General features: G+C 67.2%; 50 protein-coding genes and 2 tRNA genes (1 of these 52 only partly in view). 16 read left to right on the forward strand and 36 right to left on the reverse strand.

The annotated features are described in order from the left end of the window. Nucleotides 1-100 precede the first annotated feature (100 nt). The 5 genes from ACAG25_RS02150 to ACAG25_RS02170 are packed head-to-tail and all read right to left on the reverse strand — an operon-like array spanning nt 101 to nt 6,107. Nucleotides 101-904, reverse strand: a complete 804-nt coding sequence (locus ACAG25_RS02150) for a CoA ester lyase (RefSeq protein WP_370486629.1) — start codon at nt 902-904, stop codon at nt 101-103. Then, nucleotides 901-1,401 (reverse strand): MaoC family dehydratase, encoded by a 501-nt coding sequence (locus tag ACAG25_RS02155; RefSeq protein WP_370486630.1) that lies wholly within the window; start codon nt 1,399-1,401, stop codon nt 901-903. Before ACAG25_RS02155 ends, ACAG25_RS02150 begins: the two co-directional genes overlap by 4 nt. Then, nucleotides 1,398-2,558 carry an acyl-CoA dehydrogenase family protein gene (locus ACAG25_RS02160; protein ID WP_370486631.1) on the reverse strand — a complete coding sequence of 387 codons (1,161 nt, stop codon included), beginning with the start codon at nt 2,556-2,558 and terminating at the stop codon, nt 1,398-1,400. Before ACAG25_RS02160 ends, ACAG25_RS02155 begins: the two co-directional genes overlap by 4 nt. Then, on the reverse strand, nt 2,555-4,549 hold the full coding sequence (locus ACAG25_RS02165; RefSeq protein ID WP_370486632.1) for a biotin carboxylase N-terminal domain-containing protein: 1,995 nt from the start codon (nt 4,547-4,549) through the stop codon (nt 2,555-2,557). The genes ACAG25_RS02160 and ACAG25_RS02165 overlap by 4 nt, the downstream gene beginning before the upstream one ends. A gap of 7 nt (nt 4,550-4,556) precedes the next feature. Next, entirely contained in the window at nt 4,557-6,107 is a 1,551-nt protein-coding gene (locus ACAG25_RS02170) for a carboxyl transferase domain-containing protein (protein ID WP_370486633.1), read from the reverse strand. 98 nt (nt 6,108-6,205) lie between these two features. On the opposite strand from ACAG25_RS02170, the gene ACAG25_RS02175 reads away from it, so the two are divergent. Further along, complete coding sequence (locus tag ACAG25_RS02175; protein WP_370486847.1) at nt 6,206-6,832, forward strand: TetR/AcrR family transcriptional regulator; 627 nt, start codon at nt 6,206-6,208, stop codon at nt 6,830-6,832. Here the strand turns inward: ACAG25_RS02175 and ACAG25_RS02180 are convergent. The 3 genes from ACAG25_RS02180 to ACAG25_RS02190 all read right to left on the reverse strand — a co-directional run bounded on the left by ACAG25_RS02180 (nt 6,829) and on the right by ACAG25_RS02190 (nt 9,157). Beyond that, on the reverse strand, nt 6,829-6,984 hold the full coding sequence (locus ACAG25_RS02180) for a hypothetical protein (RefSeq protein ID WP_370486634.1): 156 nt from the start codon (nt 6,982-6,984) through the stop codon (nt 6,829-6,831). The genes ACAG25_RS02175 and ACAG25_RS02180 overlap by 4 nt on opposite strands. A 36-nt stretch (nt 6,985-7,020) precedes the next feature. Continuing rightward, nucleotides 7,021-7,230, reverse strand: coding sequence for a hypothetical protein (locus ACAG25_RS02185; protein WP_370486635.1), 210 nt, complete (start codon nt 7,228-7,230; stop codon nt 7,021-7,023). Between the two features lie 79 nt (nt 7,231-7,309). Continuing rightward, entirely contained in the window at nt 7,310-9,157 is a 1,848-nt protein-coding gene (locus ACAG25_RS02190; RefSeq protein ID WP_370486848.1) for an alpha/beta hydrolase family protein, read from the reverse strand. A gap of 137 nt (nt 9,158-9,294) precedes the next feature. Here ACAG25_RS02190 and ACAG25_RS02195 point away from each other — a divergent pair, with 137 nt between their 5' ends. Then, complete coding sequence (locus tag ACAG25_RS02195) at nt 9,295-10,068, forward strand: MmpS family transport accessory protein (RefSeq protein WP_370486636.1); 774 nt, start codon at nt 9,295-9,297, stop codon at nt 10,066-10,068. Here ACAG25_RS02195 and ACAG25_RS02200 read toward each other — a convergent pair. Continuing rightward, nucleotides 10,065-11,390, reverse strand: coding sequence for an MFS transporter (locus ACAG25_RS02200; protein WP_370486637.1), 1,326 nt, complete (start codon nt 11,388-11,390; stop codon nt 10,065-10,067). The two genes, ACAG25_RS02195 and ACAG25_RS02200, sit on opposite strands and share 4 nt — an antisense overlap. Before the next feature lie 25 nt (nt 11,391-11,415). Between ACAG25_RS02200 and cmrA the strand changes: the two genes are divergently transcribed. Next, complete coding sequence (cmrA, locus tag ACAG25_RS02205) at nt 11,416-12,222, forward strand: mycolate reductase CmrA (RefSeq protein WP_370486638.1); 807 nt, start codon at nt 11,416-11,418, stop codon at nt 12,220-12,222. 5 nt (nt 12,223-12,227) lie between these two features. Here cmrA and ACAG25_RS02210 read toward each other — a convergent pair whose 3' ends face one another. Continuing rightward, entirely contained in the window at nt 12,228-13,805 is a 1,578-nt protein-coding gene (locus ACAG25_RS02210) for a helicase HerA-like domain-containing protein (RefSeq protein ID WP_370486639.1), read from the reverse strand. A gap of 14 nt (nt 13,806-13,819) precedes the next feature. Further along, nucleotides 13,820-14,890, reverse strand: a complete 1,071-nt coding sequence (locus tag ACAG25_RS02215) for an IS110 family transposase (protein WP_370486640.1) — start codon at nt 14,888-14,890, stop codon at nt 13,820-13,822. A 287-nt stretch (nt 14,891-15,177) separates the two neighbouring features. Between ACAG25_RS02215 and orn the strand changes: the two genes are divergently transcribed. Then, nucleotides 15,178-15,825, forward strand: a complete 648-nt coding sequence (gene orn, locus ACAG25_RS02220; RefSeq protein ID WP_370486641.1) for an oligoribonuclease — start codon at nt 15,178-15,180, stop codon at nt 15,823-15,825. A gap of 28 nt (nt 15,826-15,853) precedes the next feature. Then, nucleotides 15,854-15,926: transfer RNA gene (locus tag ACAG25_RS02225), tRNA-His, on the forward strand. 58 nt (nt 15,927-15,984) lie between these two features. Here the strand turns inward: ACAG25_RS02225 and ACAG25_RS02230 are convergent. Beyond that, nucleotides 15,985-17,199, reverse strand: coding sequence for an Ig-like domain-containing protein (locus tag ACAG25_RS02230; protein ID WP_370486642.1), 1,215 nt, complete (start codon nt 17,197-17,199; stop codon nt 15,985-15,987). A 158-nt stretch (nt 17,200-17,357) separates the two neighbouring features. On the opposite strand from ACAG25_RS02230, the gene ACAG25_RS02235 reads away from it, so the two are divergent. Continuing rightward, nucleotides 17,358-17,433 (forward strand) — tRNA-Lys (locus ACAG25_RS02235). A gap of 56 nt (nt 17,434-17,489) precedes the next feature. Here the strand turns inward: ACAG25_RS02235 and ACAG25_RS02240 are convergent. Next, the gene (locus ACAG25_RS02240) at nt 17,490-17,873 is read right to left on the reverse strand and encodes a hypothetical protein (protein ID WP_370486643.1); all 384 of its coding nucleotides are present in this window, start codon (nt 17,871-17,873) and stop codon (nt 17,490-17,492) included. A 336-nt stretch (nt 17,874-18,209) separates the two neighbouring features. On the opposite strand from ACAG25_RS02240, the gene ACAG25_RS02245 reads away from it, so the two are divergent. After that, on the forward strand, nt 18,210-18,380 hold the full coding sequence (locus tag ACAG25_RS02245) for a hypothetical protein (RefSeq protein ID WP_370486644.1): 171 nt from the start codon (nt 18,210-18,212) through the stop codon (nt 18,378-18,380). 1 nt (nt 18,381) lies between these two features. Here ACAG25_RS02245 and ACAG25_RS02250 read toward each other — a convergent pair whose 3' ends face one another. Beyond that, the gene (locus ACAG25_RS02250) at nt 18,382-18,606 is read right to left on the reverse strand and encodes a DUF3618 domain-containing protein (RefSeq protein WP_370486849.1); all 225 of its coding nucleotides are present in this window, start codon (nt 18,604-18,606) and stop codon (nt 18,382-18,384) included. 98 nt (nt 18,607-18,704) lie between these two features. Here ACAG25_RS02250 and bcp point away from each other — a divergent pair, with 98 nt between their 5' ends. Beyond that, nucleotides 18,705-19,178: a thioredoxin-dependent thiol peroxidase gene (bcp, locus tag ACAG25_RS02255; protein ID WP_370486645.1), complete on the forward strand. Its 474-nt coding sequence runs from the start codon at nt 18,705-18,707 to the stop codon at nt 19,176-19,178. A gap of 26 nt (nt 19,179-19,204) precedes the next feature. Here the strand turns inward: bcp and ACAG25_RS02260 are convergent, their stop codons facing one another. The 5 genes from ACAG25_RS02260 to ACAG25_RS02280 all read right to left on the reverse strand — a co-directional run bounded on the left by ACAG25_RS02260 (nt 19,205) and on the right by ACAG25_RS02280 (nt 31,993). Beyond that, nucleotides 19,205-19,606: a hypothetical protein gene (locus ACAG25_RS02260; protein ID WP_370486646.1), complete on the reverse strand. Its 402-nt coding sequence runs from the start codon at nt 19,604-19,606 to the stop codon at nt 19,205-19,207. Nucleotides 19,607-19,695: 89 nt separating this feature from the next. After that, nucleotides 19,696-21,024, reverse strand: coding sequence for a dipeptidase (locus ACAG25_RS02265; protein WP_370486647.1), 1,329 nt, complete (start codon nt 21,022-21,024; stop codon nt 19,696-19,698). 26 nt (nt 21,025-21,050) lie between these two features. Next, nucleotides 21,051-21,443 carry a holo-ACP synthase gene (locus ACAG25_RS02270; protein WP_370486648.1) on the reverse strand — a complete coding sequence of 131 codons (393 nt, stop codon included), beginning with the start codon at nt 21,441-21,443 and terminating at the stop codon, nt 21,051-21,053. Nucleotides 21,444-21,465: 22 nt separating this feature from the next. Then, entirely contained in the window at nt 21,466-30,720 is a 9,255-nt protein-coding gene (locus ACAG25_RS02275) for a fatty acid synthase subunit beta domain-containing protein (protein WP_370486649.1), read from the reverse strand. Nucleotides 30,721-31,237: 517 nt separating this feature from the next. Continuing rightward, nucleotides 31,238-31,993, reverse strand: a complete 756-nt coding sequence (locus ACAG25_RS02280; RefSeq protein ID WP_370486650.1) for a MerR family transcriptional regulator — start codon at nt 31,991-31,993, stop codon at nt 31,238-31,240. A 370-nt stretch (nt 31,994-32,363) separates the two neighbouring features. Between ACAG25_RS02280 and ACAG25_RS02285 the strand changes: the two genes are divergently transcribed. Next, the gene (locus ACAG25_RS02285) at nt 32,364-33,620 is read left to right on the forward strand and encodes a nitrate/nitrite transporter (protein WP_370486651.1); all 1,257 of its coding nucleotides are present in this window, start codon (nt 32,364-32,366) and stop codon (nt 33,618-33,620) included. 34 nt (nt 33,621-33,654) lie between these two features. Further along, entirely contained in the window at nt 33,655-34,362 is a 708-nt protein-coding gene (locus tag ACAG25_RS02290) for a 2-C-methyl-D-erythritol 4-phosphate cytidylyltransferase (protein WP_370486652.1), read from the forward strand. Here the strand turns inward: ACAG25_RS02290 and ACAG25_RS02295 are convergent. The 6 genes from ACAG25_RS02295 to ACAG25_RS02320 form a co-directional block, all read right to left on the reverse strand. After that, nucleotides 34,334-34,993 (reverse strand): 2-C-methyl-D-erythritol 4-phosphate cytidylyltransferase, encoded by a 660-nt coding sequence (locus ACAG25_RS02295; RefSeq protein WP_370486653.1) that lies wholly within the window; start codon nt 34,991-34,993, stop codon nt 34,334-34,336. The genes ACAG25_RS02290 and ACAG25_RS02295 overlap by 29 nt on opposite strands. 14 nt (nt 34,994-35,007) lie before the next feature. Beyond that, nucleotides 35,008-35,676 carry a hypothetical protein gene (locus ACAG25_RS02300; RefSeq protein WP_370486654.1) on the reverse strand — a complete coding sequence of 223 codons (669 nt, stop codon included), beginning with the start codon at nt 35,674-35,676 and terminating at the stop codon, nt 35,008-35,010. Next, entirely contained in the window at nt 35,673-36,506 is an 834-nt protein-coding gene (locus ACAG25_RS02305; protein ID WP_370486655.1) for a hypothetical protein, read from the reverse strand. The genes ACAG25_RS02300 and ACAG25_RS02305 overlap by 4 nt, the downstream gene beginning before the upstream one ends. 141 nt (nt 36,507-36,647) lie before the next feature. Beyond that, a complete protein-coding gene (locus tag ACAG25_RS02310) occupies nt 36,648-38,090 on the reverse strand; it encodes a FadD3 family acyl-CoA ligase (protein ID WP_370486850.1) in 1,443 nt (480 codons plus the stop codon). Between the two features lie 32 nt (nt 38,091-38,122). Further along, on the reverse strand, nt 38,123-39,313 hold the full coding sequence (locus tag ACAG25_RS02315) for an amidohydrolase family protein (RefSeq protein WP_098003364.1): 1,191 nt from the start codon (nt 39,311-39,313) through the stop codon (nt 38,123-38,125). Nucleotides 39,314-39,384: 71 nt separating this feature from the next. Then, nucleotides 39,385-40,944, reverse strand: coding sequence for an AMP-binding protein (locus ACAG25_RS02320; RefSeq protein ID WP_370486656.1), 1,560 nt, complete (start codon nt 40,942-40,944; stop codon nt 39,385-39,387). Nucleotides 40,945-41,038: 94 nt separating this feature from the next. On the opposite strand from ACAG25_RS02320, the gene ACAG25_RS02325 reads away from it, so the two are divergent. The 3 genes from ACAG25_RS02325 to ACAG25_RS02335 all read left to right on the forward strand — a co-directional run bounded on the left by ACAG25_RS02325 (nt 41,039) and on the right by ACAG25_RS02335 (nt 43,436). Next, nucleotides 41,039-41,752 (forward strand): enoyl-CoA hydratase/isomerase family protein, encoded by a 714-nt coding sequence (locus ACAG25_RS02325; RefSeq protein WP_370486657.1) that lies wholly within the window; start codon nt 41,039-41,041, stop codon nt 41,750-41,752. Between the two features lie 64 nt (nt 41,753-41,816). Continuing rightward, nucleotides 41,817-42,269 (forward strand): Zn-ribbon domain-containing OB-fold protein, encoded by a 453-nt coding sequence (locus ACAG25_RS02330; RefSeq protein WP_098003361.1) that lies wholly within the window; start codon nt 41,817-41,819, stop codon nt 42,267-42,269. A gap of 12 nt (nt 42,270-42,281) precedes the next feature. After that, on the forward strand, nt 42,282-43,436 hold the full coding sequence (locus ACAG25_RS02335; RefSeq protein WP_098003360.1) for a thiolase family protein: 1,155 nt from the start codon (nt 42,282-42,284) through the stop codon (nt 43,434-43,436). Nucleotides 43,437-43,465: 29 nt separating this feature from the next. On the opposite strand, the gene ACAG25_RS02340 is transcribed toward ACAG25_RS02335, so the two are convergent. Then, nucleotides 43,466-44,104 (reverse strand): TetR/AcrR family transcriptional regulator, encoded by a 639-nt coding sequence (locus ACAG25_RS02340; protein WP_370486851.1) that lies wholly within the window; start codon nt 44,102-44,104, stop codon nt 43,466-43,468. Between the two features lie 211 nt (nt 44,105-44,315). Between ACAG25_RS02340 and ACAG25_RS02345 the strand changes: the two genes are divergently transcribed. After that, nucleotides 44,316-45,605, forward strand: coding sequence for a cytochrome P450 (locus ACAG25_RS02345; RefSeq protein ID WP_370486658.1), 1,290 nt, complete (start codon nt 44,316-44,318; stop codon nt 45,603-45,605). 53 nt (nt 45,606-45,658) lie between these two features. Next, nucleotides 45,659-46,099, forward strand: a complete 441-nt coding sequence (locus ACAG25_RS02350; RefSeq protein ID WP_370486659.1) for a hypothetical protein — start codon at nt 45,659-45,661, stop codon at nt 46,097-46,099. A 21-nt stretch (nt 46,100-46,120) separates the two neighbouring features. Here ACAG25_RS02350 and ACAG25_RS02355 read toward each other — a convergent pair whose 3' ends face one another. Continuing rightward, on the reverse strand, nt 46,121-46,546 hold the full coding sequence (locus ACAG25_RS02355; RefSeq protein WP_370486660.1) for a hypothetical protein: 426 nt from the start codon (nt 46,544-46,546) through the stop codon (nt 46,121-46,123). A 78-nt stretch (nt 46,547-46,624) separates the two neighbouring features. Here ACAG25_RS02355 and ACAG25_RS02360 point away from each other — a divergent pair, with 78 nt between their 5' ends. Further along, on the forward strand, nt 46,625-47,140 hold the full coding sequence (locus ACAG25_RS02360; protein WP_370486661.1) for a hypothetical protein: 516 nt from the start codon (nt 46,625-46,627) through the stop codon (nt 47,138-47,140). A gap of 18 nt (nt 47,141-47,158) precedes the next feature. On the opposite strand, the gene ACAG25_RS02365 is transcribed toward ACAG25_RS02360, so the two are convergent. The 9 genes in view from ACAG25_RS02365 to ACAG25_RS02405 are tightly spaced (at most 10 nt apart) and all read right to left on the reverse strand, a layout consistent with a single transcriptional unit that may run on beyond the window. Further along, nucleotides 47,159-48,772, reverse strand: coding sequence for an MCE family protein (locus ACAG25_RS02365; protein WP_370486662.1), 1,614 nt, complete (start codon nt 48,770-48,772; stop codon nt 47,159-47,161). Then, entirely contained in the window at nt 48,772-50,127 is a 1,356-nt protein-coding gene (locus ACAG25_RS02370) for an MCE family protein (protein WP_370486663.1), read from the reverse strand. Before ACAG25_RS02370 ends, ACAG25_RS02365 begins: the two co-directional genes overlap by 1 nt. Further along, nucleotides 50,124-51,626: an MCE family protein gene (locus tag ACAG25_RS02375; RefSeq protein WP_370486852.1), complete on the reverse strand. Its 1,503-nt coding sequence runs from the start codon at nt 51,624-51,626 to the stop codon at nt 50,124-50,126. Before ACAG25_RS02375 ends, ACAG25_RS02370 begins: the two co-directional genes overlap by 4 nt. After that, entirely contained in the window at nt 51,610-52,713 is a 1,104-nt protein-coding gene (locus ACAG25_RS02380; protein WP_370486664.1) for an MCE family protein, read from the reverse strand. Before ACAG25_RS02380 ends, ACAG25_RS02375 begins: the two co-directional genes overlap by 17 nt. Beyond that, the gene (locus tag ACAG25_RS02385; RefSeq protein WP_370486665.1) at nt 52,714-53,739 is read right to left on the reverse strand and encodes an MCE family protein; all 1,026 of its coding nucleotides are present in this window, start codon (nt 53,737-53,739) and stop codon (nt 52,714-52,716) included. Beyond that, on the reverse strand, nt 53,736-54,932 hold the full coding sequence (locus tag ACAG25_RS02390) for an MCE family protein (RefSeq protein WP_370486666.1): 1,197 nt from the start codon (nt 54,930-54,932) through the stop codon (nt 53,736-53,738). Before ACAG25_RS02390 ends, ACAG25_RS02385 begins: the two co-directional genes overlap by 4 nt. A gap of 10 nt (nt 54,933-54,942) precedes the next feature. After that, nucleotides 54,943-55,797 (reverse strand): MlaE family ABC transporter permease, encoded by an 855-nt coding sequence (locus ACAG25_RS02395; RefSeq protein WP_370486667.1) that lies wholly within the window; start codon nt 55,795-55,797, stop codon nt 54,943-54,945. A gap of 10 nt (nt 55,798-55,807) precedes the next feature. Next, complete coding sequence (locus ACAG25_RS02400; protein WP_370486668.1) at nt 55,808-56,617, reverse strand: MlaE family ABC transporter permease; 810 nt, start codon at nt 56,615-56,617, stop codon at nt 55,808-55,810. Continuing rightward, a protein-coding gene (locus tag ACAG25_RS02405) for a beta-ketoacyl synthase N-terminal-like domain-containing protein (protein WP_370486669.1) crosses the window boundary here: on the reverse strand, nt 56,617-57,671 show its 3' portion. It continues 112 nt past the right edge of the window; only the last 1,055 of its 1,167 coding nucleotides appear in the window; its start codon lies off the right edge, out of view; its stop codon occupies nt 56,617-56,619. The genes ACAG25_RS02400 and ACAG25_RS02405 overlap by 1 nt, the downstream gene beginning before the upstream one ends.

Consider the following 57,671-nt stretch of genomic DNA (forward strand, 5'->3'; position numbering starts at 1 on the left):
GCATCGGCTCGACGTGGCGCTCCACCCGTCGTGGCGCTGGGGCACCACCAGTATGCCCACGAAGTGTGAACCAGGCCACAACACAGCGCCGGGCGTGCCGTCAGGGCGCCAGCGCGACGATCCGTTCTGCCCGGCGCAGCACGGGCATGTCGACCATCTGGCCTTCGAACTGGAACACACCGCGTTCGGTGCGCGCGGTCTCGAGGACGCGCCGCGCCCAGTCGATCTGCTCCTCGGTCGGCGCATAGGCAGACCGGATCACCGACACCTGGGTGGGATGGATCGCGACCTTGGCGTCGAAACCGACGGCGACGGCGTCGTCGCTCTCGGCGCGCAGACCGTCGAGGTCCTTGATGTCCAGGTAGACCGAGTCCAGCGCCAGTCGGCCGTACGCCTTGGCGGCCAGCAGGCTCTGGGACCGCACGTGTTGCGCGACGTCGCGGTAGCTGCCGTCGGGCCACCGATTGGCGGTGCCCCCGGTCGCCGCGAACAGATCCTCCGCGCCCCACATCACGGCGAACGCGTTGTCGCAACTGGCCGCAGAGGTCACCGTCAGCGCGCCGAGCGGTGTCTCGACCAGCACCACCACCTGGCGCGGCGCCAACGAGGCCACCTGCTCAGCGGACTCGGTCTTGGCGAGCATCACCTTCGTGTACTTCGTGGCATCGAGCGCCTCGAGGTCGAGTCGATGGTCGTCGGTGGTGACGGGGTTGACGCGCACCACGGTGCGATCCGGGTCGAGGGGCGTGTCGATCAGCGCCTTGCGGGCCGCTTCGCGATCCTTGGCCGCGACCCCGTCCTCCAGATCCAGGATCACGACATCGGCTGCGGCAGCGGCCTTCTCGAACCGTTCCGGACGGTCCGCCGGACAGAACAGCCAGCCGGGGCCCGATGCGAACGTCATGGGGTCTCCTCCTGCGGACGCTTGCGCACCATCGTCTTGCGGGACGCCGTGGCCACGATGTCGCCGTGCTGGTTGCGGCCGGTGTGCGCGAACGTGACGATCCCCTCACCGGGGCGGCTCTTGGACTCCCGCTTGTCGGTGATCTCGGTTTCGGCGTAGAGGGTGTCACCGTGGAACAGCGGCTTGGGGAAAGCGATCTCGGAGAATCCGAGGTTGCCGACGATCGTGCCCTGGGTCAGCTGCGTGACCGACAGTCCCACCAACGTCGACAACGTGAACATCGAGTTCACCAGCCGCGCGTTGAACGGTGGCAGCGCATCGGAGAACGCGGCATCCAGATGCAGGGCCTGGGTGTTCATCGTCAGCGTGGTGAACAGCACGTTGTCGGCCTCGGTGATCGTGCGCCCGGGCCGATGCTGGTACACCACACCGATCTCGAACTCCTCGAACCACAGTCCGCGCTGGACGATGATCTTCTTCGCGGTTTCGCCGCTCACAGGCCCAGCTCCCTTCCGATCAGCATCAACTGCACCTCCGTTGTCCCCTCGCCGATTTCGAGGATCTTGCTGTCGCGGTAGTGCCGGGCGACGGGGTATTCGTTCATGAAACCGTAGCCGCCGAAGATCTGGGTGGCGTCGCGGGCGTTGTCCATGGCCGCCTCGCTGGCCACCAGCTTGGCCACCGCCGCGGCCTTCTTGAACGGCTTGCCGGACAACATCAGTGCTGCGGCGTCGTAGTACGCGGTGCGCGCGGCGTGGGCCCGCGCCTCCATCCGCGCGATCTTGAACGCGATGGCCTGGTTGGTGCCGATCGGGCGGCCGAACGCCTCCCGCTCCTTGGCGTACTTCACGCTCTCGTCCACACAGCCCTGCGCGGCGCCCACCGACAGGGCGGCGATCGCGATGCGGCCCTCGTCGAGGATGCGCAGGAAGTTCGCGTAGCCGCGGCCACGCTCCCCGAGCAGGTTCTCCTCGGGCACGCGCACGTCGTCGAAGGTCAGCGGATGCGTGTCGCTGGCGTTCCAGCCGACCTTGTTGTAGGCCGGTTCGGCGGTGAAGCCGGGCGTGGGCACGGGCACCAGGATCGCCGAGATCTCCTTCTTGCCGTCCCGTTCGCCGGTCACGGCGGTGACGGTGACGAGCTTGGTGATGTCGGTGCCGGAGTTGGTGATGAACTGTTTGGACCCGTTGATCACCCAGTGGCCGTCGTCCAGCTTCGCACTGGTGCGGGTCGCCCCGGCGTCGCTGCCGCCGCCGGCCTCGGTCAGCCCGAACGCGCCCAGCGCCTTGCCCGAGGCCAGCAGCGGCAGCCACTCCTGCTTCTGCTGCTCGGTGCCGAACCGGTACACCGGCATCGCGCCCAGCGAGACCCCGGCTTCGAGGGTGATCGCCACGCTCTGGTCGACCTTGCCGAGTTCTTCCAGCGCCAGGCACAGGGCGAAGTAGTCGCCGCCCATGCCGCCGTACTCCTCGGGGAAGGGCAGTCCGAACAACCCCATGTCGGCCATGCCGGCGACCACCTCGTAGGGGAACGAGTGCTCTTCGTCGTGTTTGGCCGACACCGGGGCCACGACGGTCTGGGCGAACTCGCGGACCGTCTTGGCCAGCTGGTCGTAATGGTCGGGAAGTGTCCCGGTGGCCAAGAAATTGCTCATGATGCGGGCTCCTCGCTTGCCGTGATCCGGGCCAGGACCTGACCCACCTTCACCTGCGCGCCGGCCTCGGCGAGCAGTTCCACCACGCCGTCGACGGGCGCGGAAAGTGCATGTTCCATTTTCATCGCCTCGACGGTGACGACGACGGTTCCCGCCGTCACCGCGGCGCCGTCCTCGACGCCGACCGCGACCACGGTGCCGGGCATCGGCGACGTCAGTTCGGCGTCGCCGCTGTGGGCGTCGTCGGGGCGCACCGGGGCTTCCCGGACCTCTTCGACCATGGTCACCCGGTCCGCGCCGGCCAGCCACAACTGCTCACCGTGCCCGGCGACCAGGTAGTCGGTGCGCAGCCCGTCGAGTGTCACGGCGAGCCGGTCACCGTCCAAAGTAGCTCTGAGCGAACGTGGTTCGCCGTTCTCGATCCTGGCCGTGGCGGCCTCGGGGGTTCCGGTCAACGACACGTGCTCGGTGCGGTCGCCGGCGCGTAGCCGCACGGTGATCGGAGCCGACCCGGCGATGCGCCATCCCGACGGCACCTCCCACGGGCTGCTCTGCGTGGCGGGCCAGCTGCGCAACCAGCGGTGGGCGGCCGCGGCGATCAGGTCGTCGTCGTGGACACGCGCCGGGGCGAAGTCGGGCATGCGCCGGTCGAGCAGACCGGTGTCGAGCCGGCCGGCGACCACGTCGGCGTCGGCCAGCAGGAACCGCAGGAACTCGACATTGGTGGTGACGCCGAGCACCGCGGTGCCCGCCAGCGCCGCGTCGAGTGCCCGCAAGGCGGCGCGGCGGTCCTCGCCGTGGGCGATGACCTTCGACAACATCGGGTCGTAGTCGCTGCCCACGACGGTGCCGACGCGCAGGCCGGAGTCGACGCGCACACCGGGGCCGGCAGGCTCACGCAACCCGACGACCTGGCCGCCGGTGGGCAGGAACTGTCGGCCCGGGTCCTCGGCGTAGACACGCGCCTCGATGGCGTGCCCGGTGAGCGCGATGTCGTCCTGGCCGATCGCCAGCTTCTCCCCCGCCGCGATGCGCACCTGCTGCTCGACGAGGTCATAGCCGGTGACCATCTCGGTGACCGGGTGCTCGACCTGCAGCCGGGTGTTCATCTCCATGAAGAAGAACTCGTCCGGCCGATCCGCGGAGACGATGAACTCGACGGTGCCGGCGCCGGTGTAGTCGACGCTGCGGGCAGTGTCGCAGGCGGCCGCACCGATGCGGGCCCGGGTCGCCTCGTCGAGCAGCGGGGACGGCGCCTCCTCGATCACCTTCTGGTGTCGGCGCTGCAGGCTGCATTCGCGTTCACCCAGATGTACGACGTTGCCGTGCCGGTCGGCGAGCACCTGCACTTCGATGTGGCGCGGGTTGAGCACGAACCGTTCGATGAACAGGGTGTCGTCGCCGAACGCCGACGCGGCTTCGCGCCGCGCCGAGGTGAGCGCGGCGGGCAGCTCACCGGCGTCGTGCACCACCCGCATGCCTTTGCCGCCGCCCCCGGCCGACGGCTTGACCAGCACCGGGAACCCGACCTCGGCCGCACCGGCGATCAGGTCGTCATCGGTCAACCCCGGGCGCGAGATCCCCGGCACCACAGGCACGCCGAACTCCGACACCGCGGCCTTGGCCGAGATCTTGTCGCCCATGGTGCGGATGGCCGAGGCCGGCGGACCGATGAACCGCACACCTGCCCGCTCCAGCGCCTCAGCGAATTGCGCGTTCTCCGAGAGGAATCCGTATCCGGGGTGGACGGCCTGGGCGCCGGTGCGTTCGATCGCCGACATCAGGGCGTCGATGGACAGGTAGCTCTGTCGCGCCGGTGCCGGTCCGAGCCGCACCGCGACGTCGGCTTCGGCGACGTGGCGGGCGTCGGCGTCGGCGTCGCTGAACACCGCGACCGAACGGATGCCGAGCCGGCGCAGCGTGCGGATCACGCGCACCGCGATCTCCCCACGGTTGGCCACCAGCACGGTGTCGAAGAAGTTGTCTGTCATCGCCGGATCACATCCTGAAGACGCCGTAGGACACCGGCTCCACCGGCGCCTGCGCAGCGACCGAGAGAGCCAGTCCGACAACGGTTCTGGTGTCGGCGGGGTCGATGACCCCGTCGTCCCAGAGCCGCGCGGTCGAGTAGTACGGGTTGCCCTGCTCCTCGTACTGGGCACGGATCGGCGCCTTGAAGGCCTCTTCCTCCTCGGCGCTCATGTCCCCGCGCACGGTGGCCAGCACCGATGCCGCCTGCTCGCCACCCATCACCGAGATCCGCGCGTTGGGCCACATCCAGAGGAACCGCGGGGAGTACGCGCGGCCGCACATCGAGTAGTTGCCCGCGCCGTAGGAGCCGCCGATGACCACGGTCAGCTTGGGCACCCGGGCACACGCCACCGCGGTGACCATCTTGGCGCCGTGTTTGGCGATGCCGCCGGCCTCGTAGTCCCGCCCCACCATGAAGCCGCTGATGTTCTGCAGGAACAGCAGCGGCACGAGGCGCTTGTCGCACAGCTCGATGAAATGTGCGCCCTTGACCGCGGATTCGCCGAACAACACCCCGTTGTTGGCGACGATGCCCACCGGATGACCGTGGATGCGTGCGAAGCCCGTGACCAACGTCGTGCCGTAGTTGGCCTTGAACTCCGAGAATTCGCCGCCGTCGACGATCCGGGTGATCACCTCGTGCACGTCGTAGGGGACGCGCGAATCGACGGGCACGACGTCGTAGAGCTCGTCCTGGTCGGCGACCGGATCGACGGTGGGAACGACCTCCCACGGAGGTTCGGCGCGCGGCGCGAGGGTGGCCACGATGTTGCGCACGATCCGCAGCGCGTCGCGGTCGTCGTGCGCCAGATGGTCGGTGACGCCGGAGACCTTGGAGTGCAGGTCGCCGCCACCCAGGTCCTCGGCGCTGACCACTTCGCCGGTGGCCGCCTTCACCAGCGGCGGACCGCCGAGGAAGATCGTGCCCTGGTTCCGCACGATGACCGCTTCGTCACTCATCGCCGGCACGTAGGCTCCGCCGGCCGTGCACGAGCCCAGCACCGCCGCGATCTGCGCGATGCCGGCGGCGCTCATCGTCGCCTGGTTGTAGAAGATCCGGCCGAAGTGCTCGCGGTCGGGGAACACCTCGTCCTGGCGGGGCAGGAACGCGCCGCCCGAGTCGACGAGATACACGCACGGCAGCCGGTTCTGCGCGGCGATCTCCTGGGCGCGCAGGTGCTTTTTCACCGTGATCGGGTAGTAGGTGCCGCCTTTGACCGTGGCGTCGTTCGCGACGATCATCACCTCGCGGCCCGACACCCGGCCGATCCCGGCGATCATGCCGGCACCGGGACATTCGTCGCCGTACATGCCGTCGGCGGCCAGTGCCGCGATCTCCAGGAACGGGCTGCCCGGGTCGAGCAGGCCGTCGACGCGCTCGCGCGGCAACAACTTGCCACGTGAGACGTGTCGTTCCCGCGCCCGCTCCGGGCCGCCGAGAGCGGCGGCAGCCAGTTTGGAACGCAACTGGTCGACGAGTGCGACGTGATCGTCACGGTGTGCGGCCCGCGCTGCCATCCGGTCACCCATTCCGATTGAGTTAACGACGACTAACCGGATGGTATGTTAATCATCATTAACTACGGATGTCCACCATCGGCACGGAGGCGCTCAACATGGCCACTGCGGACACCGCCTCTGCGCGCAGCAGAGCCAAGTCGGATCGCCGAGGGCAGCTGATCGCCGCCGCTGAGCGGCTGATCGCCGAAAACGGTTATCTCGCGGTGCGATTGGAGGACATCGGGGCCGCTGCGGGCGTCAGCGGTCCAGCCATCTACCGGCACTTCCCGAACAAGGAGGCGCTTCTGGCGGAGTTGCTCGTCGGCATCAGCACGCGATTGCTGGCCGGTGCGCGCGAGGTGATGGCACACGCGACCGATGCCGAGACGGCGTTGAGCGTGCTGATCGACTTCCATCTGGATTTCGCGCTGGGCGAGTCCGACCTGATCCGGATCCAGGACCGCGACCTGGGCAATCTGCCGCCGAGTGCCAAGCGCCAGGTACGGCGGGCGCAGCGCCAGTACGTGGAGATCTGGGTCGACGTGCTGCGCCGGCGCGACGGGCAACTGTCGGAAAACGACGCCCGGCTGATGGCCCACGCCGCGTTCGGTCTGCTGAACTCCACGGCGCACAGCGTCAAGCCGGGCATGACGAAAACAGCCGAGGTCAGCTCCCGGACCGTCCTCAGAGCGATGACGGTCGCGGCGCTGACCTCGGCCGAATTATCCCGCCGTAGCGGCTAATACCAGACTTTCCTGCCGCCGACCGGACGGCCGACCGAGCCGAGGATCCAGAACACCGCACCGATGACCAGGAGCACGACTCCGATGTAGGTGAGGATCGAGATGCCGGTCAGAAGACCGATAATCAACAGGATCGCGCCCAGGACGATCATGGTCACTCCATTCGTCGACTTGATCCAATCAGCGGATTACTGACTGGGTTGCGGGACTTCACAATCGGTGACTTTCGGATTGACACCCGCGTAGTTCAGCGGTCCCGCGACCACGGTCAACGCGATGCTGCCGGCGGTGGCGCAGTTGGCCTGCCCCTCCACCTGGCTGAAGTAATCACGTTGGTAGGCCGCGAAAACACCGATCAACAACCAGACGAGAACGATGATGCCGAGAATGCCTCGCATGCCGTGCCTCCATCCGTCTGCGCGTCGTTTGTGACGTGCAGCAAGGTTTTACCCGGGGGCTAATTTCCTCAAACCAAGATCATCGAACAAGATCAGGTGAGTCGGCGAACGCGTCGGTCAAGAAGTCCAGGATGGCTTTGCGTAGCACCGCGCGGTTCTCGCGCTTGTCGATCTCGTGACCGTCGTCGTCGAACAACAGCAATGACGGGTCACGGCCCAGTTCGACCAGCGCGTCGTACATCTGCTGCGACTCGGTGGGTGGCACGTTGGTGTCGTTGAGGCCGTGCACCAGCAGCAGCGGTGCGGTGATGGCTTCCGCGCGCGGCAGCGGCGACAGTTCCTCGAGCAGGTCCCGGTCGCTGACGGGGTGCCCGTAGATCGGGTACGCGGCCGCGGCGATCCACTGCTCGGTGGTGCGGTACCAGGTGTTCAGGTCGCTCATCCCGCAGATGCTGATACCTGCGGCGAACTCGTCGGGATGGAAAGCCAGCGCCGCCTGGGTGAGATACCCGCCGTAGGACCATCCACAGCACGCGACGCGCCCGGCCGGGGCGTGACCGTTGTCGACGAGGAACTGCGCGGCATCGGCGACGTCGTCGATGGCCGCGAACCGCTTCTCCCGGTCGTCGGCATGCATGAACGTGCGGCCGAAGCCGCCCGAGCCGCGCACGTTGGGCAGGAACACCACGATGCCCGCGTCGACGAGACCGGGGAAGAACTCGTTGTACCCGGGTCGTCCCTGCCCTTCGGGCCCGCCGTGCAGGAACAGCATGGCGCCGATTCTCGGGACCTCCGGCGGCGGACAGAACAGCCAGCCGGTGATCTCCATACCGTCGCGGGCGACCACCGTCTCGAGGGTGGGGTCGGCCGAGACGGGACCACTGCTCGGTTCGCGGTCGATGGGTTCCCATTCACCGGTCCTGGGGTCGACCAGTTCCACCGTCGGCGGTTTGGCGGGGCCTTCGACGGTGAGCGCGAGCATGGAGCCGCCCGCGCTGATGCTCAACTCGCTGGCGACCATGCCGCCGGGCAGTGGGATCGGCTCGTGCAGCGTGTTGTCGAGCAGGTCGAGTATCTGTAACTCGCTGGCGCCGTGCAGGTTCCACAGGATCGCCACGGTCGACAGGTCGTCGGAGACGGTGAACTCGTCGAGCTCGTAGCCCGGACGTTCGGCCACCACGTGGTAGGCGACGCCGTCGGCGGTCACGGTGACCTCGAGCAGACGCGCGTACTCGGCGCCGTTCTCGCTGCGCACCAGCGCGCGCACATACCCCTCGGTGCTGTCGGCGTCGTAATCCCGGGCCGGGTGGTACAGCTCGGTGACCTCGCCCTCCGGGCCCGAGCGCAACCGGCGCGGGCTGTGATCGTCGAGGATGATCCCGGCGTCGGTGGTCGACCCCGGGTCGAAGGGCAGCAGCGCCGTCTCGGTCTGAGCGCGCAGCATGATCAGCTCGCGGTATCCCCGCGGACCCACCCGCACCAGCGCTGCTCCGCCCCACGCGTCGACCAGCCGACCGCCGGACCGCCGATCCAGGACCGTGGTGGTGCCGTCGGTCGGATCGATCAGACACGAGCTGCCCACACCGTCGTCACCGGTGAGGATCGCGGCGACCAGCGTGCCGTCCCAGTTGATCAGCTCGGCGGTGCCTTCGGCACCCGACGGCCAGGAGTCGATCCGGCGCGCATCCCGGTCGTCGGGATCGGTTGTCACGACCCAGATCTGGCTGCGGGTGCCACCGTCGGGCGCCACCTGGCAGGCCAGCCAGTGACCGTCGGCCGAGTGCATCACCCGGGTCACCGGACCCTCGACCGGCAGCTCCACGTCGCGCGACGAGGTGGCGCGCCACCCGCGCAGGAAGCGCTGCACGGCGCGCGGGAAGCCGCCGTCGTCGACGAGGTGGGCGAACGCGGTGGCGTCTGGCGACATCGACGCCCCGTAAACCCGGCGAACCTGGTGTGCCACGGTCTCCGATTGTGCCCGGTCGGGTCGGCGCGTGCCGAGGGGCCCGCCATGCACAGCCGCCCGTCCCGGCTGCACGGGTACCCTGCACGCATGAGGTGGGCATGACGGATTCATCGTCGCGCGGGGATCAATGGGGACCTCAGGGACGCCAGGATCCCCCCGTGCCGCCGTACGGGACCTACCCGGGCTACCCGGACCCGGCCTACGCCAGCCAGACGCCGTACGGCGCGCCCTACCAGCCGCCGCCGACCGAGCAGATGCCCTACCAGCCCTACGGTTACGACCCCTACGCCACCAACCAGTACCGGCCCGGTCCGGGGTTCGAGCCGCCCGAACCGGACGGCCCGAAATCACCCCGCTGGCTGTGGGTGGTCGCCGGTGTCGCGGTGGTCACCGTCGTCGGTCTGGTCATCGCCCTGGTGATCGTCAACAGCTCCCGGCAGGAGACGGTGATGGCACCCGTACCGGGCCCGCCGGAGCCGAGCTTCACCACACCCAGCCGACCGGCCCCCACCACGACGACGTCGCCGCGGCGACCGACCACGCCCGCCCTGCCGGTCCCGACCGTCCCCACCACGCCCAGAACGACGCCGAGCGCGCCGCCGGGACCCACCGACACCGTCGTCTACACGGTCAGCGGCACCGGACGCGCGATCAACATCAGCTACGTGGACTCCAACGGTCTGCTCGGCACCGAGTTCAATGTGATGCTGCCGTGGAGCAAGGAAGTCGCGCTGCCGCAGCCGGGTGCCGAATCGGCCAGCGTCAGCATCATCAACGTCGGCCGCGAGGTCACGTGCTCGATCACCGTCGACGGGACCGTGGTGCAGGAACGCACCGGCGCCGGACTGACGATCTGCAGCGGCATCTCCTAGCCGTGGCGCACATGCGGGGCGCGCACCCCGAGTAGGGCCAGCAGTCCGAGCACCAACACCAGCACCAGCCCGGCCAGACCGGCGCGTTCGCTGTCGAAGATGTCGATGAACAGCGAGAACAGCCACGGGGCCAGGAACGTCGCAGCGCGACCGGCGGTGGTGTACAACCCGAACGCCATCCCCTCCTTGCCCTCGGCCGCCATGCGCAGCATGAGGGTTCGCGCGGAGGACAGCGTCGGCCCGATGAACAGACACAACAGCAGCCCGCACACCCAGAACGCCAGGACCCCCGACAACGTCCCCAACGTCGCCCCGGTGATGATCATCGCCGACAACGACACGACGATGACGCGCTTGGACCCGACGCGGTCGTCGACCCGGCCGCCCACGAACGCCCCGAGCGCGGCCACGACGCTGGCCGCGACGCCGAACAGCAGGACATCGGCTTCGGACACGCCGTAGACACCGACGCCGAGCACCGCGCCGAATGTGAAGACACCGGTCAGGCCGTCCCGGAAGATCGCACTGGCGCCCAGGTAGTAGATGACATTGCGGTCCCGGCGCCACTCACTGCGGACGTCGGCCCACAGCCTGCGGTAGGCGCTGAGCACACCGCGCGGGGGCTCGGGCTCCGACACCGCCGGCGTCGGCGGGGGCTTCGAGATCAGCAGCGGCAACGCGAACAACGCGAACCAGGCCGCGATCAGCAGCATGGCCGCGCGGATGTTCTGGCCGTCGGCGGCGGGCAGGCCCAGCAGTCCCCGCGTGTCCCCCTCCCCGGAGACGAAGCCGAGATAGACCACCAGCAGAGCCAGCACACTGCCGAAATAGCCCAGCCCCAAACCGAATCCGGAGATTCGGCCGGAGTTGTGCGGGACGGACAGCTGACGCAGCATCGCGTTGTAGGGCACGGTGGCCAGTTCGCTGCACGCCGCGGTACAGGCGAGCAGGACCAGACCCGGCCACAGGTAGCGGTGATCGTCACGGATCAGGCTCATCAACGCGGTGAACGTCACCACCAGGCCGGTCAGGACCGCCAGCGCCCGCCGGCGACGGGCCGGCGCGTTGACCCAGACACCGGTCACCGGCGCCAGCAGCGCGACCGCCAGCCCGGCGAGGCCGAGCGCGCGGCCCAGCCAGCTGGCCGGGCTGGTGTCCCCCGGCAGGTCGTCACCGACACCGCGGGTCAGATACACCGAGAACACGAACGTCACGACGATCGCGTTGACGGCCGTGGCGCCGAAATCCCACAGCGCCCACGCCAGGATGCGGGACCGCATCCCGCCGCCGGCGAGTGGCCGGACCGGACGCGGTTGGCTCATGGCTGCCCACGATATAGTCCGGCCCATGCCAGTTCCCGCTCCCCGTGCGGAGGCCCGTGCGGTGGTCACCGGTGCATCGCAGAACATCGGCGAAGCGCTGGCCATCGAGCTCGCGGCCCGTGGTCACCACCTGATAATCACCGCGCGCCGACAGGAAGTGCTCGACGACCTCGCCGAGCGCCTGCGTGCCCAGTACGGCGTGACCGTCGAGGTCCGCGCGGTCGACCTCGCCGATCCCGCGGACCGTCAGTCCCTGTGCGACGAGTTGGCCACCCGCGACATCTCCATCCTGTGCGCCAACGCCGGCACCGCGACCTTCGGCCCGGTGGCCGCGCTGGATCCCGCCGAGGAGCGCAAACAGGTGCAGCTCAACGTGCTCGGCGTCCACGACCTGGTGCTGGCGGTGCTGCCCGGCATGGTCGAGCGGCGCGCCGGCGGCATCCTGATCTCCGGCTCGGCGGCCGGGAACTCCCCGATCCCCAACAACGCGACCTACGCCGCCACCAAGGCGTTCGTCAACACGTTCAGTGAATCGCTGCGCGGCGAACTGAAGTCGGCCGGTGTGCACGTCACGGTGCTGGCGCCCGGTCCGGTGCGCACGGAGTTGCCCGATCCCGAGGAACGGTCGCTGGTCGAGCGGATCATCCCGGATTTCCTGTGGATCGACACCCACTACACCGCGAAGGTGTCGCTGGACGGTCTGGACCGCAACAAGATGCGGGTCGTGCCGGGCCTGACGTCGAAGGCCATGTCGGCCGCCAGCGGCTACGCACCGCGCTCGATCGTGGCACCCATCGTCGGTGCGGTGTACAAGAAACTCGCCGGCGACTGACCCGGTCAGCGCCGCCCGCGGCGGCGGCCCGTGCCGAAGATGCTGCGCGTTATCTCCCGCCCGATCACCGTGCCCGCTGAGCGCATGGCGCTCTTGAAGGCCGGGCTGTCCATCACCTTGTCGAAGAAGCCCGGTCCGTCGGGCGCGGGCGGCGGCATTGGCGGGATGTCGTAGGGCGGCACGTAGATCGGCGGCGGCAATTCCCCGGCCGGTGCCGGCAGCTCGGCAGGCGGGGGCGCCAGCTTGGCGGCCAGCCGCTCGTAGGCCGACTCCCGATCGATGGTCTGGCCGTACCGCGCCTGCAGCGGACTCGCCTGTGCCGCAGCGGCAATCGCGTCGGTGCCGATGGTGTCCATCAGGGAACGCGGGGCGCGCATGCGCGTCCACGCGACGGGCGTGGGGATGCCCTTCTCGTTGAGCACCGTCACGACGGCCTCACCGATGCCCAACGACGTCAACGTCGACTCCAGGTCGTAGACATCGGTTTTCGGGTAGGTCCGCACCGTTTTCGTCAAAGCCTTGTGATCGTCGGGGGTGAAGGCGCGCAGTGCGTGCTGGATTCGGGCGCCGAGTTGACTGAGCACCTCTTTCGGGATGTCGGTCGGCAGCTGGGTGCAGAACAGCACGCCGACACCCTTGGACCGGATCAGCTTCACGGTCTGCTCGACCTGCTCGAGGAACGCCTTTGAGGCGTCAGAGAAGAGCAGGTGCGCCTCGTCGAAGACGAAGACGAGCTTGGGTTTGTCGAGGTCGCCGACCTCGGGCAGCGAGGTGAACAAGTCGGCGAGCACCCACATCAGGAACGTCGAGAACATCACCGGGCGGGTGGCCTGGCTGCCGAGTTCGAGCAGGGTGATTACGCCCCGGCCGTCGGCGTCGACGCGCAACAGATCCTCGGGTTCGAGTTCGGGTTCCCCGAAGAAGGTGTCGGCCCCCTCGGCTTCGAGGTTGACCAACGCCCGCAGGATCACCCCGGCCGTCGAGGTCGAGACCGCGCCCAGCGCCTTGAGCTGCGGCTTGCCCTCGTCGCTGGTCAGGTACTGGATGACCGACCGCAGATCCTTCAGGTCCAACAGCGGCAGGCCCTGCTGATCGGCCCAGTGGAAGATGAGTCCGAGGGTGGACTCTTGAGTCTTGTTCAGGCCCAGCACTTTCGACAACAGGATCGGCCCGAAGCTGCTGATGGCGGCGCGGACCGGAACGCCCAGCCCTCCAGTGCCCAGCGCCAGGAACTCGACGGGGTGGGCCGTCGGCGTCCACTCGTCGGCGGTGTCGGCGGCCCGCGCGGTGATGCTGTCGTTGCCCTGTCCCGGGCGCGACAACCCGGACAGGTCCCCCTTGACGTCGGCCATCAGGACCGGCACGCCGGCCGCGGACAGTTGTTCGGCGATCAACTGCAGCGACTTCGTCTTGCCGGTGCCGGTGGCACCGGCGACCAGCCCGTGCCGGTTGAGCGTCGACAGCGGGATGCGCACCCGCGCCGCGGGGTCGCAGACCCCGTCGATCACGACGCTGCCGAGTTCCAGCGCCGCTTTCTCGGTGGCATAACCCGCAGCGATCGCAGCGGCGGCATCGGTCGACATGGGTTTCTCCTATGTCAAGCCGCTGCCAGTTGGCAAGGCTCTTGACGGTTGTTGTGGTCTGTGTGGAGGTGGCCGAAGACGACTCGTGCCAGGCGGCGTTTGAGGCAGCGCAGGGCTTCGGTGGTGGAGTCTCCTTGGGCCAAGCGGTGGCGGTAGTAGGCCTGACCCAGGCCGTCGAGACGGATCTGGGTGACTGCGATGCGGTGCAGGGCGGTGTTGAGTTGACGGTTGCCCGAGCGGGTCATCCGGACCCGTCCGCGGGTGTTGCCCGACCACACCGGCACCGGCGCCACCCCGGCGTGACGGGCGAAGGCCGCCTCGCTTTTGAACCGGGTGACCCCGGCGGCCTCACCGACCAGTTTGGCCGCGGTCAGCTCCCCACAGCCCGGCATGGCCAGCAAGACCGGCGCGACCTTACGCACGCGTTCACCTATACGTTTGGCCAACGCATTGATCGTCTCGGTGAGACGGGTGATGTCGGCCAACTCGTCGCGGGCTAACTCGGCCACGATTCCGGTTTGGGTGTCCAGCCAATCACCCAGCAGCCCCCGATGCTTGGCCAGATCCAACGAGCGAGCTTTGGGTGCACGCTCGGGATCGAGCTCATGGACCCGCCACAACAACCGATTGATGGTCGCCGTCCGTTGCGCCACAAGGACTTCGCGGCGATCCACCAACAGCTTCAGTTCCCGCGACACCTCGTCATGAGAGGCCACCGGAAGGTCCGGTTCACGTAGGAATCCCCGCGCCACCGCCAATGCGTCGATCGGATCGGACTTGCCGCGGGTCCGTGCCGAGGCCCGGGTCTGGGCCATCAACTTCGGCGGCACCCGCACCACCTTCTGCCCCAACGCCAGCAGGTCACGTTCCAGACGCGCAGACAAATGCCGGCAATCCTCGATCGCCCAGACGACATCGCCCCCGAACTGTTCGCGGGCCCACATAACTGCCTCGGCATGCCCGACGGTGATCGCTTGAACGGTCTTCTCGGCGAGCTCGCGACCCGCATCGTTGACCGCGACAAAGGTATGCGTGCGCTTGTGTACATCGGCTCCAACAACAACCATGGTGGTTGCCTCCTTCACTGTGAGGTGACGGTTGGGCCGGTCGGCGGACATACCTCAGTGGGGGCGATGCCACGCTCCTATCAAGTCACGCCGGCCGGTCCTTCACACCTGATGCCGACAAAACGCATGCTCGCCAACCCGGAGGCGGCAGGCACCCTACGAGCCAGACACCAGGTGTAAAGGATCCAACCACCGCAAGAAGCGGTGACCTCACCCTGACACTGAGGGCACCCTACTCATCACTTCACCCGAAAACGGCAGGTGTTCGGCGTGCGGTGTCGACGGCTGGCTTAATGTTGAGCGCTGTGCGCGATGAACTGGTGTGGATCGATTGCGAGATGACCGGCCTGGACCTCAAGTCCGACCGGCTCATCGAGATCGCGGTGCTCGTGACCGATTCCGAGCTGAACATCCTCGGTGACGGCCTCGACGTGGTCATCCACGCCCCCGAGGACTCGCTGTCGTCGATGATCGACGTGGTCGCCCAGATGCACGCCAAGTCCGGTCTGGTCGACGAGGTCCGCGCCTCCACAGTCGATGTGCCCACCGCCGAGGCGATGGTGCTCGACTACATCCAGCAGCACGTCAAACAGGCCAAGACGGCCCCGCTGGCGGGCAACTCGATCGCCACCGACCGCGGCTTCATCGCTCGCGACATGCCCAAGCTCGACGACTACCTGCACTACCGGATGATCGACGTCAGCTCCATCAAAGAGCTCTGCCGCCGGTGGTATCCCCGGATCTATTTCGGTCAGCCCGACAAGGGGCTCGCGCACCGGGCACTGGCCGACATCCACGAGTCGATCCGTGAATTGCGTTACTACCGGCAGACCGCGTTCGTCGCCCAGCCGGGGCCCTCGACCAGCGAGATCGCCGCGGTCGCGGCGCAGCTGGGGCCGACACCGCCGGCGCAAACCGATCCTGATTCGGAATCGCAGGACAACAGCGGCTAGTATGGCGAGGCCGCTTCACGCGGCGATGGTGGCTGTAGTTCAGTTGGTAGAGCACCAGGTTGTGATCCTGGCTGTCGCGGGTTCGAGTCCCGTCAGCCACCCCGAATAGGGGAAACGCCGTCTACTCAGGTAGACGGCGTTTCCGCTTTCAGGGTCCTGTTACAGGTTGGCGTTGCCGGCCTTCCACGTCTCCCACGGGATGTTCCAGTCCCCCAGGCCGTCGGTGCCCGGCAGGGTGGTGCCCACCGTGTTGACGATCTCGACGATGTCGCCGCGCTTGGAGTTGTCGTAGAACCACTTGCCGTTGCTGGTGCTGACGTTGATGCAGCCGTGGCTGACGTTGCTGTTGCCCTGGCTGCCCACCGACCACGGCGCCGCGTGGACGTAGATGCCGCTGTAGGAGATCTGGGTGGCCCAGTCGACCTCGGTGCGGTAGCCGTTGGCCGAGTTCACCGGTACGCCGTAGGTCGAGGAATCCATCACCATGTGGGAGCGGCGGTCACCGACGATGTACACCCCGTTGTTGGTGGGCGTGCTGTTCTTGCCCATCGACACCGGCATGGTCTTGACCACCTCGCCGTTGCGGCGCATGGTCAGCGTCTTGGTGTTGTCGTCGATGGTGGTGATGACCTGGTCGCCGATGGTGAAACTGGTCGACACGTTGTCCTGGCCGAACAGGCCGTCACCGAGGTCCACACCGTAGGTGTCGACCTGCACGTCGACCTTGGTGCCGGGCTTCCAGTAGTCCGCCGGACGCCAACGGACCTCGCGGTTGTTCAGCCAGTAGAAGGCGCCCTCCACCGGGGGCTCGGTCTTGACCGTGATGGCACGCTGCGCGGCGAGCCGGTTGGGGATGTTCTCGTCGAACCGGATCGCCACCGGTTGGCCCACACCGACGACCTCGCCCTGCATCGGTGAGACGTACGGCATCGTGAGGTTCTCGGGCGAGTGCGTCTCGAACGTCATCTCGCGGGTGGTCACCCCGCCCAGACCGAGCGACTCCGCGGTCAGCGTGTAGCTCTTGTTGTAACCGAGCGGCTCGGCGGTCTCCCACTTCAACCCGTCACCCGACAGCTTGCCCTTCACGGCCTTGCCGCTCTCGTTGACCATCGACACCGCGCCGAGGACACCGAATTCGGCACTCACCGTCACCGGAGAGTCGACGCTCACGCCGACGGCCCCGTCCTCGACCGAGGACGTCAGGCGCGGGACGAGCAGATCGCCATAGGGAGTGCCTTTGTCGCTGATGGTCTGCGGTTCGGCGTTCTGACCGCCCGCACCGCAGGCGGTCAGGCCCAGGAGCATCGCCGGGATCACGGCCATGGTCGCAAACCACGCGCGTCGTCGCCGGCTCGCTGTCTTGACCTGCCACATAGAACTGTCACCTCGCATACGCACACACACCCAACGGAATCGTTGGCGTCGATTCTACGGTTGATTTCGGACATGGCGTGCGACCGCGACGTCGCCGATGTAACCCGTGGACGAGGCGATTTCCGCTCGCGCCACGAGGCTGTTATTGTCTCACACGCGCGCCGTTAGCTCAGTTGGTAGAGCAGCTGACTCTTAATCAGCGGGTCCGGGGTTCGAAACCCTGACGGCGCACCATACGACGAAAGAAACCCCGTTCATCCGAACGGGGTTTCTTCGTTTCGTCTGCCGGTCTACAGCCGCATGGTGCCCGGACCGGGTTGCTGACCCAGCAGCGGATTGGCCGCCGCGGGACCGGGCTGGCCGTGGGTCTCGCGCTGATGCTGCTGCAGCGCCTGCATGAGTGGGTTCTCCCGCATCAGGGCGCGCCGATCCTCCTCCGAGAGTTCGTAGAAGGTCCACATCGCCCACGCCGCCGGACGGACATACAGGGTGACCTTCTGCCGCTTCCTGGCGTTCTGGGGCAGCATGGCCGGAACCGGGACGACACGGTCCAACGAGACAGCGCTGACGAGCTCCTGGGCCAGCTGATCGACATCGGTGGAGTCCTGCAGTTCGTAGACCGACGTCTGGTGGCTGGACTGCTGCGATCCTTGCAGGGCCAAAAACCACGCCATGGCGCCTCTCCTTTGCTCGTCGGGAAATCAGCCGTCAGCGTAAAGGACGCCGGCGAGTCGCCGGGACGCCACCGTCATCGATCTCGAAATTGACCTGTGCGTCGATCGGAAGTGTTAGGGTCGGCAAAGCTCACGGTCTGTGCTGGAACACACACTCCGGTACCGCCGCCGGGCTGGGGGAATACGCAGCGAACAGTAACGGCCGTCGAGCAATTCTGAGGTTGGACCGCCGGTGTGCTGGGTATTAGGAGTCGGCAGTGTTAAGGTCTGAGTTAGCTGAAGAGTCTCGTGACGGTATGGATCGGGACACGGCTCAAGGATTGAGGAAATTAGCTGATGGCAGGGCGCGGCGATCTGATCTCATCGACGATCGTGGTCGGGGACGCGGTGGACGGCACCGACGGTCAGCAGCCGACCGCAGTGCGTAGCTGCAGCCGTTTGGGGCGGGTGGCCAATCCACCCGGGTTCTCGTTGCCCTCCTGGCTTCGGGCGGGGCGCCGGCGCTGAGTCAGAGGCGACGCGCGCGCACCTTCAGAACCAGCACCAGCACTCCGACGCCGGCGATGGTGAGCACCACCGGCGGCTGCTTGATGAATCGCACCAGCCCCGCCTTCACGTCGGCGGCCACGCGTTGCGGGTTTGCCCGGGCGGCCAGACTGTCGACGGTCACCGCCAGCTGGTCACGAGCCTGGTCGATCTCGGCCTTGATGGTGTCGGGATCTCGATCCGCCACGTCTGCCTCCACGTCGGTGTTCACCAGTGCTGCCGAACTACCCTAGATCAGCCGGGCCGCACCGTGGCGGCCGGCCGACTGATCGGAGGACACGCACAATGCCGCAGACCCCTCGGCTCCAAGCCGGCGACAAGGCGCCCGAGTTCAGCCTTCCCGACGCCGACGGCAACACCGTCAACCTGTCGGACTACCGGGGGCGCAAAGTCGTCGTGTACTTCTACCCGGCCGCGTCGACTCCCGGATGCACCAAACAGGCCTGCGACTTCCGTGACAACCTCGCCGAACTCAACGAGGCCGGCCTCGACGTCATCGGCATCTCCCCCGACAAGCCCGAGAAGCTGGCCAAGTTCCGCGACAAGGAACAGTTGACCTTCCCGCTGCTGTCCGACCCCGAGCGCAAGGTGCTCACGGCATGGGGCGCCTTCGGCGAGAAGACGATGTACGGCAAGACGGTCCAGGGTGTCATCCGCTCCACCTTCCTCGTCGACGAGGAGGGCCGGATCGCGGTGGCGCAGTACAACGTTCGGGCCACCGGTCACGTCGCGAAGCTACGACGCGATCTGTCGGTCTAGCGCTTCACAGTTGGGCTCTGACCGGGTCAGGGTCTGATCAGCTGCACTCCGAACATCATGAAACCGCACCCGGTCGAGCCGGCCAGGGTGGTCGCATCGATGGTTGTCTTACAGACGACGCCGTCCTCGGTCTTGGAGAAGGTCCAGGTGTTGCCCAGCAACCGCAGTTCCTTGACCGCCCCGCCGTTGTCCATGATCCTGCAGTCGGGCCCGCAGGACGTGAATGTCCACATCTGATTCATCGACGACACCGGGCCGCTGATGATCGCGGTGTACGTGCCGTCGATCGGCTCTGCCGATGCCGGCGCAGCCAGTCCCGCTGCCGCGCCGAAGAGCGCGCAACCAGCTGCGATCCCGGACACGACGGTCCTGATGCGCTGTCGGTGGTGCCGCGGCGGCGCAGCGAGCTGTGGTGACGCTCGGTTCATGATCACTCCCCCACTCGCCGGGACGAATGGCGCTCAAATTAGCACCGCGACAGCACCGACGAATCGGGGAAAACCCTCGACTTCGGGCGTCAGTGCGCGAGTTTGGCCAGCAGCAACGCCTCGGCGGTGGCAGCCCGCTCCAACACGCCCAGATCGAGGCTCTCGTTGATGCTGTGGGCCTGGGTGTCGGGATCCTCGACGCCGGTGACCAGAATCTTGGCGTCGGGGAAGGCACGCGCGAACTCGGCGATGAACGGGATCGAGCCGCCGACGCCGGTGTCGACGGCGTCGTGCCCCCAGGCCTCCCGGAACGCCTCGCGCGCAGCGTCGTAGACGGGACCGGTGGCGTCGATCGCATACGGCTGCCCCAGATCACCCGGCGTGACGGTGACCTGCGCGCCCCACGGGGTGTTCTCCTGCAGGTGCCGGGTCAGCGCGGCCAGGTGTTCGGCGGCGTCCCCTCCCGGGGCGACGCGCATGCTGATCTTGGCCCGTGCCCGCGGGATCAGCGTGTTCGACGACTGCGCGATCGAGGTGGTGTCGATGCCGATCACGGTGATCGCCGGTTTCGCCCAAAGACGTTGCGCCACCGAGCCCGTGCCGATCTCGCGCACCCCGTCGAGCAGACCGGTGTCGGCGCGCACGCGTTCCGGCGGGTAGACGACGTCAGCGGCTGTGGACTCGTGCAGTCCCGCGACCGCGACGTCGCCGTTGTCGTCGTGCAGACCGGCGAGCAGCCGCACCAGAACGGTGAGCGCGTCGGGCACCACCCCGCCCCACATCCCGGAGTGCAGGCCGTGGTCGAGGGTGGCCACCTCGACGATGCAGTCGGCGAGGCCACGTAGCGACACGGTCAACGACGGGATCTCGGTGCTCCAGTTGTCGGAGTCGGCGATGACGATGACGTCGGCGGCCAGCAGGTCGCGGTGCGCGGTGAGCAGCCGTGACAGCGACGGTGAGCCGGACTCCTCCTCGCCCTCCACGAACACCGTCACCCCGACCGGCGGCTTCCCGCCGTGGGCGCGGAACGCGGCCAGATGTGTTGCGATGCCGGCCTTGTCGTCGGCGGTGCCGCGGCCGTAGAGGCGACCGTCGCGCTCGGTCGGTTCGAACGGAGGCGAGTGCCATTGGGCGGCATCGCCTTCGGGCTGGACGTCGTGGTGGGCATAGAGCAGCACCGTGGGTGCGCCCGGAGGTGCCGGGTACCGGGCGATGACCGCCGGAGCGCCGCCCTCGGCGACCGTGCGGACGTCGTCGAACCCGGCCTCGGACAACAGTTTCGAGACCGCTTCGGCGCTGCGCACGACCTCCGGTCGCCGCGCCGGGTCGGCCCACACGGACTCGATCCGCACCAGATCCTCGAGGTCGGCCCGCACATCGGGCAGGACTTCGCGGACGCGGGCGATCAGATCGGTCATACCGACGAGGTTAGCCCCGCGGGACCTCAGCGTTCCTCGAGGACCGCGACCGCCGCGGCGGTATCGGCCTCATGGGTCAGCGACAGGTGGATGGTCACCTCTTTGAGGTGCTCGGCCACCGCCCCGGACAACCGCACCCGCGGCCGTCCCCACATGTCGGTGATCACCTCGATGTCGCGGTGGATCGCCTCCGGCAGCACCGGCCGCTTCGAGAACCGCGATCCCGACCAGGCCTTGATCACCGCCTCCTTGGCCGCCCAGCGCGCCGCGAGGTGGCGCGCCGCCGACGAACTCTTGTCGGCGGCGTCGCGCCGCTCCCCGGGCGTGAACGTCTCGGCGAACACGGTCCCGGGACGGTCCACCTGCTCGGCGAACTCCGGTATGGAAACGAGATCGATGCCTATCCCGACGATGGCCACGGGCCGCAACCTATCTCACCGGTCACCGCCGATACACGCCATCCTCGCCGAGTCGCGACGACGCATCCAGCAGCATCGCGGCTTCCTGCACCTTCTCCGGCTGGTCGCCGTCGAATCGGCGGTCGGCGGGCCGCTCGAACAGCGGGCGGCCACCCGCGATCGCCGACGCCAACCGGCGTTGGCCGGCCAACGTGCGCTCCCGGGCCGCGGCGGTGTAGTTCTCCCGCTGCTCGGGGGTCAGCGTCGCCAGGAACGCCTGCGGATGCACCAGCGCGATCAGCCCGGACACGTGCCCGAACCCGAGGCTGGTCAGCAGACCGGCCTTGAGCGGGTACTTGTCCCCCATCCGCAGCGTCTCGCGCGGCCACACGAAGTGGGTGGAGGTCGCCAACTCGTCGTCGACGCAGTCCAGGCTGCGGTTGGGCGGGATGACGCCGTCACGCAGCACCTGGCACAGGCCCATCATCTGGAAGACCGCGGCGCCGCCCTTGGCGTGGCCGGTGAGGCTCTTCTGGCTGATGACGAACAACGGCGCGCCGTCGGAACGACCCATCGAATCCGCGAGACGCTCGTGCAGCTCGGTCTCGTTCGGGTCGTTGGCCAGCGTCGACGTGTCGTGCTTGGAGATCACGGCGATGTCGTCGGCACCGACACCGAGCTTGGCCAGCGAGCGGGCCAGCACCGAGTCCCGGCCGCCGCGGCCGGCACCCAGCGCACCCAGGCCAGGGGCCGGGATCGAGGTGTGCACACCGTCGGCGAACGACTGCGCGTAGGCGACCACCGCGAGCACCGGCAGGCCCATCTTCAGCGCCAGGTCACCGCGGGCCAGCAGCACCGTGCCGCCGCCCTCGGCCTCCAGGAACCCGAGACGACGCCGGTCGTTGGCCCGCGAGATCTTCGAGTCGCTGATGCCCTTGGCCCGCATCACCTCGGTGTCGGCGGTGGCCGCCATGTCACCGAAGCCGATGATGGCCTCCAGCGTCAGGTCGTCGAAACCACCGGCGACCACCAGATCGGCCTTGCCGAGGCGGATCTTGTCGACGCCCTCCTCGACCGACACCGCCGCCGTGGCACACGCACCCACCGGGTGCACCATCGCTCCGTAACCGCCCACGTAGGACTGCATCACGTGCGCGGCAACGACGTTGGGCAGCACCTCCTGCAGGATGTCGTTCGGCTTGCTGCGTCCCAGCAGGTTGCCGTGATACATCGTCTGCATCGAGGTCATGCCGCCCATACCGGTGCCCTGGGTGGAGGCCACCATGCTCGGGTGCACCCAGCGCATCAGCTCGCTGGGCGTGAAGCCCGACGACAGGAACGCATCGACGGTGGCGATGATGTTCCACAGCGCGACGCGGTCGATCGACGTCGCCATGTCGGGGCTGATGCCCCACACGGTCGGGTCGAACCCGGTCGGGATCTGAGCCCCGACGGTGCGCGACAGCTTGGTCTTGCGCGGCACACGGATCTCGGTGCCCGCCTTGCGGATCACCTCCCAGTCACCGGAATCCGGGACCGGACGCGCCACCGTGTGCTCGGGGTCGAACTCCACGAACGCGCGCGCGTCGGCCTCGCTGGACACCACGAACCGGAAGTCCTTGTCCAGGAACACACTGACCAGCAACGGCGAGGCGTGATCGGGATCGATCGCGCCGTCGTCGACGAACTCCCGGATACCGCAGCGGCTGACGACCTCGTCGTGGTAGCGCTCCACCAACTCGGACTCGTCGACCAGCTGACCGGATTCGGTGTCGTACCAACCGGGTTGGGGATCGTCCTCCCACTTGACCAGCCCCGTGGTCCACGCCAGCTCGAGCACACCGGCCGCCGAGAGCTCGTTGTCGACCTCCATCTCGTAGCGGGTGCGCGACGAACCGTAGGGACCCAGTTCGGCGCCGCCGACGATCACCACCAGGTCGGCGGGGTCGACGTCGAGGTCGGCCCATTCCGGTGTGTGTGTCGGCTCGACCGGGCGCGGCGGCGACGGCAGCGCGGCGATCAGGTGCGCGTCGGCGTCGGCGTCGGTCTCCTCGGCCGGAGCCGTCGTGGCCTCGTCGCGGGCCTTGGCCGCCAGTGCCGGCAGGTCGAGCTCGACCTCGGCCAGCCCGCCGGTCAGGTCCGCTTCCACGGGCTCGCGGGCCGCGGCCACCTTGGTCTCCACGTCGCACAGGTCGAGCAGCATGCTCGCCATCTGCTCGGTGGAGTAGGTCGTCACACCGGCTTCCTCGACCGCATCGACGATCACGTCGTTGTGGCCCATCAGACCGGTGCCGCGGGTCCAGCCGATCAGCGCATGCGCCAGGCTGACCCGCTGCGCCCAGGAGGTCTCCACCTTCCAGCGCGCCACCACCGCATCCAGCGCGGCCTTGGCTTCGCCGTAGGCCCCGTCGCCGCCGAACATCCCGCGGTTCGGGGAGCCCGGCAGCACCACGTGCAGACGCGCTGCGATGTCACGGTCGGCGCTGATGTGCGACAGCGCACCGATGAGCCGTTGCACGGCCCACAGCAGCACCTTCATCTCCATCTCGGCGCGCGAACCCGCCTCCGACAGGTCTCCGCCCACGCGCGGCGCGGCGAACGGGAACAGCAGCGTCGGGGTCAGCGCATCCTTGAGGTGGATCGACTTGGGCCCGAGGCTTTCGGTCTGCTCGGTGCCGACCCACTCGGCCAGCGCGTCGATGTCGTTGTAGGAGGCCATGTTCGCCGGCAGCACCCACAACTTCGCGTCGAAGCGTGCGTGGTCGCGGTAGAGCTGACGGTAGAACGCGAGCCGGGCATCGTCGAGGCGTGACGTGGTGGCCACCACGGTGGCGCCACCGTCGAGCAGCTGCGCGACCACCGATGCGGCGATCGAGCCCTTCGACGCACCCGTGACCACGGCGACCTCGTCGTGGTAGCGACCCTTGCCCGGGTTCTCCGCACCGGCTGCGGCGCGCGCGTACAGCGACGCGTGGATGTTGCGGCCTGCGGCCAGCGCCTTGCCCTGCCAGTACGTGGCCTGGGTGCCGACGACGTGGCCGGTGCCCTCGAAACGTTCCGCGAGCCGTGCCCAGTCGGCTTCCAGCTCGTCGTCGTCCATCAGCCAGATCCGGACCAGGTCCTCGCGGGCGCTGGCCCACCGGTCGTCGAACAGCACCGCCTTGCGACCGTCGAAGACCGGTGCCACCAGGCGCGGCCAGTCCGAACCGAGTTCGGCCGTGACGAGGTCGATGAGCTCGGCGTCGGTGGCCAGCTCCGGTGTCGCCACCGCGTCGCTCAGACCCAGCTGATCGAGGATGGTGCGCGCGGCCGATGCCAGCACCCCGTCGGGGCCCGTCACCTGCGCGGCGAACTCACCCAGCGCGGCGGAGTCGACGACCCCGCCCCCGCCGCCGCCGGCCGACGGCAGCGACACCGACACGCCGCGACGGGCCGCGACGGCCGCGACGGCCGCGTCGATGACCTTGTCGACAGACCCGGCGTCGGCCAACGCTCCGTCGTGCAGACCGCCGAGCGCACCGCCGCGGACGCTGGATCCTTCGCGCGTCCCCAGCGCCACCTCGACGGTTACGTGCTTGACCCAGCCCTCGCCGAGCTCCCACGTCTTCTTGATCCGCTCGCCGATGTAGGCCGGCCGCTTGCCCGACGGACCGAACACGGTGCGCAGCTGATCGTTGATCGCGTCGGAGAGCACCGGCCCGAACGGCTTGTAGGTGCGGGCCAGCTTGGTGACCTGCCCCTTGAGTCCGGCCAAATCGGCCTCGGCGGCGCCGTCGATGGCGCCGAGATTCAGCTCCGAACCGAGGTCCACCAGCATCTGGTTGCGCCGCGAGGACGCACCGTCGGTGATCGACTCGATGGAGTCCAGCGGCTCGATCTGGTCGATGCGGATCTTGGCCGACAACGCGATCAGCGCCATGGTGGCGTCGGCAGCGTCGAACGTCAGATCATCTGGGCGCGGCCCGCCGCTGGGCGCGGCGGCCGGTGCGGCCGGGGCAGCCGGAACCGCTTCTGCCGGAGCGGCTTCCGCGGCCGGTGCGGGAGCCTCGGCGGGCTCCTCGATGTCCGGCTCGGGATCGGTGTCGGTGGCGAACAGTACCGCGGCGTCGCGCTCTGCGTTGAGCACCTCGGTGGTGTTGTGCGAGTACTCCGGCAGCTTGAGCGTGTTCTGCGCCAGGCCCGCGACAGTCGGTGCGGACTTCACCCCGATCTCCACGAACCGCTCGACACCGAGGCCGCCGGCGGCCTCCTCGATGAACAGCAGGTCCTGGGTCTCGATCCAGCGCACCGGGCTGGCGAACTGCCAGGCCAGCAGCTCGATGATCACCTTGCGGCACAGCTCCGAAGGACGTTCGTTGCGCCACTCGTCGTAGTTCTCGAGGATCTCGTCGAGTTCGGTCGCCGGCACCAGATCCCGGATCTCCTGGATGAAATCGCGGTCCATGGTGAACGGCCGCGGCACCAGGTTGGGGATGTAGCGGCCGATGACCAGCTCGGGGCCCTTGCCGTGCGGCATGACCCGGTCCAGCGCGCGACGGAAGTCGTCGACACCGACGCGCAGGACGCTGGAGTGGAACGGCACGTCGATACCGGGGACGAGGATGAACGACCGCTTACCGCCGGTCAGTTCGCGGCGGCGCTCGACCTCGGCCTCGAGTTCCTCGAGCCCGCGCACGGTTCCGGCGATCGCATACTGCGAGCCGCGCAGGTTGTAGTTCACGATCTCGAGGAATTCCCCGGTCCGCGAGGACACCTCTTCGATGAAGTCCTTGACGTCGTCGTCGTCGAGACCGATCTGCGACGGGCGGATCGCGGCCATGCGGTAGTTGGAGCGCCCCATCGCATCCCGGGGGACGATGTCGTGCATCTTGCTGCCGCGGTGGAACACCGCTTCGAGCAGACCCTCGAGTTCGTAGACGCCCGACACGCAGGCCAACGCGGTGTACTCACCGACAGAGTGCCCGCAGGCGATGGCGTCCTCGACGAACGCGCCCTGCTCGCGCATCTCGGCGACCTGCGCCGCCGCGGTGGTCGCCATCGCCACCTGGGTGAACTGCGTCAGGTACAGCACACCCTCGGGATGGTGGTAGTGCACGCCGGAGGCGATCAGCGAGGTCGGGTTGTCCCGCACCACGTGCAGGACGGAGAACCCGAGGGTCTCCCGCGTGAATTTGTCGGCCTTGTCCCAGATCTGGCGGGCGGCCTTGGACCGCGCCCGGACCTCCATGCCCATGCCCTTGGACTGGATGCCCTGACCGGGGAACGCATAGACGGTCTTCGGGGCGGCCAGTTGCGCGCTCGCGGCCATGACCAGCTCGCCGCCGACCTTCGCGGAGACCTCGATGATCTCGGCGCCGCGGTCGATCCCGACGCGGTCGACGCGGAACTCGATCTCGTCGCCGGGCAGCACCATGCCCAGGAAGCGAGAGGTCCAGCCGACCAGTCGGGCCGGCGGGGTGGCGCGTCCGTCGGTCGCGGTGACCGCGTGCTGCGCCGCGGCCGAGAGCCACATCCCGTGCACGATGGGAGTTTTCAAACCGGCCAGCAGTGCCGCAGCCCGGTCGGTGTGGATCGGGTTGTGGTCACCGGAGACCACCGCGAAGGCGCTCATGTCGACCGGGGCGGTGACGACGACGTCGCGGCGCCGGCGCCGTGGGGTGTCGGTGGCGTTGTCGGTCATCGCCCCGCCTGCGCGCGGCGGATCGGCGAGCTCCACGGTACCGGTACGGCCACGGATCGCGAACCGCTCACCGAGGGTGGCCAGCACCGTGCCCTCGGCGTCGGCGATCGTCACCTCGACCGGGACGACGCGCCCCACCTCGGTGTCGGTTGCCGCGGAAGCTGTTGCGGTGACGGTCAATTGGGACTTCTCGGTCGGCATCGCATGCAGCAGGTGTGCCGCATGGTCGAGGTGCACGAGGCTGAGCAGGCCTTCGACGACCGGGAACCCGTCCTCGGTGACCGCCGAACCGATCGCAGCGAAGACCGCCGGCCAGCACAGACCGACGAGCGCGTCGGGAACCAACGTCAGACCGGGGGCCAGCGGCGCACCGAAGGTCGCGGTGACACCGGTGTGGTCGGCGACCTTCTCCGGGTCCCACTCCACCGCGACCGTCGAGGTCTTGCCTTCGACGGCCGGCAGCGCGTCGGGGCCCTCGACACCGGCCGCGATGGCCAGCACCGAACGCATGGCGCGCGAGGCGTCCTCGACGGTGACGATCGGCATGCCACCGTTGACCACGCAGGTCGGCAGGGTGAAGCGGATGTCGATCCAGATGTCGGACAGCGGCACACTCAGCGTCACACTGCCGTCGCCCGAAAGCTCCAGGCGGGCACCGGTGTTCGGGTGGGTGGCACTGGGCTTGCCGGGCACGTCGTTGACCTGCCACTCGTTGGGCGCGCCGATGCGGTGCACCGGGTTGATCGCGGTCCGTCCCGCCCACAGGACATCGGGCGAGTCGAGCACCACGGCCAGCGGTCCGCTGACACCGGGCCGGGCCTGCCGACGCGACACCACCGGCACCGGCTGCGCGCCGGTGGCCAGGACCCGGTCGACGATCTCCTGCTCGAAGCGGTCCAGGAGCTCACCCACCGGTTCGTCGACGCGGGTGATCCCCGCGACCGCCTGCGTGCCGGGGATGATGCACACCTGGTCGGCGGTGTAGCGGGCGTCGTGGGCCTGCCACAGCGAGTCGCTGCGCCACCAGCGCCGGACGTCCTTGTCGATGACCGGCACGAAGTTCACCGGCTTACCCGGCTTCTTGCACAGGGTCACGAAGAACGGGACGTCGGCCGGGTGCAGCTTGACCGTCTCGGCGTCGGGATAGCGGGTGAGCAGTGCGGCGATCGCGGTGTCGGGGGTCTCCAGCAGCGCCTGTCCGTCGGCACCGGCGAAGAGCGACTCGATAGGTCCCGAGTCCTTCTCGTGCAGACGCGCCTCGGCGCGAACGAGCATCTCCTCGAAGCGTTCCCGCCAGGTGTCGGCCAGCCAGGGGCTGCCGGGGGCGGCGGTGTCGGCGGTGCTGTCGCCGGCGCCGATGGCCAGCTCGACGTAGCGCTGCAGCCACTGCAGGTAGGTCATGTCCCCGACGTCGCCGAAGTACGGCTTGGCGGTCTGCGCCATCGCGGCGATGATCTCGTCACGACGTTCGGCGACGGCGTCGGCGTCTCCGGCGACATCGTCGAGCAGGCGCCCGCAGCGCGAGGCCGCGTTGTCGATCTCATGGATGTCGGCGCCGAGCTGGCTGCGGCCGCTGGCCATGCCGTTGACGGCCTTGCCCGCGCCCACCCAGGTGTCGGTGCCGGTGGTCTCGACGAGCAGCTGCTTGACCGCCGGGGAGGTCGTGGCTTCCAGCGTCGCCATCGCCGCGGTGCCCACGAGGATGCCGTCGACCGGCATCGCCGGGAATCCGTACGCCTTGGCCCACTCGCCGGACAGGTAGTCCGCGGCGCGCTCCGGCGTGCCGATGCCACCACCGACGCAGATCGTGATGTTGGCGTGCTTACGCAGTTCGCCGTAGGTGCTCAGCAACAGGTCGTCGAGGTCTTCCCAGGAGTGGTGTCCGCCGGCGCGACCACCCTCGACGTGCACGATCACCTCGCGCTCGGGAACCTCCACGGCGATCTTGATGACGGACTTGATCTGGTCGACCGTGCCGGGCTTGAACACGACGTTGCTGATGCCGACCCCGTGCAGCTCCTCGATCAGATCGACGGCCTCCTCGAGGTCCGGGATGCCCGCGGTGACGACGACGCCGTCGATCGGCGCACCGGACTGGCGGGCCTTCTGCACCAGCCGCTTGCCGCCGACCTGCAGCTTCCACAGGTACGGGTCGAGGAACAGCGAGTTGAACTGGATGGCGCGCCCCGGCTCCAAGAGCTGGACCAGCTCTTCGATGCGGGCGTCGAAGATCTCCTCGGTGACCTGACCGCCACCGGCGAGCTCGGCCCAGTGGCCGGCGTTGGCCGCCGCGGCGACGATCTTGGCGTCCACCGTGGTCGGGGTCATGCCGGCCAGCAGGATCGGTGAGCGACCGGTCAGCCGGGTGAACTTGGTGGCCACCTTGACCGAGCCGTCCGGTAGCTGGACCGGGCTGGGTGCGTAGCTCGACCAGGCGGGGGCCACCGCGGGGGCGGCCCCGACGGTGAACAGGCTGCGCTGGCCGGCGCGGGTCGCCGCAGGCACGATGCCGATGCCGAGGCCACGGATGACCGGTGCGGTCAGTCGCGTGACGGTGTCGCTGGGGCCCAGGTCGATGATCCACTTGGCGCCGGCCGCGGCGAGCTCTTCGATCTCGGAGACCCAGTCGACGGGCTTGACGAAGATGTACTCCGCCAGGCGACGGGTCAGGGCGGCGTCCAGACCGGTCCGCGCGGCCCATTCGTCGACCAGGTCGACGCCGTCGGCCAGCCGTGGCGTGTGGAACCCGACCTCGACCTGAACCTGGTTGAACACCGGGCGGAACACGGCCCCGCCGCGCACCTTGCTCTTACGCTCGGCCTCTTCCTTCTCGGTGATCTTCTCGCAGTAGAGCTCGAAGCGGGCCAGCTGCTCGGGGGTGCCGGTGATGACCACCGAGCGGCGCCCGTTGCGGATCGACAGCGCGGGCGGCAGCACCGTGCGTACGTCCTGGGCGAATTCGTCGAGCAGTTCGGCGACCCGGTTGGGGTCGACGTTGGTCACCGACACCATCGGCGACTTGTCGCCGCGGCCGACCATCCCGCGGCGGCGCGACACCAGAGATCCGGCGGCACCGATCAGCTGGCCGATGGCCAGCAGTTCGACGTCCCGGGATCCGCCCGCCTTGAGCGACTCGACGGCTGTGACGCCCTGTGAGTGTCCGGCGATCGCCACCGGGGGGTGTCCGTCCAGATCGAGCCCTTGGCGCTTGAGCGCACGAATGGCGGCCATCTGGGTCAGCAGGATTCCGGGCCCGGAGATGGCCGCGGTGGTGAGGTCCTTCTGCGACGGCAGCGGCTCTTCGGCTGCCAGCGCCCGGATCCACTTCATCGGCTCGAAGCCGATCGGGCGGACGACGACGAGTTCACGGTGCAGCGGCTCGAGCAGCAGTTCGGCCTCGCCGACGAGGTTGGTGATCTCGGACTCGATACCCGCCGAGTTGACCAGCTCCTCGAGGTTCTCCAGCCACGCGCCGCCCTGGCCGCCGAAGGCCACCGCGTACGGCTCGCCGGAATGCAGGAGGTCGACCAGAGCGTGGGCGCTCCCGGACTGCTGGTAGGCCTGCCCGTTCTCGGTCGCAGATCCGGTGGTTGCACGCTGCTGGTCGTTGATCGTCACGTCTGGTGTTCTCCTCGGTCCTTCGTCAGCATTGCGAACGCTGTTCGCGGAGCTGTCCGTCGGGCAATCTGTGGGCACGTCCGCGGTCGGGCACGCGGGCATGGCGATTCGGCGTCGAATCCGGCTGTCTGCTGCGCGGTGGGCCGCTCTAGCCTTTTCAGCCCTAGTAAGAGTGTCATAAGAGACGCGTCGAGTTTGACGCCTGAAATGGTTACTGGCGAGTTCTACGCTTCGGTAACCAAACCCGACGTAACGGGCTCGGGCTGCGCACCTCGCCGAGCCAAAGTCAAACCTGCTGCGTGCAGGTGGTTACGGTTCAGTAGGATAGAAGCGCAGTTCAAAGCAGTTTTGTTACCAAATCGTTATCTGACAATCTCACGTCGCACAATGTCGCGGCGTCCGGTGGCCCGACCGGACACCGTTCGTCGAATTGTCCTGTCACCCTTTCGCGCAACGGACAAAAGTTTGCTGAAAAACCCTACTGTCGAGTAAGTGTCGCGCAGGGGGTGAGAGCGCGTCAGGCTTCGCGGGGATATTGCCGGCCGGGCTCCCACGCCCCGTTGACGAGGATCCCGGCGATGTAGTCCGAGGACTCCGCCACCAGATGCCGACGGGTGACCTCCTCGAAACGGGAAGCCATGGTGGCGGCACCGAGGGCCTGATAATCCTGCAGCATGCGTCGGATCTCGTCGGTGTCGGCAGGCAGTGGCAGATTGTCCAGGCCCACCCGCGCGTAGAACAGTTCGGCCAACGTCTCCACGAACGCCTGGGACAGCGCGTCCAGATGCTCGGCAGCGGAATCGAGGAACGCCAGGAGAACTCGCAGGCATTCGTTCGGTCGTGGTGTGCGCCGCAGAATGTCGGCGACGGCGCCGTCGGTGAGGACGACCTCGCGGCCTTCGATCTTGGCCAGGCCATGGGCGACCAGGGCGCGCGCCTCGTCGGAGTCGAACTCGATGTCGAGGGGCTGCGGCGGCGGCTGGTCCTTCGCCTCGTCGCGAGGTCCGAGGACGGCGCGCTGCAAGCCCAGGATGTCGGCGAGGTCGGCGCCGTAGCGCATGCTCTCGAAGAACTCGGCGATATGTGCGGAGTTGAATCCCTTGCGCAGCAATTGGCTGATGGTGTTCAGCTGCGACAGGTGGTAGTCGTCGTAGAGCGCGGAGCGACCCACCCGCCGCGGCGGGTCCAGCAGCCCGCGTTCGCGGTAGGCGCGGATGTTGCGGGCGCTGACCCCCGACACCCGCGCCAGATCTTCGAGCCGGTATTCAGCCAACGTCGTCCCCCTCGCACCTCGGGTAGACCGCGTCGCGGCGACCAAGACTGTGCATGCGATCCACTCTATCCCCGTCGGCGACATTTTGAGCGAACACGTGACGGTCGCTGACAGACCTTCAGCGTGAGCAGCGACACAGGGCTCAGCCTGCACAGATGTGGCGGGCACACCCCACAGTTGCACCCAGCGGTGCGATTTCAGCCAATATTGACGTTCTCGCCGGTTCGCTGAGGTGACCGAACGCACCGGCCAGAAATTAGCGCTGGTGCGCCTTGACGCGTGAAAATCGGTCTTTCACCGGTAACTCCTGCAATCCGTCAGGGGTAGCTGCGCGGCGTGCGCAGGTTTCGACGAGATTGAGGGTGAGCGCGTGCGTCCGTGGATCGTGTGGGCCACCGGTCTGCTCGCCTACATCATCGCCGTGCTGGACCGCACCACCCTCGGCGTTTCCGGTCTGGCCGCATCCGATCGATTCGCGGCGAGCCCGAGCGTGCTGTCGACCTTCGTGGTCCTGCAGGTCGTCGTCTACGCCGGGGCCCAGGTGCCCGCTGGGCTCCTCCTGGACCGCTTCGGGTCGAAAGCGATGATCGTGTCCGGCGCGACCCTGATGGCCGCCGGGCAGCTGACCCTCGCATTCACCGAGTCCCTCCCGGCGGCGATCGCGGCCCGCGCGGTCGTTGGGCTCGGTGACGCGTTCACCTTCATCTCGGTGCTGCGCCTGGTCCCGCACTGGTTCACGCCCCGGCGGATTCCGCTCGTCACCCAGCTGACCGGCATCTGCGGGCAGCTCGGGCAGGTGCTCTCCGCGGTACCGTTCCTGGCCGTTCTGACGGCGTCGGGATGGACCACGGCGTACCTGTCCGTGGCCGCGTTCGGCGCGTTGTCGATCGTGCTGATCGTGCTGCTGGTCAAGAACGCCCCGGACGGTGTCGTGACGACCCGGGACGCGATGCCGGTGCGGCAGACGCTGGCCGGCGTCAAGACCGTGTGGCTGCGCCCGGGCACCCGGTTGGGCTTCTTCACCCACATGGGCACCCAGTTCTCCGTCACGGTTTTCGCGTTGATGTGGGGGGTCCCGTATCTGACCGCGGCGCAGGGACTGTCGGCGGGCGTGGCTGGGGCGCTGCTGACGGTCTCGGTGGCGTCCGCCATCGGGGCCGGGGTGCTGATCGGCATCGTCACCGGCCGCTACCCGCACCGCCGGTCGCGTCTGGTGTTGGCGATCATCGCCAGCAACGCGGCCATCTGGACCGTCGTGTTGGCACTGCCGGGCCGGGCGCCGCTGTGGTTGCTGATCGTGCTGGTCGTCGTGATCTCCGTCGGCGGCCCGGGTTCGATGGTCGGCTTCGACTTCGCCCGGACCTTCAATCCGAGCGCCACCCTGGGCACCGCCCAGGGGATGGTCAACATGGGCGGGTTCCTGGCTTCACTGCTGGTGATGCAGACCATGGGTCTGGTGCTCGAGGCCGCCGGCGGCCTGTCGGTCGAGACGTTCCGGTGGGCCTGGTCGGTCCAGTACGTCATCTGGGCGCTGGCCGTCGTCGGCATCCTCATCACCCGGCACAAGACCCGCAAGCTGATGCGCGCCCAGGACGACGACATGCTCATCGAGGGCTTCCGCAACTGAGAGACGCGCACCCGCCTGCCGATAGTGTGCGCGCATGGGTATCGCGGTGGCCGTGGTTCTGGCGGCGGGCTTGGGCACCAGGGTGGGCGCCGACGGCAACAAGGCGCACCTGCCGCTGGCCGGCCGGTCGATGCTCGCCTGGACCGTGGACACCGCTGCCCACGCACCGTCAGTCGACCGCACGGTCCTGGTGTTCCGGCGCGGGGAGCGCGAACTGGTCGCCGAGACTCTGCGAAACGAACTGGCCGACGTTGCCGTCGACCTCGTCGAAGGAGGCGACAGCCGGCACGGCTCGGAGCTCAACGTGCTCTCCGCGCTCGCGCCCGAGATCGACAACGGTGCCATCGATGTCGTCGCCATCCACGACGCCGCTCGACCCCTGGCGGACGCGGCGTTGTTCGACACCGCGATCGGCCTGGCCCGCCGACACGGCGGCGCCCTGCCCGCGCTTCCGGTCGACGATGTCGTCGAGGCAGGCGCCGGCGGACTCCGGTCGGCACCGCCTGGTCTGGTTCGGGTGCAGACGCCTCAGGCGTTCCGTGCGCGCGAGTTGCTGTATGCCTACCGCTGCGCCCAACGCGACGGGTTCGAGGGCACCGACACGTCGTCGTGTGTCGAGCACTTCACCGACATCGAGGTCCAGACGTTCGCGGGGCACGCCGAGAACCTCAAGGTGACCTACGCGGGTGACCTCGCGGTCGCCGAGCGGCTGCTCAACGATCGGCGGAACGCGCCGCGATGACCGCGCGCAGATAACCGGTGTCACGGGGCAGGTCGGTCCGGACCGCCCGCTCGTCTCCTTCGACCTCGACGACCGGAATGCCGGCGTCGATGGCGGCCGTGAGTTCGTCGAAGGGCGTTTCGCGAGCGTCGAGCAGCATCGCCAGTTTCGCCGCGTCGAATCCGCGCGGGTATTGCGCCGTCCGAAGCCGGGACCGGTCCACCGTGCCGGTCACCGCGCCGGTGTCATCGACGGTCTTGACGCTGTCGGTCACCGCCCGGGTGGGGACGACGACGTGCGCTCCGGCCGCCAACGCAGCGGTGACGCGTCGACACATCACCGGGTCGAAGACCGGCCACGCGATGTCGTGCACCAGGACCACACCGCCGGTGTTCGCCGGCAGTCCCGCCGCCAGGCAGGCGCCGCGATCGGCATCCGGTTCGGTGACGATCATCCGGAGGTCGGGATCGCGTCCGGTTCCGAGCGTTTCGGCGACAGCAGCGCTCAACGCCGGAACGACGGCGAGGGTCACCGGTCCCGCCGTCCGCAGGGTGTCGACGATCAACTGCAGCGGCGAGCGATCCCCGACCGGGGTCAGCAATGCGTCGTGACGCCCGACGACCTCGGCGGGAACCGGAACGATCGCCGTCATCTCCACGGCGAGGGTTAGACGGGGTCGAAGGATTCGATGAGCCAGGACCCGTCGATCTTCTGCAAGCCCACGCGCACGCTGCTGGCCGCGAAGGCCCCGTCCGGGTTCTCCTTGCTGGTGGTGGTCTGGTTGATGAAGACCAGCACCTCTGCTTTGTCGGGAGCCATCTGCGACACCCCGGACCGCACCACCGAGGCGGCGGTCTTGACCTGCTTCTCCTTGGCCGCGGGTGTGACGATCTGCTCGGTGAACTGCGTGTAGTAGGACAGGAAGTCCCCGGTCAGGCGCGACTTGGCGGCAGCGAAATCGGCATCGAGCGACTCCGGCGAATACGACAGCAGCGCCACGGTGCCGCTGGTGGCGGAATCGAGCACCACCTGCTGCGCCGCTTCGTTGGTCTGTTGGTCGGGCCGGTACTGGTTGGTGTAGAGCCACACTGTCAATCCGGCCGAGGCGAGCAACGCCACCGCCAGCACCGCAGCCGTGACGATCATGGCGACCGGCCGCGAGCGCTTGCGCTCCGGCTTCGCCGAATCCTGCTCCGCGGCGGCATCGGTCTCGTCGGCATCGGTTTCGTCGGCAGCCGTCTCGTCCCTGACGTCGGTGTCGTCTTCGACGGCCCCCGTCTCGGTGATCTCCTCGGCTTCGGGCTCGGTGTGCTCGGAGGTGTCTTTCTCGCTCACGGAACGAACTCGACTTTCGCCATCTTGATCTGACCGTCTTCCTTCTGGAGGCTGACACTCAGGCGCCAGGTGCGTATGTCGCCGTCGGCACCGGCGGTGTTGGTCACGCGCGACGACGCGGCCACCAGCACCTCGGCGGTCTCGTCGTCCATCTCCTGCACGGCCGTCGAGTTCACCGTGACCTCGGTGACGACCTTCGAGTCCTGAGCCACCTTCACGAAGTCTTTGGCCTGCTGTTCGAAATCGCTCTTGAACTGGCCGGTCGAGTTGTCGATGATGCGCTGCACATCGGCTTCGGCATTGTTGAAGTCCAGCGACATCAGGGTCACGACACTCTGACGTGCGGCCGCTGCGTACTCGGCGTTCTGCTGGCGCAACTCTTCGGCCTGACGGTGCTGCCACACCATGAACCCGCTGAGCCCGAGCAGGGCGAGGATCGCCACCACCACCAGCGAGGCAGCGACGGCCTTCCAGTTCGGACGCGGCAGCCGGCGATGCCGGCGCGAACCCGCGCCCTCTTCGCCGGGAATGTGGTCCTCGGACGCGGCGTCGTCGACGTCGTCGCCGGATTCGGTGGCCTCCGGCGCGTCTGCTGCCTCGGTGGCCTCGGGGGCCTCGGTGGCCTCGACAGCCTCTGCCTCCTGCCGCAACCGGATCGCCTTGGCGCGGGCCCGCGCTGCGGCAGCGCGCGCCTCGGCCTCAGCGGCCTCGGCCTCGGCTTCCTCAGCCAGCGCGCGGGCGCGCTGTGCGTCGTCGACCCGCTCCGCCGCGGGCGAACTCCCGGCGCGATCGGTGTCGATCACCGACTCACGTCGTCTGAAAGACGGCACACCGACCTCCTGTCTTCCTCAGTGCTTCCGCGCAGGGTCGTCCCCGAAACGAGAACGTCATTCTTCATTTCTGCGCATCGCTTCGACGATACTCTCCATTTTCGCGCCCTTGGCAAACGGCCTGGACAGCGGAAATGCCGTTTACGTGCTGGGCCGACGCTCAGCGGAAACGGCCTGCAGCTTGTCCTTCATGACCTTGCCGGTGGCGTTCAATGGCAACTCATCGAGGAACTCTACATACCGCGGCACCTTGAAGCCCGCCATTCGGTCCCGGCTCCAGGTGATCAGCTCGTCGGCGGTGCACTCGGCGGTCCCGGGCACGCGCACGACGAACGCCTTGCCGACCTGGCCCATCCGCTCGTCCGGTACGCCGATCACCGCGACCTGCGCAATGGCGGGATGTTCGAGGAGGAAACCCTCGATCTCCGCCGGGTAGGCGTTGAAGCCGCCGACGATGAACATGTCCTTCTTCCGTCCGACGATGCGCAGGCGGCCCGCCTCGTCGAGGGTGCCGAGGTCCCCGGTGTGCAGCCAGCCGTCGGAATCGATGGCCTCCGCGGTGGCGTCCGGGTCGTCGAGATACCCCTGCATCACGGTGTAGCCGCGGATCAGGACCTCGCCATCGTCGGCGATGCGCAACTCGACGCCGTCGCAGGCCACCCCGGCGGTGGTGGCGATGTCGGTGAAGGAGTCCCCCGGTCGCGACAAGGTCGCCGTACCTGCCTCGGTCAGGCCGTAGCCGGTGGCCAGCGTCTGGAACGGCAATTCCTCGTGCACCCGCCGGACGAGCTCGACGGGGATGTCGGCCGCGCCGGTCACCCCGGCACGCAGCGTCGCGAGTTTGGTCTTGTCGGCGACGCCGAGCAGCGAGTGGTAGAGCGTCGGCGGTCCGGGGAGCATGGTGACGCGCTCGGTGGCGATCAGGTCGACGACGCGGTCGACGTCGAAGATCGGGACGGGCAGCATCGTCGCGCCCCGGATGAACGACGCGATCAGGCCGGCCTTGTAGCCGAACGTGTGGAAGTACGGATTGACCATCAGGTAGCGATCGCCCTGACGCAGATCCGCGAGATCGCACCATTCTTCGTACAGCCGAAGGTTCTGGGCGTGGTGCATCATCACGCCCTTGGGGCGTCCGGTGGTGCCCGAAGTGAAGATGATGTCCGAGATGTCCTCGGCGGCAACGTCTCTGCTGAACGGCTCACCGCTGGACAGAAAATCCGACTTCACGTCGACAACGGGCACACTGTTCGGGGCCTGATAATCGACATCGAGGAAACCCTGCTGCACCAGAACGGCTTTGGCCCCGCTGCGGCTGATGATGTCGGCGGCCTCCTCGGCTTTGAACCGGGTGTTGACCGGGACCAGCACACCGCCGGCGGTCAGCAGACCGAACGCCGCGATGATCCACTCGGCGCTGTTGGGCGCCCAGAGAGCGACCCGGTCGCCCTTGGCGACGCCGAACTCGGCAAACGCTCCGGCCGCACGGCGGATCCGGTCGACGACTTCGGTGAAAGACAAGCGCAGCGGACCGTCGACGACCGCTTCGGCGTCGCCGAACCGGTCCGCCGCGCCGGCGACCATCTCGGGGATGGTCGCCCACTTCGGAACGTACGTCACACCGTGACGAGCCGACCCAGGTTGCCGCCCATGATCTTGGCCTGATCCTCCACCGAAAGGTGCTCCAGCGCAGTCACATAGTGCGTCGGCTCGGCCAGCCCTTCGGGGTGCGGCCAGTCGGAACCGTAGAGCACCTGGTCCACGCCGATCAGGTTGATCAGGTCGTCGATGCCCTCCTCGTAGAACGGGCTGACGAAGATGCGGTTCTTGATCTCCTCGATCGGGTTGCCCAGGAAGGCCTCCGGCGCCTTCTTGTAGACCTCGGCCATCGAATCCAGCAGCGGGAACATCCACTTCGAGCCGGCCTCGACGATGCCGACCTTGAGCTTGGGATGCCGGAACAGCGCACCGTGAATCACCCAGGAGGCCACCGCATCCTGGATCGGGCGCCACTCGTTGAGGATCGACATCGCGTTGGTCTGGAACGGCAGCATCTCCTGCGCCACGCCGTCCCACTCCGAGGTGTAGCGCGAATACCCGCTGTCCGAGGAGTGCATCCCGACGAACACGTCGTACTCGACGCACTTCTCCCAGAACGGGTCGAACTCGGGCAGCGCGAACGACCGCGGGCCGCGGAAACCGGGCACCGGTGCCGGGCGTACGAGGATCGCGCGGGCGCCACGCTTGACGGCCCAGTCCAGCTCCTCGATCGCCTTCTCGACGATCGGCAGGGTGATCACCGGCGTGACGAAGATGCGGTTCTGGTAGTTGAAGCCCCACACCTCGTCCAGCCACTGGTTGAGCGAGTGAATGATGACGTGGATGGCGACCGGGTCGTCGCGCAGCCGCTCCTCGATCAGGCTGGCCAGTGTCGGGAACATCAGCGAGCGGTCGACGCCGAGTTCGTTCATCAGCTCGAGGCGGGGGGCCGGCTCGAAGAACGCCGGGATGGACCGCATCGGCTCACCGAACAGTTCGCGCTTGCTCTTGCCGTCCGGGTTGCCGAACTTGAAGTACTCCTCCCAGGCGCCCGGCTTGGCGACGTGGGAGAACGTGGGGTTCGGGATGTAGTTGCTGATCTGGCCCTTGATCGCGATCTTGGTCCGGCCGTTGACCTCGACGTACTGGACGATGTCCTTGTACTCCTTGGGCAGGTACTTGGTCATCGCCTCGGGCGGCTCGTACAGATGGTTGTCCGCGTCGAACAGCGGGAAGGGTATGTCGACCCTGTGAGAAAGTTGCCCCATGGAACACTCCTTTTCGTCTCGGGAGAATCGTATTCTCAATTTTGTCCGGCTGCAATGAGCCGGCCGCTTAACTACGTGCGCAGACTCTGACGCACCAGGTACTTCTGCACTTTGCCGCTGGCGGTCCGCGGGAAGTCGTCGACCTGCCGCAACTCCTCGGGCCACTTCTGGGTCGCGACGCCGCACGCGGCGAAGTGCGCGCGCACGTCGTCGAGCGAGGGCATCGCGTGCCCCTCACGCACCCGCAGCACCGCCGCGGTGTGCTCCCCCAGGCGCGGGTCCGGCGCCGCGACCACCACGGCCTCGGCCACCGCCGGCATCCCCAGCAGCACCTCTTCGACCTCCAGAGCACTGATGTTCTCGCCGCCGCGGATGATCACGTCGGCCTTCCGGTCGGTGATGGTCAGGTAGCCGTCCTCGTCGAGCACGCCGACGTCACCCGTGGAGTACCAGCCGTCGTCGTCGAACGCGTTGCGCGTCAACTCGGCGTCGGTGTATCCCAGGCAGAGGTCCGGACCCCGGCTGAAGATCTCCCCGTCCGGGCCGATCCGGATCTCCACGCCGGGTCGGGCGTTTCCGTCGGTGAACAGGCGCTTCTCGACCGGAGCGGTGGGCCGCGATCCGGTGATCGACGGGTGCTCTGTGCTGCCGTAGGAGCGGAACACGAACATGCCGAGGTCGTGCAAGCGCTGGGTGACCGCCGAGGGCACCGTGGATCCGCCGAGGCCGACGGTGCTGAAGTGGCGCAGGTGCTCCGGACGGCAGTTCGGGTGGTCGAGCAGGCTGGTGACGAAGTAGGGCGGGCCGCCGCCGATCGACAGCCCGTCGCTCTCGATCAGCTCGAGCACCCGGCCGGGATCCCACACGTCACACAGATCGATCGGGGCGCCTTCGAGCACCGGGATCAGGAAGGCGCCGAGCATCCCGATGAAGTGCCCGACGGGGGTGGCCGTCAGCTGCCGCCCGCGATCCGGCGGGTAGTTCGCCAGTAGCTGGCGCGTCTCGCAAACCAGTGTCTGGTGACTGTGCACCACGCCCTTGGGGTCACGGGTGGTGCCCGACGTGAAGGCGATCAGCGCAGGCGATGCAGGATCGGCGGCCACCGTCCCCGCCATCGGGGTCTCGGCGAGCAGATCCTCGAACCGGTGTTCATGGCCACCTGACCCGACGTCGTCAGCACTGACCAGCCCGACGATCGGGATGTCGGCGCAGAGGTCGGGAAGGTAGCGCATCCGCCCGAACTCACGCGTGGTGACGAAGGCGCGCGGCGCCGCCGAGCCCAGGATGTGCGTCAGCTCTTTACGGCCGTAAAAGTGCACCACCGGCACGATCACAGCGCCGAGGAACGCCGAGGCCCAGAACGTGACGGCGGCCTCACGCCAGTTCGGCAGTTGCAGCGCCACCACATCGCCGGCGCCCACCCCGCGGGCCTGCAGCCCCGCGGCGAGCCGGCGCGCGTCATGCTCGACATCGGCGAACGTGCCGCGGTAGGGGCGGACGTCGGAGTGGACGCAGAAGCCGGTATCCGGGTGGTCCTTCAGCCCTCTGGCGAGCAGGTCGCCGAGCGTCTCGCGGGTCCACCACCCTTCCTGCTCATACCGCTCGACCAGCTCCGCAGGAATTGTCCGCATATCGCGCGCGCCTGTCCTCCCATAGCAGGTGAATGCCCCCGTGATGCTATTCTCCGCAAACGAGAATGCCAATACCGCAGATGGAGAATCATTGATGGTCGACCTCGAGATCGAAGACGGTTTGGCGATCATCACCATCGACCGACCGCACGCGCGTAACGCGATCTCACTGGAGACGATGGAGCACCTCGACCGGGCGCTCGACGGCGCCCAGGGTGCCGCCGCGCTGGCCCTGACCGGCACCGGGGACCGGGCCTTCGTCTCCGGCGGCGACCTCAAGGAGCTCAGTGCGCTGCGCACGGTCGAGCAGGCATCGGCGATGTCGTTCCAGATGCGGTCGATCTGCGACCGCGTAGCCCGCTTTCCCGGCCCGACCGTGGCCGCGTTGAACGGGCACGCTCTCGGCGGCGGCGCCGAGTTCGCGGTCGCCGCGGACATCCGACTGGCCGCCGACGACATCAAGATCGGCTTCAACCAGGTGGCGCTGGCGATCATGCCGGCGTGGGGCGGCGCGGAACGCCTGGCCGAGCTCGTCGGATACAGCAGAGCGCTCCTCCTGGCCGGGACGGGGCGGATCCTCTCGGCGACCGACGCCGAGCGCATCGGACTGGTCGACCAGGTCATCCCCCGCGCGTCGTTCGACGAACAGTGGCGGCTGATCGCCCGCACCCTGGCAACCGTTCCGGCGGGCCAGGTCAAGCGGGTGCTGAGAGGTGTCCCGACCACCGAGGCGGTCAAGGCATTCGCTGACCTGTGGGTCGCTGACGAGCACTGGACCGCGGCGGACAAGGTGATGAAGCGCGGCTGACTCCGGCCGTCGTGACACCCTTTGCGCCACTGATTCTCTCTAGACGAGAACCGCATTTCCGGTTATCGTCACGTGCGTGTCGACCTCGCAGCGGGCGCTGGCGCCCGAGATCTCCACCTGGCCAGACGACAACCCGCAGCTGATCGGAAGCAGGTGCGCGAGTTGTGGCGCAACCACGTTTCCGGTACAGCAGCGCTGCCCGAAGTGCAGCGGCGGCGACATGTCAGAGGTGCGGTTGCCGCGGCGCGGCACGATCGTGGCCTGGACGACGCAGGGTTTCCCGCCGGGCCCGCCCTACCTGGGCCCGACCGGCAAGGACTTCGTCCCGTTCGGCGTCGGACTCGTGGAACTGCGCGACGGCGATGAGCCGGTGATCCGGGTGGAGGGTCGACTCACCGAGAACGATCCCGCCAAACTGCAGTTCGGCCAGGAGGTCGAGCTGACCATGGTGCCGTTCACCAAGGGCGACGACGGCGCCGAGATCGTCACCTTCGCCTTTGCCCCGGTCGGCAACTGAGGAGACTGACAGATGAGCAACTCCACCAACGACGTCGCGATCATCGGCGTCGGCCTGCACCCGTTCGGCCGCTTCGACAAGACCGCGATGGAGATGGGCGCCGACGCGATCCAGGCGGCCCTGACCGATGCGGGGCTGAACTGGAAGGACATCCAGTTCGGGTTCGGCGGAAGCTATGAGGTGTCCAACCCCGACGCGGTGACCCGGCTGGTCGGACTGACCGGCATCACCTTCACCAACGTCTTCAATGCGTGCGCGACCTCGGCGTCGGCGATTCAGCAGACCGCCGACACCATTCGGCTGGGCAAGTACGACATCGGCATCGCCATCGGGCTCGACAAGCACCCCCGCGGCGCGTTCACCGACGATCCGGCCAAACTCGCGCTGCCGCAGTGGTATGCCAACAACGGCCAGTTCGTCACCACCAAATTCTTCGGGATGAAAGCCAACCACTACATCCACAAGCACAACATCTCCGAGGAGACGCTGGCGCGGGTGGCCAACAAGAATTTCCGCAACGGCGTGCTGAACCCGAATGCGTTCCGGCGCAAGGAGATTTCCGTTGAGGAGATCATGGCCTCGCCGGTGTTGAACTATCCGTTGCGCCAGTACATGTTCTGCGCCCCCGACGAAGGTGCGGCCGCGGTGATCATGTGCCGCGCCGACATCGCGCACAAGTACACCGACAAGCCGGTCTACGTGCGCGCCAGCGAGATTCGGACCAGGACCTACGGCGCCTATGAGGTGCATGCGACCTCGGCTCCACTCGACGAGGATCCGTCACCGACGGTCTACGCGGCCAAGGCCGCCTATGAGGCCGCCGGTATCGGTCCCGAGGATGTCGACATCGCGCAGCTGCAGGACACCGACGCCGGCGCCGAGGTCATCCACATGGCAGAGACAGGTCTGTGCGCCGACGGCGAGCAGGAGAAGCTGCTGGCCGACGGCGCCACCGAGATCGGCGGCAGCATGCCGGTCAACACCGACGGCGGGTTGATCGCCAATGGGGAACCGATCGGCGCATCGGGTCTGCGGCAGATGCACGAATTGGTGCGGCAGTTGCGCGGAGAGGCCGGCGAACGGCAAGTACCGGGCTCGCCGCGGGTCGGGCTGGCCCAGGTGTACGGTGCGCCCGGCACCGCGTCAGCGACGATCCTGTCGCTATAACGCCTCTGCACCGCGCCACTGGGCCGACGCTACGGGCTGCCGTGCGACGCCGCGGCTTCCTTGGCGAAGGCGGCGACCTCCGGCAACGGGTCGCCCTCGAGGCGGCGCAGCCACTCCTCGCAGAACGCGAAGGTCTCCGCATGCCCGGTGTCGATTCCCAGCGCCTTCTCCATGACGATCGCCTGCGACACCGCGGTCGCGAAGATCGTCCACACCACGGGCGGCACCTCACCGGCTTCGGCCCGGTGCCGGTCCAACGCCTCCGCGATCGCCTGGTTCTGCGCCTGCCGGAATCGCTCGGCGTAGTACACGATCTCGGCGCGCAACGCTTTGCGATGGTTGGCCAGACCCATGAATTCCATGGTCAGGCGGGTGGCTTCGGGCGCGGTGCTGAACCGCCACAGCGCCCACAACGGTTGCGGCGACTGCAGCGCAGTGGTCAGCACCGCCAACCCCTCTTCGGCCCGCCGCCGGAACACCGCCAGGAACAGATCTTCCATCGTGCGGAAGTAGTAGTGCACCAGCTGCGGTTTGAGATGGGCGCGGTCGGCGACCCGCCGAGACGTCACCGCCGCGTAGCCCTCCTCGAGGAGCAGTTGCTCGGCGGCGTCGAGCAGCACCACCCGATTCTTCGCGTCGGGAGCCCCGATTCGTCGCGACGATTTCATTCCCACCTCCCCTCCCGGAGTCATGCTCACCTCCCATCCTCCGCCGGTAGCGTCCCAGACCGTCAGCACCGGTGAGCGCCCGACATGCCTACTGATCTTGACCCTAGCTCTCCGACCATGCTAAGCAAGTGCTCAGCATTCGCGAAATATCACGCCGATTCCCCTGACACCCCTTCATCGGCACGAGCCCGCAGCCCGGGAGGCAAGAACCATGAGCAACTTCGACACGGTCGACTACTTCACCGATCCCTCCCTGGTGCCGGATCCCCACCCGTACTTCGACCACCTGCGCAGCAAGTGCCCCGTGGTCCAAGAACCCCACTACGGGGTGCTGGCGGTGACCGGTTACGACGAGGCGGCCACGGTCCTCAAGGACACCGACACGTTCTCGTCGTGCATCGCGGTCGCCGGCCCGTTCCCGCCACTGCCCTTCACACCCGAAGGCGACGACATCACCGACCAGATCACCGCACACCGGCCCCAGATGCCGATGTTCGAGCACATGGTCACCATGGACCCGCCCGACCACACCAACGCCCGCTCACTGCTCAACCGCCTCCTGACGCCCAGCCGGCTCAAGGAGAACGAGGACTTCATGTGGCGGCTGGCCGACGAAGTGCTCGACGACATCCTCGGCGACGGACCGGTGGGCCGCACCGAGTTCCTCAGCGCGTACGCAAAGCCCTTCTCGCTGTTGGTGATCGCCGACCTGCTCGGTGTTCCGGAGGCCGACCACGAGGAGTTCCGCACCGTCCTGGGCGCACCGCGGCCCGGCGCCAACGTCGGCTCGCTGGATCACACCGACCTCGTCTCGACCAACCCGCTGGAGTGGCTCGACGACAAGTTCAGCGCCTACATCGAGGACCGCCGCGAGAATCCGCGCGACGACGTGCTGACCGCACTGGCGACGTCGAAGTACCCCGACGGGTCGACCCCGCCGGTCATCGAGGTGGTGCGCTCGGCGACGTTCCTGTTCGCCGCCGGCCAGGAGACCACCACCAAGCTGCTGTCGGCGTCGCTGCGGGTGCTCGGCGACCATCCCGACATCCAAGAGACCCTGCGCCGCGACCGTAGCCGGATCCCGGTGTTCATCGAGGAGGCGCTGCGGATGGACGCGCCGGTCAAGAGCCAGTTCCGGCTGGCCAAGAAGCCGACGAAGGTCGGTGATGTCGACGTCCCGGCCGGCACCACGCTGATGGTGTGCCCGGGCGCGGTCAACCGCGACCCGAGTCGCTTCGACCACCCGCACGAATTCGATCTGAATCGCAAGAACGTGCGCGAGCACATCGCCTTCGGACGCGGAGTGCACTCGTGCCCCGGCGGGCCGCTGGCCCGCGTCGAGGGACGGGTGTCGATCGAGCGGATTCTGGACCGGATGGGCGACATCGCCATCGACGAGGAGTTGCACGGTCCGCCCGGGGATCGCCGCTACACCTACGAACCGACGTTCATCCTGCGCGGCCTGACCGAACTGAATATCACTTTCGCCCCAATTCGTTGAGTACGTAAGCCGATTCGCTTCCCTCGTCCGATGTCGCGTTCTATCATTCGACGATGGTGTTGAGCAAAACGCTGACGGTGGCTGCTGCCGGTGTGGCCGGCATGTGCGCGGCGACCACGGTGTTCGCCGCCGGGGTCGCCGAGGCACAGCCTCCGCTGCGCCATATCAAGTACACCGTGGGCGCCAGCCAGGACATCGCCAACGCCGAGATCTACTACCGCGAGGTCGACCCGCCGAACTGGGCCGAGTACAGCCACAATCCGTACCGGTTCAGCCCCAACGTCGAAGCGAATCTCGGCCCAGGCAAAACGTGGGTGTTCGACACCATGCTCGCCGACCCGGACCAGTGGGCCATGGTCGTCGTCGGATTGCCTGCCCAGACCTCGCCACCGCTGAACGAGCCGGGCTTCGTGTGCGAATTGCGCGTTGACGATGTCGTGGTCTCCACCGATGCCGGCACCAAAGGGGCACTCTGCTCGATCCGCCCATGGTGATCGTCGGTTCGCGCTGAACTCCTACAACGGCGGCTCGTTGATGCTGGCCGATGCGTCACCGCGGGCCCAGAACGAGCGATTGTCCTTGGCGATGCACGTGAGAAAGAGGCCGTCCGGCGACTGCGCCACCTCGCCGTCGAGCGCTGGGCACAGGCCACCCTCGTTCTTCACCCCGTGCATTTCCGGAGACCGGAACCACCGCGGCTCATAGCGCCGCGGAGAGCCGCAGAACACCAGCCGTCCCCAATTCGTCACACCGAACACGTAATACGTCGTGTTCGCGCAGTAGGAGCCCAACACGACGTTCGACTGGATTCCGGGTGTGCAATTGGGGTAGTTGCACTCTGCGCCGGGCGGCGGTGGGGGCGGCTGCGCGGAGACCGGCGGCGCAGCCATCAGCCATGCCGGAACCGTCAGGGCCGCGAGTCCCGCGAAAACAGAGCGCACTCGGTCATCTTCACATATGCCGGTAACCAAATTCTCCCTTTTGGAGAGCATTGCCCAAGGCACCGTTAGGCTTTGATTATGGATACTGTACGCGCAATCGGAGTCCTGGCCGCCACAGCAACAGTGGTGGCGAGTCTGGTCGGGGCGCCCGCGGCGCACGGTGAGGACTGGGGAGTGGACATCAGCGGTACCTGGAGCGTGTACTCCGACGGTGAATGGGCGAAGACCAACGAGGTGTTCATCGACCAGCGGTCGGTCCAGCAGACCTGGACCGTCGACGTCAACTGCGTCAGCCCTATCGAGTGCAGCGGAACGGTCAAGAGCAGTCTCGGGTGGACGGGTCAGGCCAGACTCGAGGATTACTGGTTCATCGAGCATGAAGTGCCGAACTGGATGCCCTGCCCAGACGGCACGTTTGCTACCGGATATCAGAAATTCCTCATGTGGGGGTGGGATTCGACCATCGAACGGCGGATCACCCGGTTCATGTCCACCATGGCCGGTCGTAATGTCACTCTGAGCGACAGTGGCGCGTGCGGCGTGAACAATCCGAAGGTGATCGAACTGCCGGTGTGGGCCGAGAAACTGGCCTGACCCGCACCGGCGGTCAAGTCACTTAGGCAGTAGATCCTTCCACGACGTCGGCGCCGAGCCCGACGTCACGTCTGTGATCTGCTGCAGAGAACCGTCCGGTGCCACGTAGTTCCCGGTGTTCGGGTCGTACGACGCGCTGGCAACGGACGGCCCTTCGGACGCGGCACCACCGAAAGCACTCGGCGCCACCGGTGTCGCCCCGGCAGCCGGCTCGACGGGCGCGGGAGGCGCCGCCGGCGCCCCCGGCGCCGGTGGGCCGACCGGGAACGGTGGCGTACCGGGTGGAGACACCGGCGGGGTGCCCATCCGCTGGGCGCCCGGTGGCAGCGGAGTGCCTTCCAGCGGCGCGTGAATACGGTCCTCCCCCTCGACCGTATCGTCGATCGGGACGCCCTGCTTGACCAGGTTGGGGTCGAAAGGGTGCGGGCCGAGTATGTGCTGCCGGATGGCTAGCGGCACGAATCCGCGGGGATCGTTGCACAGCTCGACGGTGGGAGCGCGCTTGCCCGGATGGGCCATGCAAGGGTAGTTGCGGGCACCACGGACGTTGAGTGGAGAGTCCTGCGGCAGCTTGCAATACAGGCCGTCCGGGGTGTCGACCACCGTCTCGTCTTCGGGGTTGCGCCACTGCGACGGCGGCAGGAAGCCGACCGTGCACGGGTTGGGATCGCTGATGGTTAGCGCGAAGTCACCCAGCGGCAGGCCAGATGGGACATTCTGGGGCAACCCAAAAGACTGCTGCGCGGCGATGATACTGGGGAACAGCACCAACAGTTGCTCGATAGACGGGTTATAGGTGAGCAGAACCTGACCTACCGTGGTGAGATTCGCCAGCAGAATCGGGAGTGTCGGCTTTACCTGCTCCAACAGCGAGCTGACTTCCTGCGCGAAGCCGGGGCCCTGCTGCAGGATGGCGCGAACCTGTGGATCATTCTGCACCACCTGCGCGGTCACTCCGCTGAGACTGCGGGCCCATGTCCTGATCGCCTGCGTGGTCTCCGCCTGTGAATCCAGCAGTGGCTTGACGTCGTCGACGAGAGCGCGCGCCTGGTCGGACACCCCGCTGACCTCGTCACTGACCTTAGCGGCCGAGTCGAGCAACGAACCGAACTCCGGACCTGCGCCGTTGAAGGCCTCGTAGGTCTCGTCGAGTAATTCGGGAATCCGATCCTTGGGCAGGCTGCCGACCATAGCGCTGAGCTGGTCGAGCATCGGGCCGACCTCTTGCGGAATCGTGGTCCTCTGCATCGGGATTCGCGACCCGTTCTCCAGGTACGGCCCGGAATCGGTGTTGGGCCGCAGATCCACGTACTGCTCGCCAACCGCCGACACGCTGCGCACCTCGGCCTGCAGATCCGCGGGCACCTTCGGTGAGGTATCCAAGGACAGCGTGGCCTCCGCCCCGTTCTCCGTCAGCGCAACCGATGTCACCTTGCCGATCTGCACACCGCGGTAGGTCACATTACTGAAGCGGTAGAGACCACCGGAAGCCGGCAGCTCCAGCTTGACCGTCAACCGGCCAATCCCCACCAGGGTCGGGACCTGCATGTAGGCGAAGACCATCACCGCGACACCGACGATCGACGCGATCGCGAAAATGATCAGTTGATTCCTGACGAAACGGGTCAGCATCAGCCACCACCTCCGGGTGCCGGAGCGGCAGGTACCGCCGACTCAGCCGCACCCTGGGCTCCGAAGGGCCCCGCGAAGATCTGCTCCCCGGTGATCGGCGCCGACTGCGGCAGCCACGGTGTAGCCGGCGGCGGGGGCGTCACCGGCAGAGTCGGCTCCGTCATCGATGGTAGTGGCGGCGTCACCCCACCTACGGGTGGTGTCGGCGGCAAAGCCTCGTCCGGCGGTGGAGCCACCCCGAGCCTGAGCGGGTCGTAGGAGTAGTTCAGATAGTACGGATCCCCAGGTGCCGGAATCAATTTCGCCTCCTCGTCGCCCCACCGTGTCCCGAGCAGGAGCGTCTTCTTCAACCGTGGGTACGTAAGGTCGAATGTGGCATAGAGATTGATGTAGTCGCCTCGGGTGACGCGATCAGCGAAGGTCGGACCGTACGGGAATGCCGTAGCCCACAGCACCGCGAGGTTGAGGTCGGGTCCGATGTCGGCCAGTGCTCCAAGGATCGGCCCGAGATTGTCCAGATTCTTGACCAGATCGTCGCCGGCGTCGTTGACGAGACCCTCGGCGGTGTCGCTGAACTCGCCGAGCTTCTGCAGGGCGGTAGTGAAATTCGGACGTTGTTCGATCAGGACGTCGATGGCCGGCGGAATCTCCTTAAGCGCGCGGTCGATGACGTCGCGCTGGTCGGCGAAGGTGCCGGCGGCACGACGCAGCTGCTGCATCGACGCGACGATGTTGCCCCGCTGCTCCTCGAGTACTCCGACGAAATTGTCCAGGCGCGTCAGCAGCTCCCGGATCTCGTTCTCGCGGCCTGAGATTCCGGTGCTCATGCTGTGGATGATGTCACCGACCTGGCCCAGCCCACCGCCGTTGGCGACCGTCGACAGCGACGCTAACGTCCGCTCGGTGGTCGGGTAGACCGACGACGCGTTGAGCGGCAAGGTCGCACCGGGCTGCAGCCGGCCGTTGGGCTCCTCGCCCAGTGGCGGGTTCAGCGCCAGGTGCATGGAGCCTAATAGACTCGTCTGGCCGATGGTGGCCACCGCATTAGCCGGAACCACCACACCTGGTTTCACCGAGATCTCGATGTTGGCGTGCCAGTCGTCCACCGTCATCGTGCCGACGCTGCCGACGACGACGTCGTCGATCATCACCGGCGAGTTGGACTCCAGTGTGGCCACGTTGGGCACCTGCACGGTGTAGGTCTGCGCGTCCGGTCCGCGTCCTGGCGCGCCTGGAAGCGGCAGCGAGTTCAGGCCTTGGAAGGCGCAACCCGTCATCGACAACGCCACACTGACACCGACAACTCCGAATCGCTTCACTCTGGGGATGCTCTGTCGCTTCGCTCCGAAGATCATGCCGGCGGAGTCCCTTCTGCGGGCAGCAGCGGCGTATTCGGCGCCACCGGGGGAGGGGGGTTGCCAGGCGCCGGCGTCGGGGGCAGCAGCAGCCCATCGACAGTCTGCTGCTGGGGCGCCACATTGGACAGGATGTTGGGGGGCCCCGGAATCGGTGCGCCGGGGTACAGAGCCGGGGACGGCGTCGCAGGCGCGTCGTTGTCGGGCATGTACAGCCCCGGTGGGCCGGGCGGTGCGTTCCACCCCGGAGGCGGCGGGATGTCGCCGGCTCCGGTGTAGGCCGACACCGTCGGTCGCGGCTCTGGCGGATCACCAGGTCCGCTGCCACCGGGCGCCAGCTTCGGATCGGTGTAGATCAACCGGTGCGGGCTGACCGCCGGCCGCAGGTACGCGTTGATCGGGAACGGCAGGTTCGTAAAGTTCACCAGCCGCAGTGCCGGTCCCAAGTACTGCGCGCACAGCTTCGCGGTCTCGGGCGCGGTCGTATTGGCGACCCCACCGATCAGACCACAGATGAACCACACCGGGTTAGAGAAGTTGGAGACAGAGAACGCCCCAGTCACCGACCCGCCATTGGGATAATAGATGTTGTTGAAGTTGCCGATCGCGTTGGGCATGATGTGTAGTACGTTTTCGAAAGCCAGTCTATTGTCGACGAGGATCTGAGTCAGGCTGGCCAGTCGCTGCACCTGTTCGGCGGTCTGATCCCTACTGCCGGCAACGAAACGCTGGACATCACCGAGGGCCAGCGACAACTCCGTCAGCGCGGAGTCCAGATCGGCCCTGCTGTCATTGATTACGCTGGTCAGGCTCGCCAGGCGATTCTCGAACAGCACGATTTGCTGCTTGCTGTCGCGCAGCGCTGTGACGAACACCTGCAAGTTGGTGATGATGTCGGCGATGTTGCCGCTGCCCTCGGCGAAGATCCGCGCCGCACCGGACAGCTGGCGAAGGGTTTCGCGCAGCTTCTCGCCGTTGCCGCCCATCGCGTTGGCGGCGCTGTCGACAAACCGAGAGATGGAGGTGTCGTCACCAACGGACTGGGGGCCCAATTCCTTTGCCAGGCGCGTCAACTGCTTCTTGACCTCGTCCCATTCGACGGGCACCGCGGTGCGATCGATGGGAATGACCCCCCCGTCGCCCATGGTCGGTCCGTCACCCTCCCGGTAGGCCGGGGTGAGCTGGACGTAACGCGCGGCCACCAGATTCTGCGCGACGATCACGGCCCGGGCTTCGGCGGGGAGCTCCACCCCGCGGTCGACCTTGAGGATCATCTTCGTCTGGGTGCCCTCGGGCTCGATCTGGTCGATCGAGCCGACCTTGACACCCGAGATTCGCACTTCGTCACCGGGGTAGATTGCCGTCGCCGTAGGGAAGTACGCCGTGATCGTTTGGGGCCCGAAGAACACCTGACGGACCAGGAACGCGGCACCGGCGACCAGCAGCAGGGCCAGCATGATTGCCGTGCCGGCTACGAGCGGCTTACGGGTTGCCATCATTGGGGAGATCTCCTGGCTGCGGAATGCCGTTGACGGGGAAGGGCAGTTCGGCCCTCGGACCGGCGTTGTCCGGTGGCTGACCGGCATCGACCCCGCGGCGGAATCCAAACGCGTAATCGAGGAACGGCTCGAGAAGCTGGGCAGGTGAAATGTTCGGCACCAGCGCGTTGTAATACGCGCCGTTGGAGACGATCTCGCCTTGGGTCAGGTAGTACTTAGCCGCGCCAGGCAGCATTTTGGCCAGATTGTCGCGGTTCTTTTCCAGCACGGCGACCACGGTGTTGAGCCGTTCCAGCGCCGGGGCCAGCTCTGCTTCGTTGTCGCCGACCACGCCACGCAGTTCCTGCGACACCGCGGCGATGTTGGCCAGCAGGCTGGTGATCGCGTACCGACGGTCGTTGAGCACGGCGAGCAGATCGTTGGCGTTGAGGATCAACCGATTGACCTGCGCACTGCGCTCGGAGAAGATGCCAGTCACATCACCGGCGGTGCGCAGCAATTCGGCCAGGCTCTCGTTACGGCTGTTTAACGACTGCGACAGCCGAGAGAGCCCGTCGAAGGTCGGGCCGAGTTGAGGGGCGACCTGATCGAGCGTCTCGGCCAGTGTGTCCAGCGACCGGTTCAACGAGTCGGTGTCGGTGGCCGCGGTGTTGGTGGTCAACTCACCGACCGCGTCGGTCAGGGAATACGGCGACGACGTCCGCGAGGTCGGGATGACCTGTTGCGAATCGAGGGTTCCGCTGCCGTCGGACTCCAACGCGAGCACCCGCTCACCAAGCAGGGTTCCGGTTCGGATGTGAGCGGTGGTGTCGGACCCCAAGGCGTACTTGCCGTCGATGGTGAAGCCGACCAGCGCATCGCCGTTGTTGAGTCCGATCGACGAGACCGAGCCGACCTTGATGCCGGAAACCGTCACATCGTTGCCGACCGACAGGCCACCGGCCTCGGTGAACAGCGCCTGGTACCGGATCGCGGTGGCCCACTGTAACAGGCGTTCGGGCTGCAGGCCGACCGCGATGACCAGGATCATCAACACGACGCCAATGAATCCCGCTCGGGCGAGTTGAGAACCGCGATACTTGAGCATTTACTCGTCCACGCACCTTCCTGTCTCTTGCTTGATCCAGGGGAAGACCACGGTGCGCCCCTCGAGATCGCTGGCGCGGAAGGTGATACCGCAGATGTAGTACGGGAACCAGGCGCCGTAGGATCCGACTCGGGCCAGCTTGCGGTAGATCTCCGGCAGCCGCTGCAGCGTGGCGTCGAGGCGGTCCAGATCATTGGTCACCAGCGGGGCGAGCCGGTTGAGTTCGTCAACGGTACCGGCCAGCGGCGCGCGGCCCCGGCTCAGCAGGTCGGCCATCGACGCGGTTCCGTTGTCCAGGGCCTCGATCGCCGTGCCGATCGGGTCGCGATCCGCGGCCAGCCCGCTCACCAACTGCTCGAACCGGTCGATCGCGCCGGAGAACTCCTCACCGTCCTCACTGAGGGTGTCCAGCACGGTGCGCAGGTCCTCGATCACCCCTTCGATGACCTCGTTGTTGTCCGCCAGCGTGGTGGTGAACGACGACGTCTTGGAGAACAGCGATTCCAGCGTGCCACCTTGGCCCTGCAGGATCTGAACCAGCGATGAGGTCAGGGCGTTGACGTCTTCGGGGTTGAGTCCTTGGATCACCGGCTTGAGCCCGCCCAGCAGCAGGTCCAGATCCAACGCCGGCGCGGTGCGCGTTTGCGGGATCTGGCCGCCCGCAGGCACGATCTGGGTCGAGTCGGGGGTGTCGACCAGTTCGAGATAGCGGTCCCCCACCAGGTTGAGGTAGCGGATCACCGCCTTGGTGCCGGTGGTCAGCACCGTGTCGCGGTCGGCGTCGAATTTGACCAGCACCGACCGATCGGGCTGCAGCGAGACCTCCTTGACGGTGCCGACGCGGATCCCGGCGATACGGACCGTGTCGCCGGTCTGCAAGCGGGAGGCATCCGAGAACACCGCCGAGTACTCGTTGGTGGCTCCGGTTCTCGAGTCACTGAAGACGAAGAACAGGAACGCGGTCAACACCACCATGACCAAGCCGAAGATGCCGAACTTGATAAGGGTTCCGATGGAGCGGGTCATCCTGGCATTCCGATCTGCGCACTGTTGCGAGGCGGTCCGTCGAGCGGCCCGAACAGCCAGTTCTTCAGGCCCTCGGAGTTGAGCAGGATGCCGGCGTTACCGTACTGGGCAGGGTTCGAACCGATATCACCAATGATCAGAGGTGGTACGTATTCGGACTGCAATTCCGGCAAGCCGAGCTCGGCGCAGTAGTCACGGCCACCACTGGTCGCGGCCACCTTCGGGAGGTCACGCGGATAACGATAGCGCTCCACGCCCAACGTCAGCCCAGAATTCACCACGATGCCGGAGAACTGTGGCGCCGACTTGGCGAATGGTATCAGTCCCCCGATACCACACCAGATGGACTTGCGGTACAGACGGAGCAAGTCGGTGCTGGGTACGAGCACGTCAAGGACATCGGTCAGTGCCTGGCGATTGCCGCCCATGACCTCGTTGCCGATGTCCGCCAGTCCGATCGCACTGATCAGGAACGCGTCCAGGTTGGCCTGCTCCTCGACGATCGAGTTGCTCAGTGTCATGGCGCTCTGCACTGTCGACATCAGGTCGGGGCCCGCATCGGCGTAGGCCTCCAGGACCGGCACCGACACCTCGATGTCGTGGGCCAGGTTCGGCAGGCTCGGCTCCAGTTTGGCCAGCAATGCGTTGAAGTCACTCATCGTCTGCCCGAACTTCTCACCGCGTCCGCTGAAGGCCTGCGAGATCGCGCCGAGAGTTTGGTTCAGCTTGGTCGGCTCGATGGCGTCGAGCACGTTGAACAGGCGCTGGAAGACGGTGTTGATCTCGACGGTCACGTGCTGCCCCTGCAGTACCTGTCCTCGCTGCAGCGGTTGCGCGGCCGGGTCCGGCGGGGGTTCGAGCTGCACGAATTTGGCACCGAACACCGTCGTCGACGCGATGTCGACGTTGACGTTGCGCGGAATCAGGTGCATCTGGGACGGGTCCATGTCCAGGCGCAGTTCAGCCTTGCCGTCGGGCCGGTAGGAGATCGAGTTGACGGTACCGACCTGCACCCCGCGCATCTTGACGTCCGCATCCGGGTTCATCACAAGGCCGGCGCGGTCGGAGATCACCGTCACCGAAACCGTTTCGGCGAACTTCCCGGCGAACAGTCCGATCGAGACCGCCAGGATCGCGACCAGGGCCACCACCAGTGCGAGCCCCGCCAGCGGGCGAACATAGCTGTTGTTCAACTCGACTCCCCTAGCCCGACAGGTTGAAGTTGCCGTTGGAGCCGTAGATCGACAGTGACACCAGCAGGGTCACTGAGACCACGACCACCAGAGAGGTGCGGACCGCGTTGCCGACCGCCGCCCCCACACCGGACGGCCCGCCGGAGGCGAAATAGCCGAAGTAGGTGTGCACCAACAAGATCGCGATCGCCATCAGAATAGCCTGCAAAAATGACCACAACAGATCGATCGGATTCAAAAACGTGTCGAAATAGTGGTTGTAGAGGCCGCCGGACTGACCGAACAACACCACCGTGGTGAACTGCGAGGCCAAGAACGACAGGATCACCGCGATCGAGTACAAGGGCGTGATCGCCACCATGCCGGCCACGATCCGCGTCGAGACCAGATACTCCACCGGCCGGATCCCCATCGACTCCAGCGCGTCGATCTCCTCGTTGATCCGCATCGCCCCCAGCTGCGCAGTGACTCCGGCCCCGAAGGTCGCCGCCAACCCGATGCCAGCCACCACCGGCGCGGCGATGCGCACGTTGATGAACGCCGCCAAAAAGCCGGTCAGCGCCTCGATCCCGATATCTCCCAGCGACGAATAGCCCTGGATCGCCAACGTCCCACCCGCAGCCAGGGTCAGGAACCCGACGATCACCACGGTGCCGCCGATCATCGCCAACGTGCCCGCACCCATCGAGATCTCGGCGATCAACCGGATGATCTCCTTACGGAAATGCACCGCTGCATGCGGAGTGCCAGCCAACGCCCGCCCGTAGAACAACGTGTGATCACCGATACGCGACAACCAATCCACCGGACGGATGACGTTTTTCACCAGCCGCGGAAACCGCGTTAAAATCACCGTAGTACCCATTGTCGACCCGCTAGCCCGTCGTCATCCGGATACCGATCGCGGTCACCACCACATTGATCACGAACAACGCCATGAACGCATACACCACCGTCTCGTTGACCGCGTTGCCCACCGCCTTGGCCCCACCCCCGGTAATCGTCAACCCCCGATAACACGCCACCAGCCCCGCGATCAGCCCGAACAACGCGGCCTTGACACACGAGATGATCACCTCAGGCACCCCGGTCAACAGCGTGATCCCCGCGGCGAACGCCCCCGGATTGACGTCCTGGACGAACACCGAGAAGAAGTAACCGCCCAGGATGCCGATGATCACCACCAGACTGTTCAACAGCAGGGCGACCAGGCCGGCTGCCAGCATCCGCGGAGTCACCAAACGCTGCACCGGGTTGATGCCCAGCACCTCCATCGCGTCGATCTCCTCACGGATCGTGCGCGACCCCAGATCAGCACACATCGCCGTGGCCCCTGCACCGGCCACGATCAACACCGTCACCAACGGACCCACCTGCGTCACCGCACCGAAAGCCGCCCCCGCCCCCGACAAATCGGCCGCGCCCAACTCCCGCAACAAAATGTTCAACGTAAACGACACCAACACCGTGAACGGAATCGCCACCAACAACGTCGGCGCCATCGCCACCCGCGCCACAAACCAACACTGCTCCAAAAACTCCCGCCACTGAAACGGCCGCACAAACACAAACCGCACCGCATCCAACGCCATCGAGAAGAAGCCACCAACAGCCTGCATCGCACCCGAGAGTCCGTTCGGCAACGCGATGCCAGTCGACCAACGCTCTGCCCCTTTACCCGCCATCAGCCAGGTCCTCCTGGTCCTTCGAGGATCGTCACTGCTGACACCGCCGTCGGGCCGCCGATAGTGTGCGCGAGTCCGATCCTCGCACCGTCGACCTGATTGGCGGCCTCCCCTCGCAACTGTTGAACCAACTCGACGCACTGTGCCACACCGGTGGCGCCCGGCGGGTGACCTTTGGACTTCAAACCGCCGCTGGGATTCACGGGTAGTGCGCCACCGACGGTCGTCACCTCCGACTCGAGGAGCTTATAGGCCCCCAACCGTTCGGCGAATCCGAGGTCTTCGTAGCTCATCAGCTCGATACCGGTGAGGAAGTCGTAGACCTCGGCGACATCGACATCGGCCGGTGTCAGCTCGGCCATCGCGTACGCTTGCTTGGCCGCGCGCACCGTCGCCGGGAAGCTGACCATATCCGGCTTGTGCTGGTGCATCACCGAGTCCAGCCCGAGCCCGACACCGCGGATCCACACCGGGCGGTCGGTGAACCGGTCGACGACGTCCTCGGCCGCGATGACGACGGCCGCAGCACCGTCACTCTGCGGTGCACAGTCGTACAAGCGGAACGGGGTCACCACCGTCGGTGCGTTCAGGGCCTGCTCCATCGTGATCTCAAAGCGCAGCCGCGCCTTCGGGTTGTTGACGCCGTGCCGGTGGTTCTTCACCGCCACCATGGCTAAGTGTTCTTCAGTTGCCAGAGATTCGTAGAGATATCGGCGAACATGCAGAGCGAATCCAGCCGGGGCCACCAAGCCCAGCGGGTAGTCCCAGGCCATGTCGCGCACCATGGCCTCCCATTCCCACAGCATTCCGGCCGACGTGGTGTCCCGTAGCTTGTCCGCGCCGATCACCAGGGCGACGTCGCACGCCCCCGAACCGACCGCGAACAACGCGTTGCGGATGGCATCGTGTCCGGTCGCGCAGGAGTTCTCCACCCGGCTCACCGGCAACTCGACCAGGCCGAGGGTGTCGGCCAGGATTCCCGACGGGAAGCCGTCGGCGGTGCCCATCGCGCCGATCCAGGCGGCCTGCAGATCCGTTTTTGCCAGGCCCTTGT

This window comes from Mycobacterium sp. pV006, from assembly GCF_041287115.1.
In the GTDB taxonomy this organism is placed as follows: domain Bacteria; phylum Actinomycetota; class Actinomycetes; order Mycobacteriales; family Mycobacteriaceae; genus Mycobacterium.

Excerpts from the sequence above, each read along its gene's own strand:
- ACAG25_RS02260 (WP_370486646.1), bottom strand. The coding sequence starts at position 19,606 with ATGAACCGAGCGTCACCACAGCTCGCTGCGCCGCCGCGGCACCACCGA.
- ACAG25_RS02175 (WP_370486847.1), top strand. The coding sequence starts at position 6,206 with ATGGCCACTGCGGACACCGCCTCTGCGCGCAGCAGAGCCAAGTCGGAT.
- ACAG25_RS02395 (WP_370486667.1), bottom strand. The coding sequence starts at position 55,797 with ATGGGTACTACGGTGATTTTAACGCGGTTTCCGCGGCTGGTGAAAAAC.
- ACAG25_RS02185 (WP_370486635.1), bottom strand. The coding sequence starts at position 7,230 with ATGCGAGGCATTCTCGGCATCATCGTTCTCGTCTGGTTGTTGATCGGT.
- ACAG25_RS02340 (WP_370486851.1), bottom strand. The coding sequence starts at position 44,104 with ATGAAATCGTCGCGACGAATCGGGGCTCCCGACGCGAAGAATCGGGTG.
- ACAG25_RS02170 (WP_370486633.1), bottom strand. The coding sequence starts at position 6,107 with ATGGCAGCGCGGGCCGCACACCGTGACGATCACGTCGCACTCGTCGAC.
- ACAG25_RS02190 (WP_370486848.1), bottom strand. The coding sequence starts at position 9,157 with ATGTCGCCAGACGCCACCGCGTTCGCCCACCTCGTCGACGACGGCGGC.
- ACAG25_RS02350 (WP_370486659.1), top strand. The coding sequence starts at position 45,659 with ATGGTGTTGAGCAAAACGCTGACGGTGGCTGCTGCCGGTGTGGCCGGC.
- ACAG25_RS02265 (WP_370486647.1), bottom strand. The coding sequence starts at position 21,024 with ATGACCGATCTGATCGCCCGCGTCCGCGAAGTCCTGCCCGATGTGCGG.
- cmrA (WP_370486638.1), top strand. The coding sequence starts at position 11,416 with ATGCCAGTTCCCGCTCCCCGTGCGGAGGCCCGTGCGGTGGTCACCGGT.
- ACAG25_RS02150 (WP_370486629.1), bottom strand. The coding sequence starts at position 904 with ATGACGTTCGCATCGGGCCCCGGCTGGCTGTTCTGTCCGGCGGACCGT.
- ACAG25_RS02315 (WP_098003364.1), bottom strand. The coding sequence starts at position 39,313 with ATGGGGCAACTTTCTCACAGGGTCGACATACCCTTCCCGCTGTTCGAC.
- ACAG25_RS02370 (WP_370486663.1), bottom strand. The coding sequence starts at position 50,127 with ATGATCTTCGGAGCGAAGCGACAGAGCATCCCCAGAGTGAAGCGATTC.
- ACAG25_RS02385 (WP_370486665.1), bottom strand. The coding sequence starts at position 53,739 with ATGACCCGCTCCATCGGAACCCTTATCAAGTTCGGCATCTTCGGCTTG.
- ACAG25_RS02165 (WP_370486632.1), bottom strand. The coding sequence starts at position 4,549 with ATGACAGACAACTTCTTCGACACCGTGCTGGTGGCCAACCGTGGGGAG.
- ACAG25_RS02160 (WP_370486631.1), bottom strand. The coding sequence starts at position 2,558 with ATGAGCAATTTCTTGGCCACCGGGACACTTCCCGACCATTACGACCAG.
- ACAG25_RS02380 (WP_370486664.1), bottom strand. The coding sequence starts at position 52,713 with ATGCTCAAGTATCGCGGTTCTCAACTCGCCCGAGCGGGATTCATTGGC.
- ACAG25_RS02335 (WP_098003360.1), top strand. The coding sequence starts at position 42,282 with ATGAGCAACTCCACCAACGACGTCGCGATCATCGGCGTCGGCCTGCAC.
- ACAG25_RS02345 (WP_370486658.1), top strand. The coding sequence starts at position 44,316 with ATGAGCAACTTCGACACGGTCGACTACTTCACCGATCCCTCCCTGGTG.
- ACAG25_RS02320 (WP_370486656.1), bottom strand. The coding sequence starts at position 40,944 with ATGCGGACAATTCCTGCGGAGCTGGTCGAGCGGTATGAGCAGGAAGGG.
- ACAG25_RS02230 (WP_370486642.1), bottom strand. The coding sequence starts at position 17,199 with ATGTGGCAGGTCAAGACAGCGAGCCGGCGACGACGCGCGTGGTTTGCG.
- ACAG25_RS02200 (WP_370486637.1), bottom strand. The coding sequence starts at position 11,390 with ATGAGCCAACCGCGTCCGGTCCGGCCACTCGCCGGCGGCGGGATGCGG.
- ACAG25_RS02295 (WP_370486653.1), bottom strand. The coding sequence starts at position 34,993 with ATGACGGCGATCGTTCCGGTTCCCGCCGAGGTCGTCGGGCGTCACGAC.
- ACAG25_RS02310 (WP_370486850.1), bottom strand. The coding sequence starts at position 38,090 with ATGGTCGCCGGCGCGGCGGACCGGTTCGGCGACGCCGAAGCGGTCGTC.
- ACAG25_RS02245 (WP_370486644.1), top strand. The coding sequence starts at position 18,210 with ATGGCAGGGCGCGGCGATCTGATCTCATCGACGATCGTGGTCGGGGAC.
- ACAG25_RS02400 (WP_370486668.1), bottom strand. The coding sequence starts at position 56,617 with ATGGCGGGTAAAGGGGCAGAGCGTTGGTCGACTGGCATCGCGTTGCCG.
- ACAG25_RS02325 (WP_370486657.1), top strand. The coding sequence starts at position 41,039 with ATGGTCGACCTCGAGATCGAAGACGGTTTGGCGATCATCACCATCGAC.
- bcp (WP_370486645.1), top strand. The coding sequence starts at position 18,705 with ATGCCGCAGACCCCTCGGCTCCAAGCCGGCGACAAGGCGCCCGAGTTC.
- ACAG25_RS02180 (WP_370486634.1), bottom strand. The coding sequence starts at position 6,984 with ATGATCGTCCTGGGCGCGATCCTGTTGATTATCGGTCTTCTGACCGGC.
- ACAG25_RS02195 (WP_370486636.1), top strand. The coding sequence starts at position 9,295 with ATGACGGATTCATCGTCGCGCGGGGATCAATGGGGACCTCAGGGACGC.
- ACAG25_RS02210 (WP_370486639.1), bottom strand. The coding sequence starts at position 13,805 with ATGTCGACCGATGCCGCCGCTGCGATCGCTGCGGGTTATGCCACCGAG.
- ACAG25_RS02240 (WP_370486643.1), bottom strand. The coding sequence starts at position 17,873 with ATGGCGTGGTTTTTGGCCCTGCAAGGATCGCAGCAGTCCAGCCACCAG.
- ACAG25_RS02365 (WP_370486662.1), bottom strand. The coding sequence starts at position 48,772 with ATGCTGACCCGTTTCGTCAGGAATCAACTGATCATTTTCGCGATCGCG.
- ACAG25_RS02360 (WP_370486661.1), top strand. The coding sequence starts at position 46,625 with ATGGATACTGTACGCGCAATCGGAGTCCTGGCCGCCACAGCAACAGTG.
- ACAG25_RS02375 (WP_370486852.1), bottom strand. The coding sequence starts at position 51,626 with ATGATGGCAACCCGTAAGCCGCTCGTAGCCGGCACGGCAATCATGCTG.
- ACAG25_RS02290 (WP_370486652.1), top strand. The coding sequence starts at position 33,655 with ATGGGTATCGCGGTGGCCGTGGTTCTGGCGGCGGGCTTGGGCACCAGG.